This window comes from Pseudidiomarina halophila (assembly GCF_003987215.1).
GTDB lineage: Bacteria > Pseudomonadota > Gammaproteobacteria > Enterobacterales > Alteromonadaceae > Pseudidiomarina > Pseudidiomarina halophila.
Genome location: NZ_PIPW01000001.1, coordinates 173,014 through 229,533 on the forward strand (window position 1 = coordinate 173,014; position 56,520 = coordinate 229,533).

The following is a 56,520-nucleotide window of genomic DNA, read 5'->3' on the forward strand; positions in this document are numbered from 1 at the left end:
TGTGTCCGACTCGCTGGAGATGGCGCGGTTTGGCGCGAATCATGATGCTGACACGCTCATTGTGGCGGGCGTTAAGTTTATGGGCGAAACAGCAAAGATTCTTACACCGAACAAGACGGTGCTAATGCCGACCCTGGATGCCACCTGCTCGCTTGATATTGGTTGTCCCATTGAGGAGTTCTCAGCGTTCTGTGATGCCCATCCTGAGCGCACGGTAGTCGTTTATGCCAATACTTCTGCTGCAGTAAAAGCACGCGCTGACTGGGTGGTTACCTCGAGCATTGCACTGGATATCGTTGATCACCTGGACGCCGAAGGCGAGACCATTCTCTGGGCACCGGACAAGCATCTGGGCAACTATATTCAACAGCAGACCGGCGCTGATATGATCATGTGGCAGGGCGCTTGCGTGGTCCATGATGAATTTAAAACCAAGGCGTTAGAAGATCTGAAAAAGGTGTATCCAGAGGCCGCAGTACTGGTGCATCCTGAATCACCTTCACAAGTGGTTGAACTGGCCGATGCCGTAGGTTCTACCTCACAGCTGATCAAGGCCAGTCAGGAATTACCAAATGAAACCTTCATCGTCGCTACTGACCGCGGTATTTTTTACAAGATGCAGCAGTTGTCGCCACATAAGCATTTCATCGAAGCACCCACTGCCGGCAGCGGTGCTACCTGTCGTAGCTGTGCACATTGTCCGTGGATGGCGATGAATGGTCTTGTAGCTATCGCTGAGGCGTTAGAGCAGGGTGGGGCAAAACATGAGATTCACGTTGATCCAGAATTAGCTGAGCGCGCCATGAAGCCGTTACAGCGAATGCTGAATTTCAAGCAAGCGCAAAGCTGACACGCGCTACTTCGGATCGTAAACCGGGTGCAGTAATTGGTAACCGCTCGCATGGAGCGCGCGGTTGCGGATCCGCTTGCTACCCCGGCGACCGACTTTATCACTACGCGATATCGTTTTTATATCTACACCCAGGCGTCGTGCAAGCCGGGCATAAGCGTCTTCCTGTAACAATGGCTCATCGTCACTGACCAGAAATAATGGCTGTTGTAGCTCCGGGTGCTGGATCAGGTAGGCAATAAACCCCGCAACATCATCGGCATGAATGCGATTGGTCCACGCCGGTGTGATCACTGCCTCGCCAGAAATAAGAAGTTCTGCGAGGCGGGTTCGGTTTGGCCCGTAAATCCCCGAACAACGCAAAATACTTACCTCATCGCTGGCACTTTGAATCACCTGCTCAGCTTGCAGTAGCATCTCGCCGTTATGATCCCCAGGGTTTGCCGGGGTGCTCTCATCGACCCACTCTCCCTGATGCAGGTCATAAACGCCGCTACTGGAAATATAAATAATTCTGGGGGTTAAACCATTACTCTGCAGATGATGTTGCAGCAGACGTGCAGGAAGCACATAACCGTTAAAGTAACTGTCATCGCTTGAGCGATCCGGTGTCAGGGTCACGACAATGACATCGGTATCTGCGGTGATAAATCTGGCTATGTCCTGTGCGTTGCCAGCATCACCCGAAATGAGCTCCACTTTTGCTTGATTTTCCTTGTACTCAGGGGTTCGGCAAAGCCCCCGCAACTGGGTGTAGCCGGCAAAATTTAACGCTAAACTGGTACGTTCAGCGATATCACCAAAACCTATAAATGCGACTGTCTTCATGCTGCTAACCACACGTCAAGGAATAACATAACTACCAGCCCAACCATCAGACCTGCTGTCGCACGTTGATGGTGTCCGCGGCGATGGGTTTCAGGGATGATCTCGTGACTGATTACAAACAGCATAGCACCTGCCGCAAAAACTAGCCCCCATGGCAATAAAACTTGCGATAAATTAACAAAAGCGCCGCCAACAATACCACCGATAGGCTCGATCAAGCCGGTCAGCGCAGCGACAACAAAGCTTTTCCAATGACTGTAACCGACAGCCACCAGACCGACCGCAACGGCTAGTCCTTCGGGCAGGTTTTGTAAGCCAATACCTAATGCGAGAGAGAACGCCGCATCAGTCTGTCCGCTCCCATACGCCACGCCCACAGCAAGCCCTTCGGGGAAGTTATGGATAGCGATGGCAAACACAAATAACCAGACCCCGGCAATTTTATCTGACGCCATACCTTCCGGGCCCGAGACAAAATGTTCGTGCGGAAGTAAGCGATCCATGACCGCGATTGTTACTGCACCAAGCAAAATACCAAATACCGCAATCAGAGCAGGCGCTGGGCCTTCACCATAAAGCTCAGTGGATATTTCAATTGATGGCACAATAAGCGAAAAGAATGAGGCGGCCAGCATGACGCCTGCAGCGAAGCCCAATAAAGTGTCGTTGAAGCGTTCCGATGGATGTCGACCGAACAGTACCGGCAACGCACCAACAGCGGTTAATGAACCGGTAATGAAGCTTGCAACTAATGCGGTCAACACTAAATCCATAACGCCCTCGTGTAAAAATGTGAAACTTAGTTGCACTTAGCTTAACCTAGCCTCAGGTGGAATGGCAGCTGGATTTATCAATTAGCTTCATCGACAAAAAAGATCGCTTCGATCGGTAATTCGAACAGGCGTGCGAATTTAAAAGCTAACGGTAGGCTTGGATCAAACTTATCTTTTTCGATGGCGTTGATGGTTTGCCGTGATACATCCACTGCTTCTGCCAGGTCGGCCTGGGTCCAATCACGTTCAGCGCGCAACACCTTTAGTCGATTCTTCATCGATAACTCCGCATGCCGACGAACATACTAATCAGGTAGGTAATACCAAGAACCATGATCAACACTGAAATTTCGGCATCGCCACTTATCACGTCAGTAATATCGGCAAGTGAGTAAGTAATACCGCCGATAACTGCCACTCCTAAGGTGATCCCCATGGCCTGTAAGAATACTTTTTGCTGTAACTCGTCGAGCGCAAGTACATAGCGTCGGTTGACGTTAATCATGACCGCGCCAACCGTAATATTAATAAGCAACAAAGCGACTTTAACCGCATAATGTTCGGGCCATACAAGTAGTGAGCCGAAGGTAGCTACTGCGGTTGAGATAATCCAAAGAGCCGTCCATATAGCGAGCTGAGTGGTAAGTTTTTTCAATTCCTGTTTTCTTGACATAAGTCACCTATAAGTAAAGTGTGTTTTACATATAGTTGTACATAGGAATCTAAAAGTCAAGCAAGCTTTACTTTCTATTTTGGTTTGTAGGGCATCGAAATACGGGTCTCGCCTATTTTCAATTGTGAGAATGTCTGCTCACTAAGGTTATGGCGTGCTAAAGCCGTCGCGTAATCCGCGTGGGTTTCGGCTAAGCTTTCGGCAGCCAGTTGGAAGGTTCCCCAGTGCATGGCGTAGGACTGTGTCGCACCAAGATCGAAGTGCATTTGTACCGCTTCCTCCGGGTTCACATGTTGTGGCTTCATAAACCAGCGGGGTTGATAGGCACCGATTGGAATTAAGGCAACGTCGATCTGCGGAAACTGCTGACCAATTTCTTTGAATTGCACTGAGTTATAGCCCGTATCACCAGCAAACCAGACCTGCCAGTCAGCGATTTCTATATGCCAGGTCGCCCAGAGGGTATCGTTTCTATCCCAGAGGCTGCGTGCTGACCAGTGTTGGCTGGGTGTTGCAGTAATGCGCAAGGCGCCAAAGTCGGCCTGCTGCCACCAGTCAAATTCACGTACCTGCTGTGCGTTAATGCCAAGCTCAACGAACCATTCGGTAAGGCCTAAGGGCACCAGGTAAATAATATCCTCCCCCAGTGCGGCGACCGTTTCTTCATCTAAATGGTCGTAGTGGTTATGACTGATCACCACGTAATCGATTGGGGGCAGCTCAGCGGTTGTCAGCGGGGCCGGCGTCAGTCGTTTTGGCCCGGTAAAGCTCACCGGAGAAGCGCGCTCGCTGAGAATTGGGTCGGTAAGGACATTGAGCCCCCGATATTGCAATAAAAAAGTCGCATGGCCGAGCCAGGTGAGTTGAGGTTTAGTGCCAGGCTGCAGGATGCGAGCGAATGAGACATCGGTCATCGGCACCAGAGCAGGATTTTCTTCGACTTCAGCGTGTTGATCAGCCCACTCTTCGTCACCAAACCAGCGCATCATGAAAAAATCGATGGCGTCGGTATCTTTGTTTTCTACATAAGGGTTCCGATCGGCATAGGCTCCCGGCGCGGTGCAGGAACTCAAGGTAATCGACGTAGCAATAACCACAAGCAACAGAATAATCCAACGCAAGATCGGCTCCTTTTTTATGGTGGTACGCTGAGGTGTAAGACTCAGATCAGTAACTGAGGTCGTCAGAACCAACAAAACCGCCCGGAGGCGGCTTTGCGGTATGGCTTACAGCTGGTTAGAAACCAGCGGCATGACCGTCTTTACGACTCTCAGAAGCACCATAGTACACATCTTCTTCATGGTTTTTCCAGATGGCCTGATAACCGCCAAATGGCCCTACAGCTTCTTGCAGGGTGTGGCCCATTTTGATGAGTTCACGGCGGGTTTGCGCCGAAAAGCCGTTCTCAAGGCTAATAACACCGCCATCGGTCATCTGCTCACCAGTTGGCTGGCTCGAACCAGTATGCAAAATACGCGGTGCGTCGCCAGCTTCTTGTAAGTTCATATCGAAATCGATGATGTTGATCAAAATTTGCGCGTGCATCTGTGGCTGTGTTGCACCGCCCATCACGCCATAGCTCATCAATGGCTTGCCGTCTTTGGTGACAAAGGCCGGAATAATAGTATGGAATGGACGCTTGCCCGGAGCGAAGACATTGGCATGGCCTTCTTCCAGCGCAAATAATTCTCCACGGTTTTGCAATACAAAGCCAAGGCCTGTGGGAGTGACGCCTGAGCCCATACCGCGGTAGTTACTCTGAATTAACGATACCATGTTACCTTGCTGGTCAGCGGTGGTGAGATAAATGGTGTCACCCTCGGTAGGTGGATTACCAGGTTCCACTGCCATAGCCGGCTCGTTAGGATCGATTAATTTTGCCCGCTGTTTGGCGTAGCCTTTATCGAGTAAGCCTTCGACCGGAGCTTCGCTAAATGCTGGATCGGCGTAGTACTTGGCACGATCCTCAAATGCGAGTTTTTTGGCTTCAACAAAGTGGTGAATGTACTCAGCACTGTCGAACCCCATTTCCGCGAGATCAAAGTTTTCCAGAATGTTCAGAATTTGCTGTGCCGCGATACCCTGAGTATTGGGCGGCAATTCCCACAAGTCATAGCCACGGTAGTTGCTCGACACCGGCTCAACCCAGGTCGATTCATGTTGTGCTAGGTCGTCATACGAAAGGAAACCACCGTGCTCGGCGACAAAGTCACTGATGGTGTGGGCGATTTCGCCTTCATAAAACACATCGCGCCCTTGCTCAGCGATTTTCGCTAAGGTATTGGCGAGATCAGGATTTTTAAAACGTTCACCTTTTTGTGGTGGTTCACCATTCTCCAGGAAGACTGCTGCGAAGCCAGGCTGGTCGCCAATCACTGCCGCATTACGTTCGAAGTAGTAAGCGATGACTTCGGTTACCGGAAAGCCTTCGCGGGCATAGCGAATTGCTGGTGCGAGGACTTGCTCCATAGGTAACTTGCCGAACTTTTCGTGGAGTTCGAACCAACCATCCACGGTGCCGGGCACGGATAAAGGTAAAACGCCCCGCGCAGGTATTTTGTCGTAACCATTTTCAATGAAATACTCTAACGACAAACTTTGCGGTGAACGGCCCGATGCATTCAGGCCATAAAGCTGTTCGGTCTCTGCGTCCCAGATAATGGCAAATAAATCGCCGCCAATACCATTGCCGGTCGGCTCGACTAGGCCGAGCACGGCGTTCGCTGCGATGGCTGCATCAATAGCATTGCCGCCTTGTTGCATGATGTCGAGCGCAACCTGAGTAGCCAATGGTTGACTGGTTGCCGCCATGGCGTTAGGTGCCATAGCTTCAGAACGCGTCGCGAAATGATGACCGGTGATACGGTCAGCAGCCGCGGCGGCACTGGTGATTAAGGTAAGACTCGTTGCTAGTGCAAACGAAAGTAATGAGGATTTCATGGTCGCCTCCTGGTGAGCTAAGTAGCTTCACTATAACGAGGCGACGCTAAAGGTGATAGTTTATTCGACGGATGCCGTTATCCATTCGACGACTTGCCGCTTATTTCCGATCCTTTACTTTAAACTCAGGATCCATTCAGCCAACAGGGTGAGTTGCTCATCGCTCAACTGTGGTTGCGCTGGCATTGGCGTCTGGCCCCATTTACCTTTGCCGCCGTTTTTAATGCTGTCTTTTAAGGTTGCTACGGCATTATCCTGACCGGCATACTTTTCCGCAACATCTTTATAAGCCGGACCAACGATCTTGTTTTCGATTCCATGGCACGCCGTACAGGCATTTTGCTGCGCAAGTTTCTCGGCTTCTTCGTTCGCCTGAAGATTAGCGCTGAATAGTAATGTCGCGAATACAATAGAGCTACCAATTAGTTTCTGTAACATGCTTACTACTCCTTGATGAAAAATTCGTCACTGCCATCATAACGATAAACAGCAGCATTGCCAAAGAATACGTAGATGTCAGGCAGGTAGATTTATGCAGACACAAAAAAACCGCCACAAGGGCGGTTCTTTTGTATCTGGCGGAGAGAGAGGGATTCGAACCCTCGATACGTTGCCGTATACACACTTTCCAGGCGTGCTCCTTCAGCCACTCGGACACCTCTCCGTAAAACGCGCGCCATCATAGGGAATTACGGCCATTCCGTCAACCGCTTTTGCGGCGGGTTCAATGGGTTAGCCAACACTTTTTGTTGACGATTTAGGGCGTCACTGTACCACCTTTCTGTATCAATTTGGAATAAGCTTGGTGTATGAGTAGACGTTCGATTATAGTCATAAGCTAATGGAGCTTAAGCAGCTAATTAGGAGGCTCTTATGATCGACACGGCATATCTACAAGAGTTGCTGACTATAGCAAAACAAAAAGGCTATGAGGGTCTCCCAGCAAAGGATATCTGGGATAACTGTTGCAGCTCTGAAGACAGTAATTCACAAGAGGTTATGAAGTTTATCTACCATATGGACGCAATCTGGGATAGCGGCTTGATAAACTGGAAAGATAATCTTCAAATTGAACGCTGGGGATTTACTGACCATGGGCATGGTGAGCTAACGTTAACGGCTTCTAATTTGGTTTTAACATCCACCGGCCATGCTTTAGCAGAGAAACTGAGCACAGATAGCAAGCTTAAACGTTTTACTCAGCTAGTTAAGTCGGCGGGAGTTACAGCGGGGACAATCGCATTCGGTGAACTGATAAGCGCCTATATTTCTGGCCGCCTTAGTTAGAAGCTGAATTAGAGAGCCAGTTAACAGTCAGAATAAGTCGCTAATATACATATTCAGCGCGCTTTTGATACCACGAGTTCTGGTAAATAGAATAGAGTATTAAGGGCTGGGCTGATTTTCTTTTTACTTGGAGAGAACAGCTACGACAGCGTCGACCAAAGTTCTTAAGGCCTCCTCTTTCATTTCGTCAGAAGTTGTCCACCAAAAAAATCCGCCGACAACGAGAACCAATATTAAACTTGCTGCAAGTTCGGAGAAGCCGTTTAGTAACCAAGAACCGAATCGCGAAGCGGCACTCGGTTTCTTATACTCTTTCGCCGCCGCTTTTAGTTGGTTAGTTGCTTGAGTTAAGGCTCTTGATTTTTCCTTTTCTAATGCGGCTGTTTTTCTTTCCCACTCTCGCTTCGATTGTTCATGCTCGCGCTTAAATTCGTTTCTTACTTCTTCTGCAATACGATCGGTAACTTCAGAGAGAAAAACGGTGGCTGATTTTTTATAGCTATCGAGAGTTTCTTGGCTTCGGACTGCGTTTTCGTGGTGCATCTTTACGCGGTCTTGGATTACAGCTTCAGTTTCACCATCCTCCCGAAGCCTCACCGCTAGCTCATGCTTTGATTTCTTATAGAAAGAGTAAGCGATAAAGCCAACAGGGTCATTATCGCCTTCTACTAAACACTCAAAGACCCATCGCTTTTTATTATTTTTATTGCTAGCCATCGATTATTATTTAAAGTCCGTTTGTTGTTATTGTCCTAGGCGCAATACTTTCCTTTAGCGTAGGCCGCTAAAAAAGCCCCTGACAGGCGATTTTTCAGCTGTTTAGAGGTTGAGTTGGCTCGAGTTACGGTAGTAGCTGAGGCCCGAGAAATGTAAACACCGTCGAGAGCCTTTGATATAAGCTTGCGCTTTTCGGCTTCTGTAAGCTGCGAATACCGCTCTTTGGTATGTTTCACAGCAACCTCCTTTACGTCGGAATGTAACGATATCTTAGGTTAGAGGCGCATCGCTTGCAATACTTGCCGGTTAATTTTTAGTCAGAACCTGTATGGAAAGGCGGAGGGGTCGCAAGGGCGTTGCGCGATAAAAAGATTAACCAAGTACGAGATATACAACGCTCAAGCAGTAAGCAGAGTGATAACTGCAACTACTCCAAGAGCTGGAACTGCATATAGGTCATACAAATCAAGAATCATTTGACGAGGCATGTTAACGCTAACGAAGCGCTCATAGTCTTCCATTACAATTTGTACCTCTCGGAATCGACGATAAGAGCTGTTCTGGGAGGAGCCGACTAAGCCGCTCTCAAAGTCTTCAGTCTCCGTATCGTTTGCAGCGCAGAATTCATTGTAAAGATTCTTCAGAGCTTCGCGTAATCTAATTGCTTCGTCCAATAAATCGCGTAGTTGATAGACATTAAAGTCTCGAATCTGCTTATCCCTAAGTAATGCTGAAAGGTACAGGGCTCCACTTACCAAAATCGCTAAGATTATTACAAGTTTCAATCGCCATAAGTCCTCTACGGGCTTGGTAAGTTGCCAGAAGCCGTGTTCTGCCCATCGGTTCAGGCCATATAAAAAAATTTGCGATAAGGTTAATAAAGATGTCGTAAAGAAAGCCCTTTTCATCGAAACCGTGGCGTGCCCTTGCCAATCTGAATAGAGGTCGGATATTTGGGGGAGGTTGGGGTGGGCGCGCACTGATTCCGCTACCTTGTGGAATTCAGTTAAGGTTTCATAGCTACCCTCTTTTTTTAGAAATTCCACAAACTGATTATGGTGTACGTTAGCTTGTGTGGGGTCCATTGACATGTCTCCGTTACGATATCCCAACACTATTCACTATTCCGTTTAGTTGTTCAACCCGGCGAACGTTATTAGCTTCGCAGACTCTTGTTTGGAGTATAACTCTAAAAAGATGTCGAGCGGTCGCGTCTAGCCTGTTACTTGTCAGAGTTTCAAACACCTAACTAAATCAGCGATTAATACTCACACGAGACTATTAAGTTGCTGAAATTATTGAAAGTTGCTATTTTTATGCCTTCTTCAAGTACTCAGGAGGTGCTCGATGGAATCAACTGGCGATAAAAGAAAGCTTCGTAAGAGCATGGAATTAGAACGTGAGCTGTGGAGTAAGCTAGCCCAGGCTAAGATTCGCACGTTTTACAGTGTCTCGGAACTCATAGCCATCGCTGTGGACTCCTTTGACTTCAACAGTATTCGTGAGCCTAAAGTAGTGACGAGGCCTCGTAAGAATAAGCCACAGCATCCACCACAGTAAATTGCCGAGCGGGCGCTCAGTCTACTTTCGGTTATCCGGTGCTGATGCGCTCTCATTCAACTTCAGGGCAAGTTGAGCCTCAAGAGCGGTAATCTCTGAGTCGAACTGTTGAATCATAGCTGTGGCTCGTTCAAGCGAGTAAAGCCACGTCGTTTTGGCAAGTTGCTTTTGGTGAATGAGCTGTTTGATTGCGGGCGCGTCCATGGCAGTCTCCATTGATGAATGACGGTCACTATCATATCAGCGGCAAGAGAGGTGCGTAAGACGTACGGCTGTAGGAGATTGCGTCATTTGACCGGAGAAAAAGCCGTATGCAAGTTCCAATACCCTTAAGCGTGGATGCTTACGCAGCAACTATTTCGCCACTGTTTTCACACTAACTTACTGTCGGAGCTGCTCCTTCGCTCTGACTGTCAGTCATAAATGCTTCAGTTATCGAATGAACGAGTGCCAAGAAGCCCCTAATTTAGTTGCGCATGTGACTTATAGTCCGTAGATTGATAGTCAACAAATGCCACATCATGTGCCAAATAGGGAGCGCATGGTATGGAAATAGAACAAATCTTTGGGGAAAATGTAAGATTCTTCAGGAAGCAAAAGAATATCAGCCAAGAGGAATTAGCTGAACTGGCTGAATTGGATAGAACTTACGTCAGCTCAATCGAGCGCGGTGCTCGTAACGTTAGCTTAAAAAACATAAAGAAACTTGCTGATGCCTTAGGTGTACGCCCAGAAGATCTTTTGGGAGACAACAGTTCTTTTGCAAAACTCTTTGCTGGCGAAACAGGAGTCGATGCAGCCTTAGCGCTCTATAATGAGCTGATAGTAGACGATGACCGATTAAAGCTGTTGAAAATGTATAAGATGAAAGTGGCAGGTTCCGTACCTTCTGTTCTGTGGGAATTATTCGGTGCCATTCTAACGGGCAAAAAAGGTGCTGGCGGGGTAGGCGCTGATTTAGATGGATGGGAAGTAAAGTCCGCGAAAGACGGAGGCGCTTATGAGTACCAGTACCACCTCAAGACTGGCTTACAAAAGCTAAAAGAGGATTGCGAGGTTAACCATCTATTCTGCAATTATAATAAGGATTATTCGCGGCTAGAGGTTCGGGCAATTCATGGTTCGGATTTGGCTGATGAATATTTTAAGGCCTGGACTCCAAAGTACGAAGCGAATTATGACCCGACCGTTGATAGCGCTGCAAGAAGACAGCGATTCAGAAGAAATATCCCTAAGGGGAAAGTAAACGAGCTTGGTGTGCTTATCTTGAGGATAGAAAATGGTATTGTTACCCATCGCGACCAAGAGGCGCTAGATAATTTTTAGAAGCGAGTGTGTATGAACTTTGCTGAGTTTTTTGCAGGGGTAGGCTTAGTTAGAGAGGGGCTGTCCCATTGCGGTTGGGAGTGCGTCTGGGCAAATGATTACTCGGCTGATAAAGAAGCTGTCTACGTCGCTAATTATGGTGGTGAGCATTTTGCACTGGGCGACGTATGGCAAGCAGTGTCTACTCCCGATATAGTCCCTGATGATGTATTTCTATATACAGCATCCTTTCCGTGTACCGATCTTTCAGTGGCTGGTGCAAGACAAGGACTTGCAGGGAAAGAGTCTGGTTCACTGGGGGCTGTTATCCAACTTCTTGCGAGTAAAGACAGCGCTGGGAATGCTCCGCCTGTAGTTATGCTTGAAAACGTTAGGGGCTTTCTTACATCGCATGAAGGACTGGATGTTATAAACACAGTAGCCAACTTTAACAAGCTTGGTTACGTCGTGGATATCCTTGAAATTGATGCGATACATTTCGTTCCGCAAAGTCGGCCTAGAGTATTTCTCTTCGCAGTGAAAGAGTGGCTAGCGGAAGAGGTCATGAAGATAAAACCCCAGCAGGACTTACTTGAGAAATGGTGGCTGGACTTCCAAGCGAGGCCATTAATGAGGCCTAGAAATCTTGAGAAGGTTATAAAGAAATCCCATGAACTTCAGTGGGGCTTACTTCCAGTGCCGGACTTGCCCCAACGGACGAGCTCGCTTAAGGATATCGTTGAGACAGAGGTTGAAGAATCATTTTGGTGGAGTAAAGAACGCTCCTCTAAGTTAATTGGCCAAATGGCTCCAAGCCACCTCGGTCAATTACAGGCCATGATGAATTCATCGGTACCCAAATACGGGGCAGTTTATCGTAGGGTGCGGAAAGGGATAAGTCGGGCAGAGATTAGAACTGACGGTGTTGCTGGCTGTTTGCGAACTCCGAAAGGCGGCTCAAGTAAGCAGATCTTAATAGAGGCGCACAATGGTGAGTACCGAGTGCGTTATATGACTCCTCGCGAATACGCACGCTTACAGGGCGTTCGAGATGACTTCGTCTTGCCGGATAACCACAATAAAGCTTATTTCGCCATGGGGGATGCAGTCTGTGTTGATGTCTTAGAATTCATTGGCAATGAGATATTAACACCACTTTATAATGCCTACGTTGAAAAAGCAGACGCCCGGCTTGCAGGATAATAGGGCTATTTTACCCCAAAAATTTGTGTCCCTAATCGACCAACGATGAAAGCGTCTATTCCCCCATGGGTATCGGCGCTCGGACGAAAAGCCTTCTTGAAATTCTTCCCTCTCTCGACGTATAGACAAAACTGACGATCTGACATCATAGTCTACTTGGATGTCACATGCAGTCATGTCATATTTTTTGCCCCTGAACGCCTTGACGGAGAGTTGAAACATCGATCTAATGGAAGGGTCTAGATGCTGTTGTCACATTCAGGAGGGAAGTAACATGCAACGAATCGCCTACATCCGAGTATCAAGTACTGACCAGAATACAGAGCGCCAGCTTGACGGTGTTAGTTATGACAAGGAGTTCGTCGATAAGTGTTCAGGTGGCTTAAAGCAGCGGCCAGCACTCGACCGACTATTGGAACATGTGAGAGAGGGTGATGTTGTCCTCGTCCACAGCATTGACCGTATGGCTCGCAACCTGCGACACCTGCTTGAGTTGATTGATACCTTCAAAGAGAAAGGCGTGACCGTTGAGTTCGTGAAGGAGAGCATGAGGTTCACACCTGCTACCAATAACCACATGCAAGACCTCATGCTCAGAGTCATGGGTGCTGTGTCTGAGTTCGAGAAGGCAATGATTAACGAGCGGCAGCGAGAGGGGATTGCTCAGGCCAAGGCTAAAGGTATTTACACCGGAGGCAAGCGCAGAGTGAATCACCAGCGTGCCTTAGCGTTGCACTCGAAGGGCATGACTAAAGCAGCGATTGCTCGTGAGCTTGATGTCCATTGGCGTACTGTCCATCGAATCATTGAAGAACATGCAAAGAGTGAAGCCACAGCGCCAGCGTAAAGGCTTCTAAATGACTCCCTAAGATCGTTTCAGCGCTGACCTGAGGCAGTGTAGCGTTTGACGCTGAGACGATCTTAGAGGCCTTCTCAGGGCTTCTGCCTACCACCAGATTAGTCGTTATATTGTTGTTTCCTGTCTCTCTTACCCTGCTTAAAACACCTTGATTCCTTTGAGTGTGAGCAACCCCGCAATTATCGCGGCAATGAACATGAGAACTGGGATTACAGTTGTATGGGTGACATCTTCTTTGAGGAGTACCCGAATGATATTCTTAAGATAGTTTGTAGGTAGCATTCGAAAGGTCAAGTTAACTGGCACAACGTTTCCCGTCTCTTGGGGAGTTGACTCTGCACCTTTAACAAAAGTGCACTTCAGTCGTGTTCTTGCCTGCTTGCTGTCCCCATCACCCCATGCTATCGACATCTTGACCCCATCATAAGGTTCTTTTAACTCGGATATCCACGACTGGTTAGAGTTCGCGTGCCTTACAGCTAGATGCCAAAGCTGATTGTCTAGGCGCTTAGATTTTTGTTTATCCCGTCCTAAATTACTCCTAACGGACTCCCTGACCTTCTGCCAGAAGCTGTCTTCCTTAGTTACCCAATAACGCCAAGCACTGTAGAACAGTAATGCCCAAGAGATGACCATGAGAGCTTTAGGGTTGTCTATCGAAAACTGGATGAACATGAGAGCCATATTCCCATCACCTGATGATGGGTCAGTCTTCAGCTCGAGACCGAGAAGCCAGTAAGCGATGAAAGCGCCTGACACGACTTTCAGGTTGCGCTGATAAGGGTTTAACTCGTCGATAGCCATTAGCTTTCCTTGTAGTTAGTAGCTGTGATTAAGCAGGCGAAGTTGTAGAGCGACACTACACCTTATCAGAGTAATCTCGCTTTAATCTCTATCAGCATTAACCAAGATTATTAAAAAGTCCTTGCACTTCCCCCTAGACCTTACCGTTGCTGGCCTCCGTCAGGTCACGCACCTTGGGGAAGAAAGTCGTCTCAGGTCACGTGCCTGCGATAGAAAAAGACTGACGCTTATCGTTAACCACACGCCGTAAAGACTACCGATTGTGAGCGTTTAATCGAGTTGCGTACAGGCTAGTTCATATCCTCACTCAATAATCACCATTCAATTATCAATCAACGACAGACGCTGTGCCTAGCATTTCGCTGCCTATAGGGGGCGCTATGTCATATACCAGTAGTTTAGAGCTACTCGTTGATATCACAGCATTTTTATTCACTTTAAACAGGAGACACATGAACACATCTATTATTAACCGATCCGAGATTAACTACGAGTGGAGCCAGACGTTAACCAAACGCTCAGGCCAAGAGACCAAAGTGCGTACTGCTCCGCTCATCAGCAACTGTGGATTAACCGCTGATTGGGTCACGGATATGACTGATGATTTATTTCCTTCACTGAGTAATAGGGCAAGTAAGCCAACAAGACAGGCTATGCAAGCGGCATTACTCAATATCGCCAATGGGGTCAGTGAGAGGGCAGTGCACGGACAGCCTTCAGGGTTCCTATGTGAACTATCCAATACCTCCAAGAAGGTTCCCAAGCGTTACCGTGACCATGACTACTCATCCAATACCATGGGTGCAGTGCTTAGCGCGCTTGAGGCTGAAGGCTTCCTAGAGTGCCACAAGGGGTATCGGACAAAAGGTTACAGCAGCGGCTTATCGACTCTGTGGCTTCCTACTCACAGCGCAAAGCAGTTCTTGTCAGCGCTGAACGAGATGCTCGTCATCGAGTTCTTTCGTCAAGACACTGAGACGCTCTGGCTTAAGTCTCGTAACGGCGGTTTGCTTGATTATAAGGACGACATGCTGACCAATGACATGAGGCTTCTGCTACGTAACACGAATGACTTACGTGCCTGTGTGAACTGGTATTATCGGCCACAGGGAGCAGCTTCTGATGTTCCTGGCCTTCATATAGGCGAAGCGTTAATACCGATCGGAAAGCGTGACCTGACGTTTAAGCGGCAGTTTAATGAAACCTTTAATAAGGGAGGTCGTTTCTACGGGAACGTACAGCAACTCAGTAAACAGGAACGCGCTACTATCACCATGAATGGCGAGCCTACGACTGAGCTTGATATAAAAAGCCTGCATCCGCGAATGCTTTACAACATGAAGGGAATCGCTGCGCCTTTCGACTGTTACGACATCGACGGTTATGACCGAGAAACTATGAAGACGGTCGGCCTGATTGCCTTGAACGCAAAGTCTGAGCTGTCAGCAGTCAGAGCGCTTGCCAATAGCCTCAGCACAACGCACGAGTACGCAAGGCGAGCTATCGAGGCCTTTCGGTTAAAGCATCAGCCTATTGCCGAGTTCTTGTTCTCCTCGAGCTGGAGCATGTTGCAGTACCAAGACAGTGAACTTGCTAAGGACATCCTGAGTGAGGCCGCTGACGAGGGAATACCAGTCATACCTGTTCACGATAGCTTCATCAGCAGCACATCACATGCTCAGAAGCTATCAGGCATCATCCACAAGCAGTATGAAAAACGGTTTGGCTTCCTGCCTGTCGTAGAGCCTACACTGCGCCCTGTCTGTCAGAGTAGTGCAGCATAAACGTCACGATCTTAGCGGCTACTATACGAATCGGCAGAACACCCAACCAGATTGACTCTAGGTAGCTTCTCAATCGCTTCTGAAAGGGTGACTAACTGATACTCTCCGTAGGTGTCAGCCACATCGCCTGAGCTGTGCCCTGTCAGGGTATCGCTCACATCCTTAGCAATGCCATTAGCCCGTGCCAGCGTCTTAAATGTATGTCTGAATCCATGCATGGGCTTGATTGCTGGGTTGATACCTAAAGACTGACGGAAGTAGTCGCTCAGCCACTTAGAGACTCGATTTGCGTACTTCTTGCCACTGCCTTGGCTCAACTGCGGGAAAACTCTTTGGCTATCCTGAAGGCTGTTCAGGTAATCAATGAAACCAAGTTCAATAAGGTGCGAGTGAAGCGGTACGCGCCGGACACTGCCTTTGTTCTTAACGCTCTTATCGTCGGCATCCGCATTGATATGAATGTAATAAAGATTATCAGTGGAGCGAACGTCAGCTACGTGTAATTGAGCCAGCTCCTCGACTCGTGCTCCAGTGTAATAGGCTAGTAGGGGAAGCCAGTAGACAGCCTCACCGTAAGCGCCGGAGCTGGGTCGGTAACCATCGGTAAATAGCGGGCTTGAGAATATCCTCTCAATGTCAGCCACTGAGTACTGCTTCTCGCTCCCTGAACGGTTCTCAATGGACTTGGACAGTCGCTTCGTTGTCCCATGGACAGGGTTGAACTGACACAGCTCGCGCTCGGCTGCATACTCAAAGACGGAGCTTAAGCCCATGAGCTGCTTCTTGACCGTGCTAGCTGAAAGCAGCGTCATCCCGTGAGACTTCGCTAGTGCTGCTTGTTCTGCTAAGGGCAAGGCTCGAATATCACTCTTGGCGCGACTAGGAAGGGTTAACAGTAAGTCTGAAAACTCGAATACATCAGCCTTAGTGACTGCTGCCACAGGCTTCTCACCGATAAACTCGGCAAACCGTTTAACCGTGACTTTATAATCCTTGAGGGTATTCTCCGTGGCCTTGTCGCGTCCCTTATTGTAGCGTCTGGTTGCCTCACAGAAGTCCTCAAAGACCTGTACAATGGTAACGCCTTGCGGCTTCTCAATACCTTCGTGAAGGCTTGCTGTGCGCTCTATGGGCTGAGTTAGCTGCATGTTGTCTGTGTTGAGGAAGTCAGGCTCATCACCTGTGAAGTAGACCAAATCAATTACAGCCTGACGCAACCGAGGAACCAGACGACCAAGTGATACAAGAAGCCTCTTGAACGACTCGCTGTCACGGCTAATTAGGTAGCCTGCTTCACTAATCAATCCACTGGCGACATCGCCGAACTCAGCCTCTAACGCTGCATCCAAGTCAGGCTCAGCGTCACAGCGATGGTCACTATCATCTGCTGACTCCAGCACAGCCGCAGCCGCTTCTTTGGTATCTCGCCACTCACCAAGGCGAACAGCCATGAGGTCATACTTGAGCATGTCAGTAGCGCCGAGCGTTTTGCTCTGCTGCATGCGCAGTAGCTCTGAGTTGTAGTAGCGTGCTGTGAGGATGTTAATGTCACGGAGGCTTAGAGTGTCCTGCTCGACTTCCAGTGTCGCCTCGAGTTTAAGCTGGCGCTCAATCTTGCGGCGGCAGGCCTCGAACTCTTGGCTTATCCGATCGTATTCAATGGGGAACGATGCACGGGCTTCGGACAGATCTTTGGTTCGCAGGGAGCGCTTAACTTCTGTCTTGCCGTAGGCTGTTTTAATGTCTTGAGGAACTGCGCGGCGAATCCAGTAGACGCCGGTTTTGGAATGCTTGTAAGGCTGAGCCATTATACCCATCTGTACCACCTTTCTGTACCACTACGGTACTTACTCAGTGCTGGTAAGCCATTGAACCGCAAAGAATTCTAGATGAATCAGTGCGTTAAACCGCTGGGAGGTGACGATGAATCCGGTACCCTCGATACGTTGCCGTATACACACTTTCCAGGCGTGCTCCTTCAGCCACTCGGACACCTCTCCAAAAGCGGCCGCAATAATAGGCCATCGGCTCTTTAAAAACAAGAGCGTTATTAGATATCTGATACGAGTTAATGGTTGTTTCAAAAAACTAATAACTAGTAACTAGTAACCAATAGCCAATAACGCTCTTGCAGTTACATACGACCGAAGTCGAATAGGAAATAAGCGGGCCTCGGCTAAACTTAGTCGCATCGCAGCATGCTAAGGAATGCCATCATGAACACTTACCCCCATGAATACGAGTCATCGTTACAGCAGCCGGAATCCTTCTGGCTAAAACAAGCGCAACAATTGCACTGGTTTTCTGAGCCAAAGCAGGGCTTGCAGCGCAACGAAAATGGTACCGCCGACTGGTTTGTTGATGGTGAACTCAATATGGCGTTCTGCGCCCTGGATTACCACGTGGATAACGGACGAGGTGAGCAAACCGCGCTCATTTATGATTCGCCCGTCACGCAAACCAAGCAAACCTATAGCTATCGGGAGTTGCGTGAGCAGGTTGCACATTTTGCCGGACTGTTGAAAAAGCATCATGTGAAGAAGGGTGACCGGGTGGTGATTTATATGCCGATGATTCCGCAGGCAGCCATCGCAATGCTGGCCTGTGCCCGCTTGGGAGCGGTGCATTCGGTGGTGTTTGGTGGTTTTGCGCCGCATGAGTTAGCGGTACGAATTGATGATGCCAGACCGAAAGTTGTGATTACTGCTTCTTGCGGTGTCGAAGTGGATAAAGTGATTCCCTACAAACCCTATGTAGACGAAGCCATCCGTTTGGCATCAGCACCGCCACAACGGGTGATCGTCTGGCAACGGGAAATTTGTGAAGCTGAGCTGCAAACCCCGCGTGACGTCGACTGGCAAAAAGCTTTAGCTGAGGTTACCCCGGCTGAATGTGCAGTAGTGAAAGCTACCGATCCACTTTATATTCTATACACCTCAGGGACCACGGGTAAGCCTAAGGGCGTGGTGCGTGATACTGGCGGCTACGCGGTGGCGTTACGCTATTCCATGGCGACGGTCTACGGCGTTGAACCCGGTCAGGTCATGTTTACTGCTTCTGATGTCGGCTGGGTGGTCGGTCATTCCTATATTGTGTATGGCCCGTTGCTGACCGGTGCTACGACCATTTTGTATGAGGGAAAACCGGTACGAACGCCGGATGGCGGCGCGTTCTGGCGCGTCTGTGAGGAGTATGGTGTCAATGTACTGTTTTCAGCGCCCACGGCGTTTCGCGCAATCAAGAAAGAAGATCCAGAGGCAAGGTTTTTACAGCTGTATTCGCTGACTAAACTGGAGCGGATTTACATGGCGGGCGAGCGCCTGGATCCCCCAACGCTGGAATGGACCCGCGAAATGACCGGTAAGCCGGTCTACGACCACTGGTGGCAAACGGAGTCCGGTTGGCCGATTTGTGCTAATCCAGTAGGTATTACCGAGTATCCGATCAAGCCAGGCTCATCGACGTTGCCGGTACCAGGCTATGACATCCGGATACTGGCCTATGATGGCACCGAACTTGAGGCGAATCAGCAGGGCGCGGTAGCAATTAAGTTGCCATTGCCGCCGGGCTGCCTGACCACCATCTGGGGCGACGATGCGCGCTTTAATGCAGGTTATTTACGCGAGTTTCCCGGCTATTACAGCAGTGGCGATGGCGGCTACAAGGATGACGATGGCTACGTGTTTATCATGGGGCGTACGGATGATGTCATAAATGTCGCCGGACATCGGTTATCGACGGGCGAAATGGAGGAAATCCTGGCCATGGACCCAGCCGTGGCAGAGTGTGCAGTCATTGGAGTAGCTGATGAACTGAAAGGGCAGGTTCCGGTTGGTCTGGTGATTGTCAAAGATGGGGTGACGATTACGTCGCAGGTGCTAAGCCAGCGCCTGGTGCAACGGGTACGGGATGAAATTGGCGCAGTGGCGTGCTTGCGCCAGGTGCATGTGGTACCGCGGCTGCCAAAAACGCGCTCGGGGAAAATTCTGCGGCGGTTATTACGGCAATTGGCCGATGGTGATTCGCAGGTTACGATACCATCGACCATTGACGATCCGGGGTGTGTTGACGAGCTGCGTGAGCAGTTGAGCCGTTAAAGCTCCTCTGCAGCGTCGTTTTTTGACGGCGGTTCCGGCGCCGGCTCTGGCTCGCTGACCGGTTTCGCCGGGGTCTCATCACGAATAACGTGCACCTGCGCTTTCTCACCATTCCAGGATTTGATGTGGAGATCGCGTTGCGGGAATGGAATTTCGATATTGTGTTCCAATAACGAGGTATGTATTTCCCACAGGAACGCGGCTTGCACCGCACCGGGACGATTCACCGCCTCAGGTCGCAGCCACACGACCAGTTCAAAATTTAGCGCGCTGTCGGCAAACTCCACCAGCCAAACCTGCGGTGGCCGGTGATGGGTATCAGTAAGTGTATGAGGAACACGCTCTGCCGCTTCGAGCACCGCCTTTTTTACTAACTCTTTATCGGTGCCATAGGCTACGCCAAACTGCACTTTTATGCGCCGGTAGGTATCGCGCATGGTCCAGTTGGTTACACGGCCACTGACAAACTCTGAGTTGGGTACAATGATGTCGATATTATCGTTGGTGGTGATGATGGTGCTACGAATGTTGATTTCCTGCACTTCACCTGTGACCCCCGACTCGAGTTCGACGAAGTCACCGACCTTGAGTGTTTTGTCGAACAACAAGATGATGCCTGAGACAAAATTACTGATGAGGTTCTGTAAGCCAAAACCAACACCGATACCCAATGCACTGGCAAAGATGGCAAACTTGGTCAGATCAATGCCGACGGACGCCACTGCCAGCAAAAAGCCGACGAGTAATACCACGTAATGCGTGATGCGTTTTAAGGCATAAACCGAGGAGGGGGCGAGGCTATTGCGAAAATTTGCGTAACGCTGCAAGGCCTTCTGTAGGATCACAGATACGATCCATGCAGCCACCAGAATGACGACAAAACGCAAAACGGAGCCGTAAGTGACGGCGGTTTCGCCGACACTAAACAGCTCACTATTAAGCCAGTGAAAAGCTTCTCTGATGGTCGTTAGTATATTGGATACAACGTCCGATGTTGCCGTTGTGGTCACATTTGCGCCTGTAAATAAAGTTCCAGTCCTAACCGGTCGATCAACTCAAGTTGCTGGCGCAACCAGTAGGCATGATCTTCTTCGGTGTCTTTTAAAATACCGACCAGCATGTCGCGAGTCACAAAATCACCTGCTTCTTCAACAAAATCAATCACCTCGCGCAGCGTTTTCGCATTGTCGCGCTCTAACTGCAAGTCGTTTTTCAGCATGGTTGGTACGTCATCGGCAATGCTGTGTGTTTCGCGATTGTCCATATCGGGACGACCACCCAAAAACAGCATCCGGCGAATCAATAAATCTGCATGACCGCGCTCGTCGTCGATCTCTTGATTAATGCGCTCGTAGAGTTTATTCAACCCCATATCTTCATAGCGCCGCGAGTGTGCGGTGTATTGATCGATAGAAGTGAGTTCAAACGCGAGTAACCGGTTAAGTTGCGTCACAACTGCAGCGGAATCCAAAGCCATATTACGACTCCTTGTGAAGTTTGGTTTGTAAGTAAGTGCTCAAGCCTAAGTGAGTAATGAGTTCGAGTTGCGTTTCTAACCAGTCAAGATGCTCTTCCTGCTGGTCAAGGATCGCACTCAGCTCATCACGCGTGACGTAATCCTGATGTTTTTCACACACAGTGATAGCTTCACGCAACGCTTCGACATCGGCGGCCTGGACTTTGTGATCTAATTCCAGCATCTCGCGTGGTTCTTCACCAATATAGAGTTTCCCCAAGTCTTGCAGGTTCGGCAGGCCACCAAGAAACAGCAATCGCTCGATGATGTCGTCAGCGTGCTTCATTTCTTCAATGGAAGCTTTGTAGATGATGCTATTTAAGGCACCAAAGCCCCAGTTCTTGTACATGCGCGCATGCAGGAAGTACTGGTTTATTGCGGTAAGTTTGCGGGTAAGAATACGATTAAGCTCTTGCAGAACTTTAGGTTCGCCTTGCATTGCACACTCCTGACTAGATGATTAATAAATCTAGCTTAAGTGTAGCACACCGCTGTTGGCAACAAAGTTTCTTCAAGAAAACGAGTATTGCGTTCTTTCACGGCGTCAGTAAGGACTTGTTTGGCACAGCTTTTACAGCAACCACATTGCGACGCAACACCATACTGCTGGCGCAGTTCACGCATGCTGCTAACACCTTCATCGTTGACCGCACGACGAATGGTTTTATCTGTGACACCTTTACATAGACAAACGTACATAAGGACCTCGCTTAAAGCTCAGTCCAAATAGTAATACAAATGCGAACGATTCGCAACCGTGTTAATTGTTTAATTATCTGCTTGAAAGTCCGGTCATAACGAAATGATGATCAAGATCACGTGTAAGGCAACGACCGTGAAGGTCAAGCGTGAGCGCAGCTCGATGTACCAGAGGTGATGACCGAGGTGGCGTTTTTCGAAGTTAAGCCAAAACAGGTGGGTCAGGCCCAGTACGACCAGCATGGTCAGTGGGGTAATCCATACACCTGCGAAAAGCAGCAGTAAACCGATGATGGTCGGCACCATGCTCCAATGCAACATGCGTGTCGGACTGTCTTCGCGCGTCATTGCCAATCCCCACTGAACACCACCGAGAAAACTCAGAATCAGCGCACTGTAGAGCACAAAAAGGCGTAGCGAATGTTCAGCGTAAACATCCAGCAGGCCGCCGAAGGTAAACGCGAGAAAAGGGATTAATCCCGCGTAGCCAAGTCGTTGAGCTGTGCTTACCGCTTGCGGTTGTATCATTTAAAAACCCGTTTTCAGTAAGTAAATGGTATAGGAAGTATAACAAAGTAATAGTATGACACCCTGAATTCGGTTCAACCGGGTTGGGCGATTGATACGGAAACTGAAAATCGCAAGTAAGAAAGTGAGGAAGGTCATCGCCAACCAGTCACGGCTTAACACCAATGCTTCCAGCTGGATCGGGTGAATAGCACCGGCAATACCGACCACCGCGAGGGTGTTGAACATATTTGAACCGATGACATTACCGAAAGCGAGGTCGTGCTCATTTTTGCGTACTGCTGCAATTGCCGACGCAAGTTCGGGTAATGACGTGCCGACGGCGACGACCGTGAGACCGATAACTAAATCACTCACCCCCAGAGCCGTGGCGATATCGACGGCGCCCCAAACCAGGATGCGTGAACTGATGACCAGAAGGATTAAACCGATAATGAGCCAGACGATAGCGTTACGCAGGGGCATTTGATGCTCCTGGATTTCTTGTTCAAACTCGTTGGCGAGAATATCATTCTTGCCTCGCATGCCCTGATAAACACTCCAGCTCATGTACGCGGCAAAAAGCGCCAACAGCATCCATGCCTCAATTGCGGTAATGACCAGGTCATACAACGGCCAGGCGGCAAGTAATGTGACGGAAATAAGAATCGGCATTTCGCGTTTCAGCACCTGACTGCTCACTGCAATCGGGGCTAAAACTGCGGTAATACCTAATACCAGAGCAATGTTGGTAATATTTGAGCCGTAGGCATTACCCAAAGCCAGGCCAGGATTACCTTGCATCGAAGCGAGCGCCGACACCACCATTTCTGGCGCTGAGGTACCGAAACCGATGATAACCATGCCGATCAGTAGTGGCGGCATACCCAGGTGATTGGCAGTAGCGGCGGCACCATCAATAAATCGATCGGCACTCCAGACCAGGAGAACAAGGCCAAAAAGTACTGCGGCAACAGCAAGTAACATGAAGTATCCTTCCAATTAAAATTAGTGTCGAAACGATTTCTGGCTGCTATTGTAACGTTAAATATGATTGGTTGGGAATGTGATTTCAAGGAGATGGCATGGCACAACAGCGTCCCGAATTTATGATCGACAGCTGGGATTTTAGTACTCACCCGGCGCGCCATATTGAGAACAATTTTCATGAGCGACAAAACAGCTGGTTCCATTTCCAGCGTGACCGGCCCGGCATCAGCGAATGGCTGCGGGCTTCAGGTATTCCCGAGCCGCTGATAGACGCAGTGTTGGAGGAAGACACGCGGCCACGGTTTGAGCGAACTACGGAAGGCTTTTTGCTGATCCTGAAAGGCGTAAACCTTAACGAAGGTGAGCGCCCTGAAGATATGCTGAGTTTGCGGATTCTTTACTACAAGGGGAATATCTACAGCTTCCGCAAACGGCCATTGCGCTCTGTGGCAATTCTCCGCGAACGCCTGCAGCGTCAGGAAGGCGCCGAATCCCTGCATGATTTCTTGATCATGTTGATCGAAGAAGTTAATAGCCGGCTGGAAGAGTTACTTGACGTCATTGAGGCCGAAATGGAAGTGCTGGAAGACAATAATAAAGGCTGGACCACCTCCATGCGGCAACAAAAATTGTCAGAACTGCATCGCCGCATGCTGCGCCTGGTGCGCTTTGTGCGGCCCCAACTTGCCGCAGTGGAGCGTTTAGGTATTGATGCACAGAAATGGCTGGAAAGTGAGAATTTACAGTGGCTGACCAATGAACGGGATAGTACTCAACGGGAACTGGAATCGCTGGAGATGTTGTTACAGCAAGTGGGTATGCTCCGTGAACAGCTACAACAGGAAGTGGCAGAGAAAATGAATCGGAACACCTACTGGCTGTCCGTAATTGCCGGAGTATTTTTGCCGCTGAGTTTTCTTACCGGGGTCTTTGGCATCAATATTGGCGGCATGCCCGGGGTAGAGAACGAGCTCGCATTCTGGATTTTCTGTGGCGCACTCGCGGTTATTGCGGTGGTCGAATTTCTTTTGTTACGCCGTTTGCGCTTTTGGTAGTACCGGGCGGAACGCAGGTGCCTGGCTTTGAAAGCCAGGTAGCTCACAATGATCCGCTGCGAACACTACTAAATGGTCGAAATCGGGTCGCAAACCGATGTCAGTGCCCACTTCCAACTGTTCGTGTGATGGACTCAGGGTTAATACTTCTATACCGCTAACTAATTCCACCGTGTACAGGTTGTGCGCCCCGCGAAATCCGCGGGCTTTGATTTTGCCACGTAAGCGCGATTCGGGATCAGGCACGAGATCATCCGGACGAACCAGAAAGTTGACCGGTGTACCACCTTCAACGTTTGCCAGACTGGGATGTTCCAGCATTCCCAGTGGTGACGCCATTGCGCCAGAGGCGTTGACAGTACCCTGCAGTAATACACCATGACCAATAAAATCAGCGACCATTTGGTGGCGCGGCTGATGATACAGCTGGTAAGGCGTTTCCCATTGTAATAATTCACCCTGGTACATGACGCCAGCTTTGTCAGCCATCGCGAAAGCTTCCTGCTGATCATGGGTAACCAGTAAAGCCGTGATCATTTCATTTTTAAGCAGGGCACGGACTTCAATGGCGAGCCGCTCCCGCAATTCGGCATCGAGACTGGAGAAGGGTTCGTCGAGTAACAGCAAACGTGGACGAGGAGCGAGCGCCCGCGCGAGTGCAATACGCTGCTGTTGCCCCCCGGAAAGCTCATGCGGGTAACGTTTCTGATAGCCCGGCAAGCCAATCCGTTCAAGCAACTCATCTACGCGTTGCTGTTTTTCGCTGGTACTCGACTGGCGCATGCCAAAACTTATATTTTCGGCCACCGTGAGATGCGGAAATAAGGCGAAGTCCTGAAACACCATACCGATGCCACGGCGTTCAGGTGCCTGAGTAAATGCTGGTGCTGATACGGTTTTATCGGCCAGACTGATACTGCCCTTTGCCACCGACTGAAAACCCGCTATGGCCCGCAGTAAGGTGGTTTTACCGCAGCCACTGGGGCCGAGTAAACAGCCGATTTCTCCTGCTTCGAGACTCACGGTCACATCCCGAACAATGGCTTGCTGACCAATGTTAACTTGCAGGTGATCAAGCTGTAACAGGGACAAAGTTTTGCTCCTTCAATGCATGTTGTTGCGACTTTAACATAGCTCGCGAAAGCAGAATAACAGGAATTAAGCCCACCAGAACCATCATTAATGCTGGCGGGCCGGCGTCGGCCAGACGTTCGTCACCCGCCATCTCATAGGCACGTACGGCCAGAGTATTAAAGTCGAAGGGCCGCAGGACCAGAGTTGCCGGAAGCTCCTTAAGTACATCGACACCCACCAGAATGATGGCTGTAAGCACACTCGGGCGCAATAATGGTAAATGGATACTGCGTAATACCTGGAACGGTCGGTAGCCATGGATGCGTGCAGCTTCATCCATACTGGGTCTGATTTCGGCCAGACCTGCCTGCACGGTTTGTAAGGCGACACTCAAGAACCGCACAGTATACGCAAACAGCAGGGCAAATAAGGTGCCGGAAAGCAAGAGTCCGGGATCCCAGCCAAACCAGCTTTGGCTGGCGGCGATGATGACCTGATCCACGGAACTGAGCAGGACCAGCAGCCCCACAGCAATGACCAAACCCGGTATTGCATAGCCGAGACCTGCGAAAGCAACACTGGTGCGCACCCATTTGGTAGGTAACTGACGGCGGCCGTAGGCGAGCCACAAGGCTATCGCGACGACTAATAATGAAGCCGTAAAGGCTAAGCCAAAGCTATTCCAGGCGAGTTGCCAGAAGTCCGGCTGGGTCCAGACTTGCCAGCGTTCTATGGACCATCCGGCAAGTTGCAGGGCCGGTAAAATAAAACCAAGCAGCAGCGGCAGCCAGCACGCCAGACTTGCGAGCCAGGCTTTGGCACCAGTAAGCTGAAAGGGTGTCGCCGGTCGCGGGTTGCGTTGATCATAACGCGCCTGCTTGCGTGACCAGCGTTCGATTAAAATGAGCGCTATCACAGCGGCTAACAACAGACCTGCCAGTTGTAAGGCGCCGTTGAGGTCGCCCAACCCGTACCAGGTACGGAAGATTCCAGTGGTGAAGGTAGTGACGCCAAAATATTGCACGGTGCCGTAGTCGGCAAGGGTTTCCATTAACGCCAGAGTCGCGCCGGTTACTATCGCGGGTCGTGCCAACGGCAATGCAATCCGCCAAAAACACTGCCAGGGCGATAATCCCAGGCTACGGCCGGCTTCGATGGTGGTTGCGGATTGCTGCAAAAAGGTAGCGCGGGTAATTAAGTAAACGTAAGGAAAGAGCACCAGGCTAAGGACAGCAATAGCACCACCGAGACTTCTGATTTGTGGAAACCAGTAGTCGCCGTAATTCCAGCCAAACAGATCGCGCAATGAGGTTTGCACCAGGCCACTGTAATCGAGCATACCGGTATAGGTGTATGCGGTGATGTAGGCAGGCATCGCCAGCGGTAGCAACAATGCCCAGCTTAACAGGCGTTGGCCAGGGAAACGGCAGCAGGTGGTTAGCCAGGCAGTAGCAACTCCGAGCGTAACGACGCCTATAGCAACACCTATCATCAGCAATACTGAATGACGAATGTACTCTGGTATCACCGTCGCCCAGAGGTGGCTTATGGTGGCAAAGTCACCACCAAATACCAGGCTTAATAAAGCAGCGACAATCACAAACAAAGGAAGCCCCAGCACGAGTGCTGAGGCTACCAGTGAAAGTTGTCGCCACTTTTGCAGCATTAACGCCAGCCTGCGCGGTTCATCAATTTGACAGCGGCCGCGTTGTTTTCTCCAAGAACACTCATTTCAAGGTCATCCATTTTGAATGGCCCCCAGTTTTTCAGGCGCTCACTCCACTCAACGCCCTTGACGGCAGGGTACTCGTTATTCGTGGTTGCATACCATTGCTGTGCTTCTGGTGAGAGCAGATATGCTAACAGTTGCTGAGCAGCGTCTTTATTTTCTGAGTGCTTAGTAATACCAATGCCTGACACGTTTACGTGGGTACCAAAGCTTTCCTGATTTGGCCAGAAAATCGCAACTTTACTTGCTGCTTCGCGCTCGTCCGCGTCTTCAGAGGCTTCCATTAACCCAAGGTAATAGGTGTTTGCAACGGCGAGATCACAAACGCCGGCGGCAACAGCCTTAATCTGGTCGCGGTCACCGCCAACCGGTGGCTTAGCAAGATTGTCGACCAGGCCGTGCGCCCATTCTTCGGTTTTCTCAACACCCCAGTGGTGAATCAAAGCAGCGGTTAGCGATTGGTTGTAGATATTATCTGACGAACGAATGCAGACATTATTGTCCCATTCGCTATCAGCCAGATCCTGATAGCCACTTAATTTACTCGGGTCAACGCGATCTTTAGCGTAAAAGATCGGGCGTGCGCGCAAGCTTAAACCAATCCAAAGGTTATCTTTGCCATGTAGGTTCGATGGTACCTTGAGCAGCACATCTTCGCTGGTAATCGGCTGGAAAACGCCAGCCTCAGCGGCCCGGTGTAAGTTACCCGCATCGACGGTTAAAAATAGATCCGCTGGCGTATTTTCACCTTCATTTTCCAGCCGTGCGAGCAGCGCATTGCCATTACCGGTCAATAAACGCACTTCAATGCCCGTTTTTTCGCTAAACTGTTCTAACACGGGTTTGATCAAAGCCTCTTTTCGCGCAGAATAGACATTTACTGTTGCTGCGTTGGCGATTGACGCTGAAAACGCTAAAGCTAAAGCGCTCATAGATAAGAGTTTTTGCATCTTAGGCAATCTCATAATTGGTTAACCTCGTATTGGTGCAAAGAGAAACTTTGATTATTGTACTTAAATGCGAATGATTATCAACTAGCAATTTGAGGTAATCACTACGAGGTAAAGATAGCGAGTAAACCGAACTTTACAGAAATCTCATCAGCGCCTGACAGTAGGGCATTGAAGTCGATTTGAACAGACAAGGAGTACTTAAATTATGTCGGATATGTCAGCTCTCGCGCTCATAGGTGTGCTGTCGATTTTATGTCAGTGGTCGGCCTGGCGATTGAAAATTCCCGCCATCCTGCCGTTATTACTGGTTGGCATGGCAGTAGGTCCTGCTTTGGGCTGGCTACAACCTGACCCACTGTTTGGCGACCTTCTCTTCCCGGTAGTCTCTCTCTCTGTTGCAATCATTCTGTTTGAAGGCAGTTTAACGTTAAAACTGGAGGGCATCCGTGGCCACGGCCGCATGGTGACTCACCTGGTAACCATCGGTGTGCTGATTACCTGGGTAAGTGCCGCGATTGTTGCTTACCTGCTGATTGATTTTGGCTGGGCACTCGCGGCGCTGTTTGGTGCGCTCGTAGTAGTAACGGGGCCGACGGTAATTATGCCGATGCTGCGTTCCGTACGACCACAGGCCAATGTTGCGAATATTTTGCGCTGGGAAGGCATTATTATCGATCCGATAGGCGCCTTGCTGGCGGTCTTGGTGTATGAGTTTATTATTGCCAGTCAGGGCGCGGGTATGCTGCAAGCAACGCAAGCGTTCGCGATCACTGTCGCGGTTGGTTTTGTGCTCGGTTACGCGGCCGGTAAAGTGCTTGGCACGGCCTTGCGTAGGGGCTGGTTTCCACATTATCTGAAAAACGTCGCCACCTTAGCGATGGTGCTGGGTGTGTTCGCGCTATCCAATGCTGTGCAACATGAATCGGGCCTCCTGACCGTCACAGTGATGGGCATGGTAATGGCCAACACCCGGAATCTGAATCTCGACGACATCCTTGAGTTTAAAGAAACCCTAAGCGTATTGTTGATTTCCGGCTTGTTCATTATTCTTGCAGCCCGTCTGAATATGGAAGCCTTCAGTGAGCTCGGGCTGCCAGCGGTGATCTTGCTGGCGACGATAATTTTTGTGGTGCGCCCGCTAAGTGTCTGGATTTCCGCAATAGGTACCCAACTTAACTTCAGAGAAAAGTTACTGCTGTCCTGGATCGCACCCCGCGGCATCGTTGCGGCGGCAGTATCTGCGTTGTTTGCGTTAAAGCTGCAACAAGCAGGCTGGGAAGATGCTGAGCTTCTGGTTCCCCTGGTGTTTTTGGTGATTCTGAGTACCGTAGTGTTACAAAGCCTCACGGCGAAGCCGTTAGCCCATGCGCTCAAGTTACGTGAACCCCCGGCTCATGGATTCCTTATTTTTGGTGCCAACATCACCGCCAGACGCATCGCAAAAGCACTGCAAGATCAAGAGTTACCCGTACTGTTAGCTGATACGAACTGGGAAAATGTTAAGCAGGCGAGGATGGAAAATCTGCCAGTTTATTTCGGCAACCCGACCTCGGAACATGCCGCAAACAACATGGACCTGACCGGTATTGGCCGGGTATTAATTTTGTCGCCATATAAACAATTGAATCCAGTGGTGGCACTGCATTTTATGGATTGGTTCAGTACTGGAAAAATCTTTGGGTTACCAACCAACGAACATGAGGCACCCGCACGGAACCAGCTGTCCGAGAGTTATCGTGACCGGCTCAAATTATTTGGTAAAGGTGTGACGTTCTCGAAATTAGCCAGTCTCACCTTCCAGGGCGCGCAGATGAAGACGACCAATCTTACCGAGAACTTTGGGTTTGAGGACTATCAGGAACGTTATGGTAATCGCGCGATTCCGATGTTTGCTATGGACGAACGCAAGATGTTGCATGTGTTCACGACCGATCACACCTTTGAACCAAAACCAGGCTGGCAAATTATTGCGCTGGTGACAGTCGAAGAAACAGCGTCAGAACAGTCAGTTAAGCAACACCGCGAAAAAGATGATTGAGAGGTTTACAAATTGTTGAATTATTTTATTGAAATTTGTAAGCGTCTTGTATAAAGTCGGTTAAAGGATTTGGAAATGGAGTTAAGGACCAACACCATTTCGTCTGAACAAGGATGTTCTCCTCGCTTTTTATCTGCGTTATGATGGCTCTCCGACACGTCCGCTTGAGAAGCATTGCGCATGGCAAAACACTACGTTCTACGATTCATAGCATTAACCTCACTGCTTTTACTGGTCGCTTGCGCACCGGCAGCAACGCCTGATCCGAATGCGCTCGAGCGCGTGCAACGTATTGACTTGTTGCAGTTGCCTAATGCTGACTGGCAATTGAGTAAAGGCTCCCTGCAACTGAGTTTTTGCCGCAATCGGATTAATGATGCATTGCTGGCAACCGCAGAAGAATTAAATCGCTGGCGTCTGGTTCAGCAGTCTTCGGCGTTCCCCGAGAGCCGGGAGCGTGGTCTGGCGGAACTGGCGGCCTTGTATGACGAGCATAATGTGTTGCTATGGCAGGAGTGGGGCACGGTCAGTTCACAGTCCTACCGGATCGTCGTGCAACAGGGAGCAACACCTTCTTTGCTTGATGCTCTGGCGCGACTGGGTCGTGATGAGCGTATATGCTTTAGTGAAATAACCAACTTGCGCGAGGATTAACCCATGCTCGATCAACCTACCGCAGATTATATTGAACAGCAGCTAAAGGCGGCGTTACCCATTGTGCATTTGGACGTGATCAACGAGAGCCATCTGCATGGCACTCCGACTGATGATTCGCATTTTAAACTTGTGATCGTCAGCGAAGCTTTTGCCGGGCAACGTCTACTGCAACGCCACCGCACCATTAATAAGCTGTTGAGCGAGGCTCTGGCAGGTCCTGTGCATGCGTTAGCGTTGCATACCTACTCCCCGGAAGAATGGCAGAATTTGCACGATGTACCGGAGTCACCGGCCTGCCGGGGGGGCAGTCAGGGGACAAGTGGCGAGCGTTAACGAACTAATCAGATGTGTTTTCCTCACTCGGTCGGTTAAACTGACAGTTAAAGCAAGACAAGGACTAGGACAAAACTATGGTTATCAAACCGAAAATTCGTGGTTTTATTTGTACTAATGCGCATCCAGTTGGTTGTGCCGCGCACGTTCAAGAGCAAATCGATTACATCAAGCAACAAGATAAAATTGAAGATGGTCCGCAGCGGGTGCTGGTGATCGGGTGTTCCACCGGCTATGGTTTAGCTTCGCGGATTACCGCTGCATTTGGTGCTGGCGCTAAGACTTTAGGCGTATGTTTCGAAAAGGAGCCGACCGAGCGGAAAACCGCGACCGCAGGCTGGTACAACACTGCCGCCTTCCATGATGCTGCCCATGCTGAAGGTTTATATGCGGATACCATTAACGGTGATGCTTTTTCGGATGAAATTAAAGCCGAGACTATTGCCAAAATTAAATCTCATCTGGGCAAAGTCGATTTAGTGATTTACAGCCTGGCATCGCCCAAACGCAAAGACCCGGATACCGGCGAGGTGTACAGTTCCACGCTGAAGCCTGTGGGCAAAGCTTACACCACGAAAACTTACGATACCGATAAAGATCAGGTGAAGGAAATCACCCTGGAACCAGCAACCGAAGAAGAAATTGCCGATACGATCAAGGTAATGGGCGGTGAAGACTGGGAACGCTGGTTGCAGGCATTAGCTGACGCTGATGTACTGGCTGAAAATGCCAAGACCACGGCCTACACTTATATCGGTAAAGAGTTGACCTGGCCGATTTATGGTCATGCAACCATTGGTAAGGCGAAAGAAGATCTGGATCGCGCTGCCACCGCAATTCGTGGTGAGCATCGTGAACTCAACGTGGAGGCTTATGTTTCTTCGTTGAAGGCGTTGGTGACTCAGGCGAGTTCAGCGATTCCGGTTATGCCGTTATACATCTCTCTGATTTACCGGGTAATGAAAGAAGAGGGCACCCACGAAGGGTGTATTGAGCAAATTTACGGTTTGTTCAGCAAAGGATTATACGGTGATGAACCGATCCTGGACGGTGCCGGACGCATGCGTATGGACGGCAAAGAAACAAACGAAGAAACCCAGGCCAAAATTAAAGCCTTGTGGGATAAAGTTAACCAGGAAAATTTCCATCAGTTGGCGGACTACGAAGAGTATCATGCTGACTTTCTGAAACTATTTGGCTTCGGCATGGCGGGCGTCGACTACGAAGCGGATGTTGATCCGCAAGTCGATTGGTCTTAATTCAAGCCGAGCCACGTAACTCTTCTTCTACAGTTTAAGTGCGACAAATTTTGTGCCGTGTAAGGTGGTAACACACGGCACAAAAGTGCTAAAATGCCCGCCCTAGGTGACTATGTACAAAATTCGGTCAGCGCAGTGAGTCTTTGGCTTGCCTCAGCTTGTTGCGCTAACTATATGATTTATCAGGTTTCAGGGGCTGTTTAAACAGCGTTACTGAAGAAAGATTCATCTTCCCTAACGAGTAGTGCAAACGCGTATGATTACGATCAAGAAAGGGCTGGATATCCCCATCACCGGGGCACCCCAGCAAACTATCGAAGATGGTGAGTCCATCACCACCGTTGCCGTTCTGGGTGAAGAGTATGTGGGTATGCGCCCAACCATGCATGTCAAGGTTGAGGACCGCGTAAAAAAAGGCCAGATACTTTTCGAGGACAAGAAAAACCCAGGGGTGAAATTCACTGCACCAGCTGCTGGCGTCGTTAAAGACGTTTTGCGTGGCGCGAAGCGTGTCCTGCAGGCCGTGGTCATCGAAATTGATGGTGACGAGCAAGAAACCTTTGCCAAGTACGAAAGCAAAGAGCTGGGCAACCTTGACCGGGAAAAAGTTGTCGAACAATTAAACAACTCAGGTCAATGGGTTGCTTTACGCACTCGCCCGTTCAGCCGTTCGCCAGAACTCGACTCCAAACCTGTTGCGATTTTCGTGAACGCAATGGATACCAATCCTCTCGCTGCAGATCCTACGGTGATTATTGCCGAAGAGCAGCAAGCTTTTGTTGACGGTTTGAAAGTGTTGAAAAACCTGACCGAGGGCAAAGTCTATGTGACTAAAGCTGCGGATGCGAAAGTTGACACTGGTGATGCTGAAGTACAGGTTGAGAGCTTTAAAGGGCCACATCCAGCTGGTCTGGTAGGTACTCACATCCACTTTCTTGAACCTGTAAGCGTAAAAAAGCAGGTTTGGCACATTACTTATCAAGACGTTATCGCCTACGGCAAACTCTTCACAACCGGTGAAATCTTTACCAACCGTGTCGTCGCTATTGGTGGTCCAGGCGCGAAAAATCCACGCTTATTGCGTACCAAGCTGGGCGCTAACCTGACAGAGCTGACCAAGGGCGAGATTGCTGAAGGTAATCAACGTATCGTTTCAGGTTCAATCCTGAACGGTCATAAAGTTGATGATGCCCATCAGTGGTTAGGTCGCTTCCACATGCAAGTGAGTGTGCTACCGGAAGGCGATCAGAAAGAATTCCTTGGCTGGCTGAAGCCAGGTGTGAAGCAACACTCGGTTACTCGCACCTTTGCTGGGCATTTAGTGCCAAACAATACCTTTGTAATGAACACCTCAACCAATGGTTCGGACCGCGCGATGATGCCGATTGGCAACTACGAGCGGATAATGCCGCTAGATATTTTACCAACCATTTTGCTACGCGACTTGTTGTCAGGTGATACCGATGAAGCTCAACAACTGGGCTGCCTCGAGCTTGACGAAGAAGATTTAGCGTTGTGTACCTACGTTTGCCCGGGTAAATATGAGTACGGCCCAGTGCTGCGTAACGTGTTGACCACGATTCAGAAAGAAGAGGTCTAATCATGGGCTTAAAAAATTATCTTGAGCGGATTGAGCCGGACTTTGAGAAGGGTGGCAAATATGAAAAGTGGTATGCCCTGTATGAAGCCGTGGCGACCATTCTCTACACCCCTGGCAAAGTAACTAAGAAAACCACACACGTTAAAGACCACGTGGATCTGAAACGCATCATGATTTTGGTGTGGATGATGACGTTCCCGGCTATGTTCTGGGGAATGTACAACATCGGTAACCAGGCATCCATGGCTCTGGCCGGTGGTGCTGAGCTGGCGGATGTCTGGCAGGTTGGCCTGTTCCACCTGTTGGGCGGCGATTTTGCTAATGCAGGTTGGGGTACCAAGATGTGGTACGGCGCCTGTTGGTTCCTGCCCGTTTATGCGGTTACCTTTATCGTAGGTGGTTTCTGGGAGGTGGTCTTTGCGACCATCCGTAAGCACGAAGTCAACGAAGGCTTCTTCGTTACCTCAATACTGTTTGCGTTAACCTTGCCGCCGACGATTCCGCTGTGGCAAGTTGCTCTGGGTATCACCTTTGGTGTGGTTATTGGTAAAGAAATCTTTGGCGGTACTGGGCGGAACTTCCTGAACCCAGCCTTGACCGGTCGTGCATTTCTTTACTTCGCTTTCCCGGCGCAAATTTCTGGCGATACCGTCTGGACTGCTGCCGACGGCTTTTCAGGCGCAACCTTATTAGGTCAGGCTGCGGTCGGTGAGAACTACTTCGATAACATGGACATGTGGTGGGACGCCTTCCTGGGTAATATCCAGGGTTCAATGGGTGAAGTTTCAACATTGATGATACTGATTGGTGGTCTTGCACTGATTTACTTCCGCATAGCTTCCTGGCGTATTGTCTCCGGTGTGTTCGTGGGCATGGTCGCACTGGCATTACTGTTTAATGCTATTGGAAGTGAGACCAATGTGATGTTCCAAATGCCGTGGTACTGGCACTTGGTAGTAGGTGGTTTTGCCTTCGGTATGATGTTTATGGCAACGGACCCGGTGTCCGCGTCTTTCACTAACCGGGCAAAATTCGTTTACGGATTTTTGATTGGTGCAATGACGGTACTTATCCGTGTGGTGAACCCGGCTTATCCAGAGGGCATCATGTTAGCGATTCTGTTCGCCAACGTGTTTGCACCATTGTTTGACCATTTTGTAGTACAGGCGAACATAAAACGGAGGTTAGCTCGTGGCTAGTAAGAAGAATGAATCGTTAAGCAAAACGTTAATTGTCGTAGTCATCCTCTGTTTAGTTTGCGCGATTATCGTTTCCGGTGCAGCCGTTGGTTTGAAGCCTATTCAACAGCGCAATGCAGCGTTAGATATGCAACGCAACGTGCTTGACGCAGCTGGCTTATTACAGCCGAGCACTGACGTTGTGACGGTGTTCAATGAACGGGTTGATACCAAGTTGATTAACCTGAACACCCTGGAAGTTGTTGAAAGTGCAAACGATCTCGGGCCGGTGAATTATGATCCAATTGCGGCCGCAAATAAGCCGGCGTGGAGTAGTAAAGTCCCTGAAGGTAAAGACATCGCAGGGATCGGTTCACGCGAAGACGTCACCAAAGTTTACTTTATTAATGACGAACAGGGCGATTTGCAGACCTTGGTACTCTACATCCGTGGTAATGGCCTGTGGGGTACGATGTATGGTTTAATCGCATTAGAGCCAGATCTGTCTACGGTACGCAGTGTGAATTTTTATGAGCATAGCGAAACGCCAGGCCTGGGTGGTGAAATTCAGAATCCTAAATGGGTCGCCCAGTGGGAAGGTAAGGAAATCTACGGCGAGAACAACGAAGAAGTTAAGTTCGACGTCGTTAAGAATCCTTCTGATGAAAACCACGATATTGATGCTTTATCAGGTGCGACTCTAACCAGTAATGGGGTTGATTACCTGATTACGTATTGGTTTAGCGATCAGGCCTACGGTCCACTTTTAGACAAAATTCGCAAGGGGGAGCTGAACAATGGCTAGTAGTGCAAAAGAAATGAAAGAAGTCCTGTTTGGACCGATTTTTGCTAACAACCCTATTGCCCTACAGATCCTTGGTATTTGTTCGGCATTGGCAGTAACGTCGAAAATGGAAAATACCGTGGTTATGTGTATCGCATTAACCCTGGTTACGGCATTTTCTAACCTGTTTATCTCGATGATCCGGAATCATATCCCGTCAAGTGTACGGATTATCGTGCAAATGACGATTATTGCGAGTCTTGTTATCGTTGTTGACCAGGTGCTTCGTGCATACGCCTACAGCGTCGCGAAAGAGCTATCGGTTTTCGTTGGCTTGATTATCACCAACTGTATCGTCATGGGCCGTGCTGAAGCCTTTGCGATGAAAAGCACCCCAGGCCTTTCGTTCCTGGATGGTATCGGTAACGGTTTAGGTTACTCGGTGGTGTTGCTGTTTGTTGGCTTTATCCGTGAGTTGTTTGGTTCAGGCAGCCTGTTTGGTACACAAATCTTCGCCCTGGCTTCAGAAGGCGGTTGGTATCAACCTGTAGGCTTCCTGTTGTTCCCGCCAAGTGCTTTCTTCGTCATTGGCGCATTTATCTGGATACTGCGTACGTTCCGTCCAGAACAAGTAGAACCGAAGGATTAAGGAGCCGATCATGGAAGCTTATGTAAGTTTATTTATTAAATCGGTATTCATTGAAAACCTTGCCCTGATGTTTTTCCTGGGCATGTGTACATTCCTTGCGGTATCGAAAAAAGTTAGCACTGCGTTTGGTCTGGGTGTTGCAGTTATTGTTGTATTGGGTATCTCAGTACCTGTGAACAATATCATTTACCATAACATCCTGGCACCGGGCGCCTTGGGCTGGGCTGGATTTCCAGACGCCGATCTTAGTTTTCTGCGGTTCTTAGCCTTCATCGGCGTTATCGCGGCGATTGTTCAGATTCTGGAAATGGCGCTGGATAAGTATGTACCTGCTCTTTACAACGCCCTCGGTATTTTCTTGCCGTTAATCACCGTGAACTGTGCCATTTTTGGTGGCGTTTCTTTCATGGTTGAGCGGGACTATAACTTCGGTGAAAGTGTCGTCTACGGTATCGGTAGTGGTGTAGGTTGGGCACTGGCCATTGTTGCTTTGGCGGCTGTGCGCGAGAAGCTGAAATACGCGGATGTTCCTGACGGCCTGCGCGGTCTGGGAATCACCTTTATCTCAGTAGGTCTCATTGGCTTGGGCTTTATGTCATTCTCTGGCGTATCCCTGTAACAGCACCAAGTAACACTAGCAACGAATAAATAAGAGGTACGAGTCGATGCAAGGCCAAGAATTGACATTAATAGCGCTCGGCGTAGGCATGTTTACTCTAATTGTGCTGATTTTGGTGGCGATCATTATGTTCGCTAAATCAAAATTGGTACCTCAGGGTAATGTTGAGATTTTGATTAACGACGACGAAGATAAGAAAATTACCACGCAGCCAGGTACTAAGTTATTAGGCGCCTTGGCGAATGCAGGTATTTTCGTATCCTCGGCTTGTGGTGGCGGTGGCTCATGTGGCCAGTGTACCGTTAAAGTTAAAGAAGGCGGTGGTGATATTCTGCCGACCGAACGCGATCACATTAACAAGAAAGAAGCGCGTGAAGGCGTACGTCTGTCTTGTCAGGTGAACGTGAAACAAGACATGAAAATCGAGCTTCCGGAAGAAGTCTTTGGTATCCGGAAGTGGGATTGTACTGTGAAGTCCAACGACAATGTTGCGACCTTTATTAAAGAATTCGTAGTACAGTTGCCAGAAGGTGAAGAAGTACCTTTCCGTGCCGGTGGTTATATTCAGATCGAAGCTCCACCACACCATGTCCGTTACAAAGATTTCGATATCGAAGAGAAATTCCGTGGCGACTGGGAGCGGTTTGGTTTCCTCGACATCGAGTCCAAAGTTGATGAAGAAGTTGTACGTGCTTACTCGATGGCGAATTATCCGGATGAGAAAGGCATCATCATGTTGAATGTGCGTTGTGCAACACCACCGCCAAACAATCTAAGCTTGCCTGCCGGTAAAATGTCATCTTATATCTTTAGCCTGAGGCCAGGTGACAAGGTGACAATCTCTGGTCCATTTGGTGAGTTCTTTGCCAAGGAAACCGAAGCAGAAATGGTCTTCATTGGTGGTGGTGCAGGTATGGCACCGATGCGCTCGCACATTTTCGATCAGCTGCGCCGCCTGAACACCGATCGTAAGATCTCATTCTGGTACGGTGCGCGGTCGAAGAAAGAAATGTTTTATGTTGAAGATTTCGACATGCTGCAAGATGAGAACGATAACTTCGAATGGCATGTGGCGTTATCTGATCCGCAACCTGAAGACGATTGGGATGGCGATACCGGCTTTATCCATAACGTGCTTTATGAGCGTTACCTGAAAGACCACGAAGCTCCGGAAGATTGTGAGTTCTATATGTGTGGTCCACCAGTGATGAACGCAGCAGTCATCAACATGCTCAAAGATCTGGGTGTGGAAGATGAGAATATCATGTTGGATGATTTCGGCGGATAATGACGGTGAACTATTCATCATTGCGTCTCATCTGGCTAGCCCTCATCGGGCTAGCCTTTTTCGTTTCATGTAGCCATGCGCCGCAGCAGGTTGCTGTGTCAGGCGAGACCATGGGTACGACCTATCATATTCGCTACGTCTCAGCCAATCCGCGGCATGATGCAGAAAAAGTGAAGGAGCGCGTGGACGGGCTTTTGGCGCAAATTAACAGCCAGATGTCGACATACGATCCAGACTCAGAGCTATCAACCTTTAACGCAAAACAAACCACGGAGCCGGTGGTGATTTCACGCTCTCTTGAACACGTTGTTCGTCGGGCGCTGGAGATCGCGGAAGAGACCGATGGTTTGCTTGACGTTACCGTTGGTCCGTTGGTGAACCTCTGGAGTTTTGGTCCTGAGCAACGGCCTGAAGTTATCCCCAGCGCGGCACAGCTTGCAGCCGCGCGAGACGTGACCGGTTACCAGCATTTATCCGTGGAAAACCATCAGCTACAAAAAGACATTGCCGGGTTGTACGTTGATCTTTCTACCATTGCCAAAGGCTATGCTGTGGATCGTGTCGGGCGCTTGCTTGAGCAAATGGAAATTCAAAACTATTTGGTCGAAATCGGCGGCGAAATGCTGATGAAGGGTAGCAAACCGGGGAATCAGCCCTGGCGGATTGCAATTGAACGCCCGGATAGCACGCAACGCGCAGCGCAACGGATTATTGAACCTGGTAACAATGCCGTCGCCACATCAGGCGATTACCGAAATTTCTTTGAACAAGATGGCGTTCGTTATTCACACATAATTGACCCGCGGACAGGGAAGCCTATCCAGCATAATCTAGTTTCAGTTACTGTGGTTACAGAGAGCTGTATGGATGCTGACGCCTACGCCACAGCGTTGACCGTGATGGGGCCAGAGGATGCACTCGCCTTTGCCGAGGCGAAGCAGCTGGCAGTCATGTTGATCACACGTGAAAATGGCGAATTTAAAGAGTACACTAGTACTGCGTTCAAACCTTTTTTGCAGTAACTCAGGAGGTCCGCATGGAGTTATTTTTATTAGTGTTCGCCATCTTTTTAATGGTGGTGTTGGCCATGTCGGTTGGGTTTATCGTGCAACGCAAATCGATTTCAGGCAGTTGTGGTGGTATCTCCGCCCTAGGTATGGATAAAGCTTGCGACTGCGATGAGCCATGTGACAAAAGAAAAGCACGCATGGCCAAAGAAGAAGAATGGCAGAAAAACCGAATTAACTAATTGCTGAATGAACATCCCAAACTAAAGTGGTAAGCATGGTCACACCTGTTCACATACGTCCAAAAGATGACGAAATTTATCTCGACTGTAATGCGACGACGCCAGTATTGCCGCAAATCGCACACGCGGTTTCGCATACTATGGAACAGGTATTTGGCAATCCAAGCAGCAGTCATATTACTGGCCTGCAAGCGCGTTACATCCTCGATAACGCCCGACGTCTCGGGCGCGATGTTATCGGTGCTGACCGTGGTCATTTGGTGTTTACCAGTGGCGCAACCGAAGGAATTCAGACGGCGGTTTTATCGGCACTGATGGCGGCGCGTAAAAGCGGCGCTAACACCCGGGGTAAGTATCTGCTTTACGGAGCTACGGAACACAAAGCGGTACCGCAGGCACTGGCGCACTGGAATGAGATACTCGATACCGGTGCTGAATTAAAAGCGATTCCCGTTGATCGTAATGGCCTTCTTGATCTTGATTTTATCGCTGCGCACCTATCTGAAGCCTTAATCATTTCAACTATGGCGGTCAATAATGAGACCGGGGTTCGACAAGATTTAGCCACTTTAGAAAAAATTATCCGCCAACACGGACCCAAGGTACCGTGGATGGTGGATTGCGTGCAGGTACTCGGCAAAGGCCAGCTGAATTTGGCGCAAACCAGTATCGACTACGCACCGTTTAGCGGGCATAAGTTGTATGGCCCCAAAGGTATTGGATTTCTGTACGTGCGCGAGCACGCGCCTTTTACGCCATTAATCATTGGTGGCGGGCAAGAACAGGGCTTCCGTTCCGGAACTGAAAACCTGCCAGGTATTGCGGCAATGCACACGCTATTTGAACTCTTGCTCGATCAGGAACAGCAGGTGTTCAAGCCGGTGACGACGCTAGTGGATTACCGTGAGCAGTTGCTTGACGCGCTGCGTACTGCTTTTCCTTCCCTCGAGCTGAATCACGCGTTCGAATACTCGGTACCTACAACACTAAACTTTTCAGTGCGAGGCGTTCCATCACGCGACATCATGGATGTATTTGATGCGGCGAACATCCGGGTCAGCTCAGGATCTGCCTGCAGTTCGAAAGTAACCCGCAGTTTTGTACTGGATGCAATGGGACTGGATGACTGGCGCTCACAGTCGGCCATTCGACTGTCGTTCGGGCCGGCAACGGAACAAGCTACAATTGATGCTGCCTGTCAGCGCATCGAAGAGGCAGCGCAAGCGCTGCGTCACTCCTGTTTACTATTAAGTGACACCAATGAAGATTTCGACAGTGAGCTGGACGGTGTTGTGCAACTGCGCTTCGATGCGCAATGTTGCTACCTGGTAATTGATCGTGCCGCCCGGGAAATGGCGGTGATTGACCCGATTCCACAGCTCGCAGAACGCATTGAAAAGTTGGTCGACTGTCAGCATTATCGGGTCAAAGCTGTGGTGACCACTGAACCGCATACGAGCGCTAGCACTGCTGCAATGCTGGCCCAACTGCTTTGTGCCAGTGGCTGTGATGCTGAACGCGATGCGGTAGGGTGGCCTTTGCACGCGCAAGCGGATTGCAGCGCGCCAAAAGATTGTGATGTAGCTACCGATGGCTGTTTGTTGGTCGGCAACCGCCGGTTATATCGGGTCGGTAGTCGTCAGCCCATGTACCTGTTGAGTTCACCGATTACGCCCACCGCCGAGGCCAGTGTGGATTTCGCTTTTGTTGGCGAGCAAGCCGCATTGGACACTTTAGCCGCGGTACTTGGTAAGGAAACACTCGTGTGTCGCAAATGGGATGATGAATTCTCGATCGCTACACAATTGCAGGAACTCAAAGGACAGGCGCAGCCCTGTGAACTGGTAAATATAGCTCCGGAGCAACAGCACGAATGGTTACGGCGGCCTGAGACGCTGGTGATAGACGTGCGTGAGCAGCAAGAACATCAGGTGACTCCGCTGCAATTACCGGCGCAGGTTATGAATGTTCCGCTAACCCGTTTAGTGCAATTTATCTACGATCACCGCAGCGATTTTTCCAACCGTCCGATTATTTGTCTGTGCCGCTCTGGCAATCGTAGCGCAGTTGCGGCACAGGTTCTCACGCGATTCGGTTTTTGTAACGTCAGTCACGTGTCTGGGGGGATGGCGTTACTGGCAAGCTAAGCTTCGCCGTGTAGCCATCTTTGCCGACAAAGTAACAAACACTGCCATGACAGGCAGAATTCCAGATATTCGCATCGCTCAGGGGTACCCAGTCCGTACTGCTTATGGTCGGTAATAGTGCCGCACCTGACGGGTTAGTCACGATAAGTGCCTGACCTGGAGTGACGGTTAAACTGTATAGTGCGCCAGTTAGTGGTGGCTCGCTTAGCGGTGTGAAGGCATCATCTTTATATTCCACCAACCGCGGCCGACGTTCAGGATGGTTCAAGTCACCACCCGCTAGCAGTACATGATCCTCAGCAAATGGCCAGACGCTGGAAATTCCAGCACTTGGTCCAGCGACAATCGGAGTATCTATGGCTTTGAAACGAATGCCAAAGCTCCGCTTTACCAGGAGCCGTGCAGAGCTGGCATTGGCGGTGCCCATGGCCCAGATGCCATCATTAAAACGCACACAGCCGCCACTGGCTGCCAGGCCACCCTCGCCGCTTTGCGGCGGGCTACCAACGGCATTACTGGACGAAAGCCAGTTGCGCCCGTCAGTTGAACGTAAAAGGTCCCATTGCCCGTTCACACTGTCGCCGTAGCCCCAGACTTCGTTCGACTTCGGCGCGACGGCAAAGCAATTCAGAAACTTCTCACCGCTGGCTCGGTAGCGCAATTGCCAACTATTGCCGCCATTACTGGTGTAATAAATACGGGAGTTACCGTTTTTGCCGATACTTAAAGCGAAGGCATGCTGTTCATCAAGCGCTTCAATGTCGCGAAATTGCAGATCTGTGGTAGTCGGCTGACTGTAGTTCCAGCTTTGCCCACCGTCGGTGCTGCGTGCAATCGTCGCCTTGTTGCCACCGATCCAGACCACATCGGGACTTGGTACACTGACTCCGACCCAGTTTACATCCGGGCGCGTTGGTAGTGCCTGTAGCTCGACAGCAGCTGTAGATGCCATCGTACTCGCGATAATACTTGCGATCATGCTTGTGATCATAGCTTACTCTAGGTTGCGGACTTACCTACTAAGATAAACCAAGCGTCACGCGGCCACAATGATTGTCGGACTTACTCAATCATTTCGAAAGCTTGGCACGCTGCAGACGTAGCGCATTTAACACCACTGATACCGAGCTAAGCGCCATCGCGCCGCCTGCTAACCAAGGTGCAAGCAGGCCTGATGCTGCAACCGGAATGCCTAAAGTATTGTAAGCAAAGGCCCAGAACAGGTTTTGTCGTATGTTGCGCAGAGTAAGCTCGCTCATTTCGATGGCATGTACTAAGGTTTCCAAATCCGGCCGAAGTAGAGCTATATCTGCCGCTTCGATGGCGACATCTGTGCCGCTGCCCATTGCCACACCAACATCAGCTACTGCAAGCGCTGGCGCATCATTGACTCCGTCACCAACCATAGCGACAGCTTTACCTTCAGCTTGCAAGGCTTTGATATGCTTTGCTTTATCTTCAGGAAGCACTTCTGCAATGACCTGATCTAATCCCAGCTGTTCCGCAATGGCCTTTGCGGTACGTTGATTATCGCCGGTTAACATGATCAGGTTTAAGCCACGCTTGCGGAGTTTATCCAGCGCTGACTTAGTGCTTTCCCGCACAGTATCGGCGACTGCGACATAGGCCACGAGTTCGTCATCGATGGCAACGGCCATAACGGTTTTACCTTGCTGTTGTAATTCCTCAAAACGCTGTTCGGCGGCTTTGTTAACGATGACCTTGTGTTCGGTTAACAGCCGCAAGCTGCCAATAAGTAAGCTGACAACTTGTGTTGCGCCGGTGGCGGTATCTGTGTCGGTCACCTTCGCGGTGACGCCTTTGCCCTGGACCCCCTTAAACTCATCCACTGTTAACTCGTGTGAGCTGGTGAGCAGGTCGCGGGTACCTGTCACTATGGCTTGGGCGAGGGGATGCTCAGATTGTTTTTCAACCGCGAACAGGTAGCCTGCAACCTGATCTTTTGGGACCGCCTGACTGAGTAATTCAAAGTCTGTCAGCTTGGGCTTGCCTTCTGTTAGTGTGCCGGTTTTATCAAACACTATAGTGTCAACAGCGCTGGTCGTTTCTAAGACCTCGCTTTGTTTAAACAAGACGCCCGCCTGTGCTGCACGGCCGGAACCCGCCATAATTGACGTAGGTGTGGCAAGACCCAGCGCACAGGGGCAGGCAATAACCAGCACTGCGACTGTTGCTTCAAATGCCTGGCGCCAATCTCCGGGCGCTAAATACAATAGCCAGACGAGCAAAGTTAGCAGCGCAATAACCATCACTACCGGAACAAAAATGCCAGCGACGCGATCTGCCAGACGTTGAATCGGAGCTTTCGAGTTCTGCGCCTGCTCGACCACGGCGACAATCTTCGCTAACGCTGTATCTGCACCGGTTTGTTGAACCTCAACACGAAGAAACCCTGTGGTGTTGAGGGTACCACCGAAGACGCGATCATCGGCTGATTTGGTAACAGGCATGCTCTCACCGGTCAGCATGGATTCATCGACAGCACTGGTACCACTGAGGACCTTACCATCGACGGGTATATTCTGACCGGGCCTTACCTGCACAACGTCGCCGACTTTCAGGCTGGCGACAGCAACCTCTTTGGTTGCGTCCTTGCTCTCTTCAAGAATGGCTTTGGCCGGCTGCAGTTCAAGCAACTGACGAATGGCGTTTGACGAACGGCCTTTGGCACGCGCTTCAAACCATTTGCCGAGCACAATCAGGGTGATTAAAATCGCGCTGGTTTCGAAATAGAGACCGTCGTGGGGATCATAATCTGCGGCGAACCAGGCAAGGTAAATACTATAGAAATAAGCCGCAGAGGTGCCTAGCGCGACCAACACATCCATGTTGGCACTCCCGGCACGTAAGGCATGGTAACTCCCGCGGTAAAACTGCCAGCCGATAATAAATTGTACCGGCGTCGCCAAAATCAACTGCAACCACGGTGCCATTAAAACGTCCGGAACCGGAACACCCTGAGTCCAGCTGAAGTGACCGAACATGGTGTACAGCAGCGGCAGTGAGAGCAGGGCAGCAACCACAAATTTAATAAACTGACGCTGCTGGGCGTGTGCGCGGGGGTCACTATCACGCGCCTGGCTATGGTCGATAAGCTCTGCATCATAGCCCGCATCCTTTACGGCTGCGGTCAGTGCTTTGGTATCCAGATCTGAGCCGGCCACAGCTGCCACTTCAGTCGCAAAATTGACCTGCACCTCATCTACACCATTAACAGTTTTAAGGGCGCGTTCAATACTTTTGGCACAGCCAGCACAGCTCATACCGCTAAGCTGAAGTTGTACGTTTTGTTTCATCGACTGCTCCTAATATTGGCGGGACTAACGTTTTAACAGGCGTTCAATTGTGGTATCGAGTTCCTCAAGAACTGCATCATCACCGGCTGCAAGGCGTGTCTTCACGCAGGTTTGCATGTGCTGGCTCAGCAGTTTTTTCGCCACACCATTGAGCGCGGATTGCACGGATGCAACCTGCATAAGCACATCATCGCAGTAGGTATCATTTTCAATGAGCTTCTGTAGCCCACGAACCTGACCTTCGATGCGGCGTAGACGCTGGGTGAGGTTATCTTTCAGTGTCTGGGAGTGAGGGGTTACGGTTTTTTTCATCTTACGCACGCCTGTAGTTGTAACTCTATGCTGAATAAGCTATACCCCCGTACCCTATATGTCAAACAAAAAAACCTCGACCGAAGTCGAGGTTGTGGCATTTACTGGGCGTCGAGGGACTTGCCGTTGACGCCGATGCTTTCATCACTCATCAGATACAGATAGGTGGGCATCAAATCAGCCGGGGTTTTTAGTTTGGTCGCGTCTTCGCCGGGATAGGCTCGTGAGCGCATCGTGGTGCGGGTGGCACCCGGATTGATAACGTTGATACGTACATGGCTACCCTCATACTCATCAGCCATGACTTGTGCCAGGCCCTCAGTGGCGAACTTACTCACTGCGTAGGGACCCCAGAACGCGCGCCCCTTGCGTCCAACCCCTGATGAGGTGAAGACAATGCTAGCCTGTGAGGCTTTCTTCAGTGCCGGCATAAGCGCCTGTGTCATCATGAACTGTGCGGTAACGTTGACCTGTAAAACATCGTTCCAGCTGTCGTGGTCGATATGCTCAAAGGGCGAGAGCACACCCAGCAGGCTGGCGTTTTGCAAAAGCCCGTCAAGATGGCCGAACTGTTCAATGATCGTTGCGCACAGGCCCTGGTAGTGTGTTTTGGTTGCGCCTTTCATGTCGAGTGGCACAATCGCCGGTTCAGGACTACCGGCAGCAACGATGTCATCAAACACCTGTTCTAATTTGCTGACGGTGCGGCCAAGCAAAATTACGGTAGCTCCAGCTTTAGCAAAGGTCATAGCCGCCTCTTTGCCGATGCCATCGCCAGCGCCAGTGACTAAGATTACTTTCCCTTCCAGGTCGTAATTTGCTACTTTATCTTTATGCATATCTGTCATTTTCGGCTTACACTTGCTGTGAATGTTGTGCGCCAGTTTACTGTTTTTTGCCCGGATTCTCAGCTATCAGTGAGAAATTCTTGAAAAATACTTTCAACTTTGGCGTCAGCGGTGTATAAAATTTTGTTAAGTGTGCGTCTTGTCCTACCAGTTAGAAAGAGCGATGATAGGCAAGATAAACAAAAGCATCTGCAGGTGCTCAATACATAACAACACGAACAAGGATTGGGGAAGCCTCATGAAAAAACTCTTGCTTGTAACGGCCATTGCTAGTGCCTTTACCTTAGCTGGTTGCGGAAGCGGCGAAGACGCGCCACCATCAGCAACTACAGATTTCCAAGTTAACGCGACTCGCGCGGTATTTGATCCGAGTAACGGTGAAATACCAGTACCTTCTAATATCCTGTTAAGCGGTAGTGTTGACGGCACCTTAAATATTCCTGTGGCCGATCCGTCGGACAACAGTGATCCGCAAGTCGCTCTGAATGGGCTTGACGGCTGGGGTACGCATTCAACGCTGACCTTCAGTTTTTCATTACCGAAAGATGAAAACGGCAATACCATTGAAGTCGATGCAGCATCCTTAGAGGCTCCGGGTAGTATTCGCCTGTTCGAAACCATCATGGGCGGTAGCGCAGTAAGCGCCGGTTGTGCTGCGGCAAGTCCGGCGGCAACCTGTGCCGTTGCTGGTGAGTTGACTCATGGCGTTGACTTTGTTGTTCGTGCGACTGGACCAGCAGGTGTTGCGGTTATTCCGTTGCGGCCATTAAAAGCCAAAACCGGTTATGTTGCGGTGTTGACGAGCAATATCCAGGACACCATGGGGCGCGATGTTAAACCTTCACAAACCTATGGCTTAATGAAGCGTGACGCGGATGCTAATCCAGTGTCTGGTGATGCCTCAGGGGTTGGCTTACAGCGCTTAATCAACAGCCATGAAGCTGCGTTGGCGGCAGCCGGTGTTGATCCTGAGGAGATTATTCTGACCTCAAGCTTTACTACTCAGTCAATCACCGACGTCTTTAACGCAATCAAAGGTCTGATGACGCAACAATTTTCTCAGGGTGGCGGACCGGCGCTTATGGCGCAACCTACGGGAATGACGGTAGGTGATGTACTGGTCAATGCGGGACGTTTAGAAGCGAATCCGCAAGACCCTGCGTATCTATCGGCAGCTTCTGCGCAGTTGTATCAGGGCCAGGTAACCTTACCCTATTACTCAGCTGTACCCACTGCAGAAAATCCGCAAGCGCCGTTAAATGGTCGCTGGCGCGCAATGTGTGACAGCCCAGCTTCTATTCTTGGTGCTGTGCAGGCAGGTGCTTTACCAGCAGGGGCGATTGACCCAGCTGCTCTGGAAGACCCGTCGCGATTACTGCCGCCGTATAACTGTTACGATTTCCCCGGTATTGACGAAGAGCGTCACCTGACCAAGTACAATCCTGTGCCAGCAACTACGGCTGCCGTTGATGTACCTGCAATTGTAACCGTACCTGACGTTAATACTGCAAATATGGTGCGCGCAGCTCAAGGTCTGGCTCCACTTACCGAGCCTGCTAACGGCTGGCCTGTAGTGATTTTCCAGCACGGCATCACTGGTGAGAAGTCCAATGCATTCGGTATCGCCGGTACCTTAGCTGTGTTTGGTTTTGCTACGGTGGCAATCGACCATCCGTTACATGGTGATCGTGGTTACGGTCCAATTAACGCAACGACCGGCAGTGCAACCGCCTACATGAATTTAGGTAGCCTGCTGACTGCACGTGACAACTTACGTCAATCTATCTCTGACTTGCTGGGTTTGCGCTTGAGCTTAAATGGAGCCATGGGTGCGCCGTTGAATGGCCAGGACGTATTCTTTCTCGGTCACTCATTAGGGGCAATCGCAGGTACTGGTTTCACTGCGTTAGCGAATGAACCTATGTCAGGCGCCTTAGCTCAGGCTTCAGGTCTGTTTAAAGTAAATGCCAGTTCGTTAATGGCTCCAGGCGGTAGTATCGCAAACTTCTTATTGGCGTCGCCATCATTTGGTCCGGTCGTTAAGAGCCAGTTGCTGTACGCAGCTAATGCTGATTTTGCCGCTGCGGCCAACAATGCCGCTGAGCAAGCTGGTGTTACACCAGGCACGCCGCAGTTCCAGGGCGTGTTAATTCAGGTGTATCAGCAGTTCTGGGCGAGTTTATCACCGGCTGAGCAAGCGGAAGTCAATGGTGTATTTGAGCAGTTTGCATTCGCTGCGCAAACCGTGGTCGATTCGGCTGATCCGGTTAACTATGCTGCGCAGGCGGTTGCCAACGACAGTCCGTTCCACGTGATTGAAGTAGTAGGCAACGGCGCAGATGTATTACCTGACCAGGTGATTCCAAACTCTGTACAAGGCAAACCATTGGCCGGAACAGAACCGCTGATCAGGTTATTAGAGTTGCCAGCGATTTCGCAGACAACTGCCAGCACCGACGGTTCGACCATCTCTGGTGCCGTGCGTTTTGTTGCCGGCGACCACGGCTCCATTGTTGACCCAAGTGCTTCGGCTGCAGCGACTATGGAAATGCAATTGCAGGCGGCTGGCTGGTTCAGCACTGATGCAACTGCGATTCCAATCACGAATCCTGCAGTGGTCAAGCAATAAGCTATATACTCAGACTACTTGCGTTGCAAAAGGGCCGCTTGTCGGCCCTTTTTTATGTGACGAGTTTAACCAGCTTTCAGGTGAGGAAATTATGGAGTTCATTTTAGAAATAGCTGATTTTGTCGTAAAAGCAGCAATCATTGTTATGGTGATTATGCTTATTGTCGCCGTGATCAGTAATGCTGCGCAGCGACAACGCCGGCAGGAAGGCGAGCTACAAGTTAGAAATCTGTCGCGCGATTTGCGCTATAGCGCACAAACCATTGAATTAGAAACCCTTAGCAAAAAACAGCGCAAGCATGCGCAAAAGCAGCATAAAAAAGCCGATAAAAACGAGCAGCCAGCGGAGCAGCGGGTCTTTGTTATCGACTTTAAAGGCAGTATGGATGCTCACGAAGTTGAAAACCTGCAGCGTGAAGTCAATGCAGTCATTGGTGCAGCGAAAGCCGGTGAAACGGTATTTGTGCGGCTGGAAAGCCCTGGCGGCGTGGTCCATGGTTATGGTTTAGCAGCAGCACAGTTACAACGCTTGCGTGATGCTGAACTGAAGCTGATTATTGGTGTCGATAAAGTAGCGGCTAGCGGCGGCTACATGATGGCGGCTGTGGCTGAAAAAATTATTGCTGCACCCTTTGCGATTATTGGATCAATTGGTGTTGTTGCCCAACTGCCTAATTTCCATCGTTGGTTAAAAAAGCACGATGTCGATTTTGAACAAGTTACAGCGGGAGATTTTAAGCGCACCTTATCGCTGTTCGGCGAGAATACCGATGCGGGTCGGCGCAAGTTCAAAGAAGACCTTGAGCAGATCCATAAGCAATTTAAACAGCATATTGCTGACTATCGGCCACAGGTCGATTTAGCCAAGGTTGCCACCGGCGAATACTGGACCGCGCAGCATGCTATCGGCCTGGAATTAGTGGATGAGATTTGCACCACCGACGGTTGGTTGCTGGAGCACTGCAAGGATCATGGCATTTACCATATTCGTTACCATGTGAAGCGGCCATTAGGTGAGCGGGTTGGCAAGAATGTCACTGCTGTGTTGACAAGCATTCGGGAGTTTTTGACAAAGTCGTAGACAGGAGTAGTTATGGGTGACGATTTTGATGATTTTTTACGCGAAATGGCCGGGGTAAAGCCTTTAGCCAACGACGTTATTGAGCCGACCAGGGCGAAGCCGAGCGCAGGGCAACTGGCGCGTCGTGAGGCGGCGGAAAAGAATCTTGAAGATGATATCAATTATTTGTCGATGGAGTTCGTCGACTTCGTTGACCCTGACGCGATAGTAGAGTTTCGGCGTGACGGTGTGCAGCACGGCGTATTCAAGCGTCTGAAACAGGGGCAGTATCCGCTCGAAGCGACGCTGGACTTGCATCATCATTCGCTACGACGCGCCCGCGAAGCGTTGTTTGATTTTATTCAGCTGTGTCACCGGCGTGGCGTGCGTTCTGCCATTGTCGTGCACGGCATGGGGCGGCATTCGAAGCCCCATCCGGCATTGCTGAAAAGCTATGTGGCTAAATGGTTAAAACAACTTGATCCGGTAATGGCTTATCACAGTGCGCAGCGGCATCATGGTGGTGCCGGCTCGGTGTATGTGATGTTACGTAAGAACGCCGAACAGAAGCATGAAAACCGCGAACGCCATCAAAAGCGTTAGCACTAAGGAGTAACGCATGAAACTATCGCTACTAACTGCAGGTATTCTGGCACTCGCCGTTTCGGGTTGCGCCGAAGCCGTGCCGGAACAAACTCTTTCAGAAAGGGTTGCGCAGGAGCTTACCGAGCGGGCGGATAAACGTTACAACGCCGGCTTTAGCTACCAGGACTTTGAACTAAATACCCTTACTGCCGAGCTGGTGGCGACCGAGGTGGGGGTGAAAACTCGAGTCGAGCAGCTTGACGCCGGTTTGAACCAGTTATTGTGGGCTGAGCGTGTACGGTTAACCGGAGATTGGCTCACACAACAACAAGATCAGATAAGGCTGGACAGTGCGCAAATCGTCAATGCGCAACTTACAATTGCTTATTACGGTGAAGGTCAGTCGAATCTACATGAGTTGATCGAAGCTATCCAGTCGCAGCTGCCAGTGCAGCGCGCGAGTGAGGAGGTTCTCTGGCACGTCGATAACGTCACCCTTGAGGATGTAGTGGTGAATTTATTCGATCAGGGCATGCCGCTGCTGAGTGTTAAGCTGGAACGCCTGGAATTACCGCCTATCCATAGCCAGCAGACCAGTCAGGAGTGGGTTGATAGTGTGATGGGTCCGTTGCTTACGCAACTTATGCAACAAGCCATGCGTGGTAATACAGAAACCATGACCGTGGATATGCAAGAACTGATGCGCTTTGCCTGGCGGGAAATGGGGGCGTTTTAATCAACACCCCCGATTCACGTTTTGTCAGAGTTGCTCGGAAACGTCGCGTTCTTTTAGATCAGCTTCGGCATCGTTGAAGACTTTCTCATCCAGCTCACCTTCGCTTTTGGCGACAATTAAGCTCACCATGGCGTCACCGGTCACGTTGACAGAGGTCCGGGTCATATCCAGCAAGCGGTCGACACCAATAATCAGGCCGATACCCTCTACCGGAAGGCCTACCTGGCCAAGTACCATAGCGAGCATGATAAGTCCCACGCCAGGTACACCAGCTGTACCTACACTCGCCAGGGTCGCGGTCAGGACCACCATGACATAGTCGGCAAGGGTCAAATCAACCAGATAAACCTGAGCGATGAACACTGTTGCCACACCCTGCATGATAGCCGTACCATCCATATTGATGGTCGCTCCCAGAGGCACGGTAAAGGAACCGATGCTATTGCTGACACCGAGGCGCTTGGTTACGGTTTCAAGAGTCACAGGAATGGTTGCGTTGCTACTGGAAGTACTGAAACCAAAGATTTGAACTTCACGCATTTTCTTCAGGAAGGTCCATGGGCTCAAGCCAGTTAAACCTTTCAGGATGAGTGAGTAGGTGATAACGCCATGCAATATGAGGACGAAGAACACCAGTAAGAAGTACTTACCAAGGCTGAAAATGGTCTCGAATTCAGTTTCACTGAAGAGTTTGGCCATCAGGGCGAATACACCATAAGGGGCAAGGTTCATCAGGATGATGACCAGTTTCATGATGATTTCGTTAAAGTCGTCAAAAAAGGTTTTCAGTCGATCGCCAGACTTACCACCGACCAGTGCCATTGAGATACCGAACAGCAGCGCAAATACGATAATTTGCAGCATGTTGCCGTTGGCCATAGCGGAGAACGGGTTGGTCGGAAACAGGTCGATGATGACTTGCGCTAATGATGGTGCCTGACTTGGTTCGAAGGTCGCGTCGGATTGCAACTCAACGCCTGCGCCAGGTTGAATAAGCACTGCGGCAAAAATAGCGAAGGTAATCGCGATGGCAGTCGTGACCATGTATAAGCCGACGGCTTTACCACCAAGGCGGCCCAACTTACTCGGATCGCTAATGGAGCAGGTACCCACTACCAGGGATACGAACACCAGTGGCACCACCAGCATTTGTAGTGAGCTAATGAAGATTTGTCCGACGACATGGAATAAGCCTTTGGTGAGGTAGCCCTCCACTAAAATGCTGTCGGGAAACAAGAGTTTAAGCAGGAAGCCAACAGCAATACCCGCGAACATACCAATTACGATACGTGTTGTTAGATTTAGTTTTTTCTTATTATCACGCATACATTTACCTGTCGTTGAATAGTTTAATCTGGCACAGACTATCAGAAATTTAGAAATGATTTTACTATTCTACCCATAAGCCGTCCTAAAACCCTATAAACTTGCGATAAAGCGGGACAAGAATATGACGGATAAATAGTTTCAGAACGAGTTAAGCGCACAAAAAAAGCTGGCCTGAGCCAGCTTTTCTTTTAGCTAAATCTATTACATGTATTGGGGCCCGAAGCCGTTGGTCCAGACCATTGCGGAGGTGACCATAAGCACTACCAGCATAATCAAGCCAGCGGTAACCACAGAACTGGCATAGATAAAGCCACGCTCTTCCGGAATATGCATCAAGATTGGCACTCCGGAGTAAAGCAGGTAGACCGAATAGGCGACGCCCGCAAGAAAAGCCATGGTTACAAACCATAATTCCGGATACAGCGCAGCCACGCCAGACATAATTGCTGGTGTTGCGGTGTAGGCGGCAAGCTCCATTGATTGGGTAAATGTTGGTGCGGCACCAAAGGTTTTTGCCATCCAGTGGATCAGATACGCCAGCGCAAAAGCGGCAATAATGATACCGAGATACATGGCAACAGATAGTGTCAGCGCGCTGCTTGGGGTTAAATAGGTAGCCTCACGTGCACCGATGCTCCAGCCTAGTTCAGCCGACGCATAATAAGCTGCGGCACACGGGATTAACGCGATAATGAGAATGTGGCTTAATGCAAATGTCATGCTCTCATGGCGTTGATCAATGCTTTTCCACTCTTCTCGTGGGTGTGCGTACAGTCCCCAAATGTGATTCAAAATCATGGTGAACCTCTACTTCTCGTTGTTTTGTAAAATTTATTATTATTTTTGTACGTCGATTTTATCGTCGACTTATCATCTATATTGGTCGGATTTTCAGCAGAGTCAAGGCTTTTTCAGTGACAACTTTGGCAAATTATTAGTACACTAGCGACTCGATCCGTCAGTCCATCCTCTGCAAATATCGGTTGTTTTCATGAATCTAGCAGCTATCGAACAACTTCTGGTGCCGATTCGGCAATTTCTTCAGTGCGAAACACCTGACGCCTGGCTGGATGAGGCGAAAAAGCCAGAAAACCTGCCGGTATTGCTGCGTGACCACCTGGTATGCGAGCTGAAAGCCGCACAAAGCGCAATGCTATTATTGCGTCGTTATGCCGTTGATAGTGCCAGTGGCGATGCCCTGCTGCAGTGGTTAGCGCCTTATGAAGCCTTTACCTACCGCCGGGAAGGTGACTGGCAGGTGCTGGGTCGGCAAAAAGGTTTAAAACGATCGCTCACGCCGCGCCATGACACGCCTTATAGCCAGGCGCTGGTCGACAAGATGGTGCAACTCATAAAGGAAGAGTTACATCATTTTTATCAGGTTCTTGAGGTTGCTGAAAAGCATGGTATCGAGTACCAGCAAATCCATTCAAGTCGTTATGCTAAAGAGCTGTTGCGACAGGTTCGAACTCATGAGCCCGCGACGCTGGTCGATAAGCTGATCTGTGGTGCTTATATTGAAGCGCGCTCCTGTGAACGGTTTGCCAGGCTGGCGCCCCATCTGCCCAGCGACATAGGAGAGTTTTATATCTCCCTGCTGCGCTCAGAAGCACGCCATTACCAGGACTATCTGGTGTTAGCGGAAAGTATTGCCGAGGAGGATATCAGCGATCGTATTGCAGTTTTTGGCGCGCTGGAAGCTGAGTTAATCAGCTCTGCCGATAGTGATTTTAAGTTTCATAGTGGGCGCCCTCAGGTAACGGTTGCTGGGTAAGTTCAAAGCTTTGCGCGGTCACTTTTAACATACTGCCCTGGGTATACCAGTCGCCGAGTACGATACGTGTTGCTGTCTGGCCGGACGGCAGCTGATGGTGATGCGTTGCAGGGCGATGGGTATGGCCATGAATCATTTGCTGCACATCGTAGCGGGAAAAATAGTCAACCACGGTAGCTGCGTTAGCATCCATAATTGCCAGTTCAGCTTCGCTGAGTGGTTGTTGGGTTTTGCTGGACTGGCGCAACTTCGTCGCAATTTTCATCCGCAGTGACAAGGGTAAACCCAGCAGTAGTCGGGTTAGCCAGGGCTTACGAATCCAATGGCGAAAGCGCTGATAGCTGTGATCGTCACTGCACAATAGATCACCATGCAATAACAAGGTCGGCGTACCATATAAATCGATGACGGTGGGGTCATCAAGTAATTGCATGCCGGTGGCTCGCGCAAAACGCTCACCGATCAGAAAGTCGCGATTGCCGGCAATGAAATACGTTGGAATACCGTGATCGGTAAAACGGCGCAACTCCTGTTGGACTTGCGCCGCAAAAACACTGGTATCATCATCACCAATCCAGGCATCGAACAGATCACCAAGAATAAACAGGCGATCTGCGCCGCGGGCAGAATCGCGCAAAAAATCAAAAAACAAATGCGCGATATCGGGCCGGGCGGGGCTCAAATGTAAATCAGCGATGAACCAGGTTGCCATGGCTCGACTTATTCGCCGTCGACCGTGGCTTTCTCGATGATAACGTCGTCTTTTGGTACGTCCTGATGGAAACCTGCCTGGGTGGTATACACCTGACCAATCTCTTCAACCACGTCCATACCTTCTACAACTTCACCGAACACACAGTAGCCCCAGCCACCCATACTCTCGTTTTTGAAGTTCAGAAATTCATTATCTGCGAGGTTGATAAAAAACTGACTTGTCGCTGAGTGTGGATCCTGAGTACGCGCCATAGCAACGGTACCTTTTTTGTTCTTTAGGCCGTTGTCGGCTTCATTTTCGATCGCTTCATGCGGGGTTTTTTGCACCATCTCATCATTGAAACCTCCGCCTTGAATCATGAATCCTTTGATCACACGGTGAAATAAGGTTCCGCTGTAAAAGCCTTCGCGCACATAACGCAAAAAGTTTTCGACGGTTTTCGGGGCTTGTTCCGGATACAATTCCAGGGTAATCGCACCATGATTCGTGTGCAAAGTAACTTGCATGGGCTCACTCCATTTTCAGGCTGTTAGATTAGATATGAATTAAAACTGCCAATAGTTTAGCACTGTTTGTGAGAAGGCTACACCATGCGTTATCATAACCAGCTTAAGAATCTCAGTTTGGAGTCGTGAATTGCATGTTGACCATTTTTGATACGTTACGCCGTAGTAAAGACGTTTTTAAACCGATCACCCCAGGCGAGGTGAAACTCTATGTATGTGGCGTGACGATTTACGACTACTGTCATATTGGTCATGCACGAACCTATGTTGCCTTTGATGTGGTGGTACGTTACCTGCGGGCCAAAGGTTACAAGGTCACGTATGTGCGTAATATCACTGATGTTGATGACAAGATTATTCGCCGCGCCAATGAAAACAATGAAGCCATTGCCGCAGTGACTGAACGCTATACGCAGGCGATGCATGACGATTTCGATGCGTTAAATTTACTGCGCCCAGATGTAGAGCCCACGGTCACCGGCCATATGGGTGACATCATTACCATGATCGAAACCCTGATTGGTAGCGGTCATGCTTACGTGGCGGACGATGGTGATGTGTTATTCGATGTCAGTAGTTTCGATAACTATGGCCGTTTAAGTAAGCAGAATCTGGAACAACTGCAAGCGGGCTCGCGCGTCGACGTAGCAGAAAACAAAAGCGATCCTCTCGATTTTGTGTTGTGGAAACGGGCCAAAGCAGGTG

57 protein-coding genes and 1 tRNA gene (2 of these 58 cut by a window edge) are annotated in these 56,520 nt (G+C 49.8%); 28 read left to right on the top strand and 30 right to left on the bottom strand.

All coding sequences use genetic code 11. From position 1 onward, the window contains the following. Positions 1 to 850: the 3' portion of a quinolinate synthase NadA gene (gene nadA, locus CWI69_RS00740; protein ID WP_126761000.1), read on the top strand. 206 nt of this gene lie to the left of the window's left edge; the window shows 850 of its 1,056 coding nt (coding positions 207-1,056); its start codon lies off the left edge, out of view; its stop codon occupies positions 848 to 850. A gap of 6 nt (positions 851 to 856) precedes the next feature. On the opposite strand, the gene CWI69_RS00745 is transcribed toward nadA, so the two are convergent. The 8 genes from CWI69_RS00745 to CWI69_RS00780 form a co-directional block, all read right to left on the bottom strand. Continuing rightward, positions 857 to 1,678: an NAD(P)H-binding protein gene (locus CWI69_RS00745; RefSeq protein ID WP_126761002.1), complete on the bottom strand. Its 822-nt coding sequence runs from the start codon at positions 1,676 to 1,678 to the stop codon at positions 857 to 859. Further along, positions 1,675 to 2,451, bottom strand: a complete 777-nt coding sequence (locus tag CWI69_RS00750; RefSeq protein WP_126761003.1) for a ZIP family metal transporter — start codon at positions 2,449 to 2,451, stop codon at positions 1,675 to 1,677. Before CWI69_RS00750 ends, CWI69_RS00745 begins: the two co-directional genes overlap by 4 nt. A gap of 77 nt (positions 2,452 to 2,528) precedes the next feature. Further along, positions 2,529 to 2,729 carry a helix-turn-helix transcriptional regulator gene (locus CWI69_RS00755; RefSeq protein WP_126761005.1) on the bottom strand — a complete coding sequence of 67 codons (201 nt, stop codon included), beginning with the start codon at positions 2,727 to 2,729 and terminating at the stop codon, positions 2,529 to 2,531. Continuing rightward, complete coding sequence (locus tag CWI69_RS00760; RefSeq protein WP_126761006.1) at positions 2,726 to 3,124, bottom strand: hypothetical protein; 399 nt, start codon at positions 3,122 to 3,124, stop codon at positions 2,726 to 2,728. The genes CWI69_RS00755 and CWI69_RS00760 overlap by 4 nt, the downstream gene beginning before the upstream one ends. Before the next feature lie 74 nt (positions 3,125 to 3,198). Further along, the gene (locus tag CWI69_RS00765) at positions 3,199 to 4,245 is read right to left on the bottom strand and encodes an MBL fold metallo-hydrolase (RefSeq protein ID WP_126761007.1); all 1,047 of its coding nucleotides are present in this window, start codon (positions 4,243 to 4,245) and stop codon (positions 3,199 to 3,201) included. 115 nt (positions 4,246 to 4,360) lie between these two features. Then, positions 4,361 to 6,064, bottom strand: a complete 1,704-nt coding sequence (gene ggt / locus CWI69_RS00770) for a gamma-glutamyltransferase (protein WP_126761008.1) — start codon at positions 6,062 to 6,064, stop codon at positions 4,361 to 4,363. Between the two features lie 114 nt (positions 6,065 to 6,178). Next, on the bottom strand, positions 6,179 to 6,502 hold the full coding sequence (locus CWI69_RS00775; RefSeq protein ID WP_126761009.1) for a c-type cytochrome: 324 nt from the start codon (positions 6,500 to 6,502) through the stop codon (positions 6,179 to 6,181). Positions 6,503 to 6,640: 138 nt separating this feature from the next. After that, a tRNA-Ser gene (locus CWI69_RS00780) sits at positions 6,641 to 6,728 on the bottom strand. 209 nt (positions 6,729 to 6,937) lie between these two features. Here CWI69_RS00780 and CWI69_RS00785 point away from each other — a divergent pair. After that, positions 6,938 to 7,351 carry a hypothetical protein gene (locus CWI69_RS00785; protein WP_126761010.1) on the top strand — a complete coding sequence of 138 codons (414 nt, stop codon included), beginning with the start codon at positions 6,938 to 6,940 and terminating at the stop codon, positions 7,349 to 7,351. Positions 7,352 to 7,474: 123 nt separating this feature from the next. On the opposite strand, the gene CWI69_RS00790 is transcribed toward CWI69_RS00785, so the two are convergent. Together CWI69_RS00790 and CWI69_RS00795 are read right to left on the bottom strand one after the other, a co-directional pair. Continuing rightward, entirely contained in the window at positions 7,475 to 8,068 is a 594-nt protein-coding gene (locus CWI69_RS00790; protein WP_126761012.1) for a hypothetical protein, read from the bottom strand. A gap of 398 nt (positions 8,069 to 8,466) precedes the next feature. After that, positions 8,467 to 9,153: a hypothetical protein gene (locus tag CWI69_RS00795; protein ID WP_126761014.1), complete on the bottom strand. Its 687-nt coding sequence runs from the start codon at positions 9,151 to 9,153 to the stop codon at positions 8,467 to 8,469. A 262-nt stretch (positions 9,154 to 9,415) separates the two neighbouring features. Between CWI69_RS00795 and CWI69_RS00800 the strand changes: the two genes are divergently transcribed. Then, entirely contained in the window at positions 9,416 to 9,628 is a 213-nt protein-coding gene (locus CWI69_RS00800) for a hypothetical protein (RefSeq protein WP_126761016.1), read from the top strand. 21 nt (positions 9,629 to 9,649) lie between these two features. On the opposite strand, the gene CWI69_RS00805 is transcribed toward CWI69_RS00800, so the two are convergent. After that, complete coding sequence (locus tag CWI69_RS00805; protein ID WP_126761018.1) at positions 9,650 to 9,832, bottom strand: hypothetical protein; 183 nt, start codon at positions 9,830 to 9,832, stop codon at positions 9,650 to 9,652. Positions 9,833 to 10,174: 342 nt separating this feature from the next. Here CWI69_RS00805 and CWI69_RS00815 point away from each other — a divergent pair, with 342 nt between their 5' ends. From CWI69_RS00815 to CWI69_RS00825, 3 genes are all read left to right on the top strand, one after another. Then, complete coding sequence (locus tag CWI69_RS00815) at positions 10,175 to 10,954, top strand: helix-turn-helix domain-containing protein (protein WP_198678862.1); 780 nt, start codon at positions 10,175 to 10,177, stop codon at positions 10,952 to 10,954. A gap of 12 nt (positions 10,955 to 10,966) precedes the next feature. Further along, complete coding sequence (locus CWI69_RS00820; protein ID WP_126761020.1) at positions 10,967 to 12,136, top strand: DNA cytosine methyltransferase; 1,170 nt, start codon at positions 10,967 to 10,969, stop codon at positions 12,134 to 12,136. A gap of 274 nt (positions 12,137 to 12,410) precedes the next feature. Continuing rightward, on the top strand, positions 12,411 to 12,983 hold the full coding sequence (locus CWI69_RS00825; protein ID WP_126761022.1) for a recombinase family protein: 573 nt from the start codon (positions 12,411 to 12,413) through the stop codon (positions 12,981 to 12,983). Positions 12,984 to 13,133: 150 nt separating this feature from the next. Here the strand turns inward: CWI69_RS00825 and CWI69_RS00830 are convergent, their stop codons facing one another. Further along, positions 13,134 to 13,799 (bottom strand): hypothetical protein, encoded by a 666-nt coding sequence (locus tag CWI69_RS00830; RefSeq protein WP_126761024.1) that lies wholly within the window; start codon positions 13,797 to 13,799, stop codon positions 13,134 to 13,136. A gap of 452 nt (positions 13,800 to 14,251) precedes the next feature. Here CWI69_RS00830 and CWI69_RS00835 point away from each other — a divergent pair, with 452 nt between their 5' ends. Then, entirely contained in the window at positions 14,252 to 15,583 is a 1,332-nt protein-coding gene (locus tag CWI69_RS00835) for a hypothetical protein (protein WP_126761026.1), read from the top strand. An 11-nt stretch (positions 15,584 to 15,594) separates the two neighbouring features. Here CWI69_RS00835 and CWI69_RS00840 read toward each other — a convergent pair whose 3' ends face one another. Continuing rightward, positions 15,595 to 17,400, bottom strand: a complete 1,806-nt coding sequence (locus tag CWI69_RS00840) for a site-specific integrase (RefSeq protein ID WP_126761028.1) — start codon at positions 17,398 to 17,400, stop codon at positions 15,595 to 15,597. A 399-nt stretch (positions 17,401 to 17,799) separates the two neighbouring features. Between CWI69_RS00840 and CWI69_RS00845 the strand changes: the two genes are divergently transcribed. After that, positions 17,800 to 19,680: an acetate--CoA ligase gene (locus CWI69_RS00845; RefSeq protein ID WP_126761030.1), complete on the top strand. Its 1,881-nt coding sequence runs from the start codon at positions 17,800 to 17,802 to the stop codon at positions 19,678 to 19,680. On the opposite strand, the gene CWI69_RS00850 is transcribed toward CWI69_RS00845, so the two are convergent. The 6 genes from CWI69_RS00850 to CWI69_RS00875 form a co-directional block, all read right to left on the bottom strand. Next, positions 19,677 to 20,690 (bottom strand): mechanosensitive ion channel family protein, encoded by a 1,014-nt coding sequence (locus CWI69_RS00850; RefSeq protein ID WP_241971008.1) that lies wholly within the window; start codon positions 20,688 to 20,690, stop codon positions 19,677 to 19,679. The genes CWI69_RS00845 and CWI69_RS00850 overlap by 4 nt on opposite strands. Beyond that, positions 20,687 to 21,157: a bacterioferritin gene (gene bfr, locus CWI69_RS00855; protein ID WP_126761032.1), complete on the bottom strand. Its 471-nt coding sequence runs from the start codon at positions 21,155 to 21,157 to the stop codon at positions 20,687 to 20,689. The genes CWI69_RS00850 and bfr (CWI69_RS00855) overlap by 4 nt, the downstream gene beginning before the upstream one ends. 1 nt (position 21,158) lies before the next feature. Then, a complete protein-coding gene (bfr, locus tag CWI69_RS00860) occupies positions 21,159 to 21,635 on the bottom strand; it encodes a bacterioferritin (RefSeq protein ID WP_126761033.1) in 477 nt (158 codons plus the stop codon). 35 nt (positions 21,636 to 21,670) lie between these two features. After that, positions 21,671 to 21,895, bottom strand: coding sequence for a bacterioferritin-associated ferredoxin (locus tag CWI69_RS00865; protein WP_126761035.1), 225 nt, complete (start codon positions 21,893 to 21,895; stop codon positions 21,671 to 21,673). Between the two features lie 93 nt (positions 21,896 to 21,988). Beyond that, positions 21,989 to 22,423 carry a DUF3429 domain-containing protein gene (locus tag CWI69_RS00870; protein WP_126761037.1) on the bottom strand — a complete coding sequence of 145 codons (435 nt, stop codon included), beginning with the start codon at positions 22,421 to 22,423 and terminating at the stop codon, positions 21,989 to 21,991. Further along, complete coding sequence (locus tag CWI69_RS00875) at positions 22,424 to 23,389, bottom strand: calcium/sodium antiporter (RefSeq protein ID WP_126761039.1); 966 nt, start codon at positions 23,387 to 23,389, stop codon at positions 22,424 to 22,426. Positions 23,390 to 23,487: 98 nt separating this feature from the next. Between CWI69_RS00875 and CWI69_RS00880 the strand changes: the two genes are divergently transcribed. Further along, complete coding sequence (locus tag CWI69_RS00880) at positions 23,488 to 24,447, top strand: zinc transporter ZntB (RefSeq protein ID WP_126761041.1); 960 nt, start codon at positions 23,488 to 23,490, stop codon at positions 24,445 to 24,447. Here the strand turns inward: CWI69_RS00880 and CWI69_RS00885 are convergent. The 3 genes from CWI69_RS00885 to CWI69_RS00895 are packed head-to-tail and all read right to left on the bottom strand — an operon-like array spanning position 24,424 to position 28,215. Next, entirely contained in the window at positions 24,424 to 25,533 is a 1,110-nt protein-coding gene (locus CWI69_RS00885; RefSeq protein WP_198678897.1) for an ABC transporter ATP-binding protein, read from the bottom strand. The genes CWI69_RS00880 and CWI69_RS00885 overlap by 24 nt on opposite strands. Further along, entirely contained in the window at positions 25,520 to 27,187 is a 1,668-nt protein-coding gene (locus tag CWI69_RS00890; RefSeq protein WP_126761045.1) for an ABC transporter permease, read from the bottom strand. Before CWI69_RS00890 ends, CWI69_RS00885 begins: the two co-directional genes overlap by 14 nt. Beyond that, a complete protein-coding gene (locus CWI69_RS00895; RefSeq protein ID WP_241971009.1) occupies positions 27,187 to 28,215 on the bottom strand; it encodes a Fe(3+) ABC transporter substrate-binding protein in 1,029 nt (342 codons plus the stop codon). Before CWI69_RS00895 ends, CWI69_RS00890 begins: the two co-directional genes overlap by 1 nt. 193 nt (positions 28,216 to 28,408) lie before the next feature. On the opposite strand from CWI69_RS00895, the gene CWI69_RS00900 reads away from it, so the two are divergent. From CWI69_RS00900 to CWI69_RS00960, 13 genes are all read left to right on the top strand, one after another. Beyond that, entirely contained in the window at positions 28,409 to 30,241 is a 1,833-nt protein-coding gene (locus tag CWI69_RS00900) for a cation:proton antiporter (RefSeq protein WP_126761046.1), read from the top strand. 180 nt (positions 30,242 to 30,421) lie between these two features. Beyond that, a complete protein-coding gene (locus tag CWI69_RS00905) occupies positions 30,422 to 30,895 on the top strand; it encodes a hypothetical protein (protein WP_126761048.1) in 474 nt (157 codons plus the stop codon). 3 nt (positions 30,896 to 30,898) lie between these two features. After that, positions 30,899 to 31,231 carry a BolA/IbaG family iron-sulfur metabolism protein gene (locus CWI69_RS00910; protein WP_126761050.1) on the top strand — a complete coding sequence of 111 codons (333 nt, stop codon included), beginning with the start codon at positions 30,899 to 30,901 and terminating at the stop codon, positions 31,229 to 31,231. Between the two features lie 77 nt (positions 31,232 to 31,308). Beyond that, positions 31,309 to 32,490, top strand: coding sequence for an enoyl-ACP reductase FabV (gene fabV / locus CWI69_RS00915; RefSeq protein WP_126761051.1), 1,182 nt, complete (start codon positions 31,309 to 31,311; stop codon positions 32,488 to 32,490). 256 nt (positions 32,491 to 32,746) lie between these two features. After that, positions 32,747 to 34,090, top strand: coding sequence for a Na(+)-translocating NADH-quinone reductase subunit A (locus CWI69_RS00920; protein WP_126761053.1), 1,344 nt, complete (start codon positions 32,747 to 32,749; stop codon positions 34,088 to 34,090). A gap of 2 nt (positions 34,091 to 34,092) precedes the next feature. Continuing rightward, complete coding sequence (locus CWI69_RS00925) at positions 34,093 to 35,289, top strand: NADH:ubiquinone reductase (Na(+)-transporting) subunit B (RefSeq protein ID WP_126761055.1); 1,197 nt, start codon at positions 34,093 to 34,095, stop codon at positions 35,287 to 35,289. Continuing rightward, positions 35,282 to 36,073: a Na(+)-translocating NADH-quinone reductase subunit C gene (locus CWI69_RS00930; RefSeq protein ID WP_126761057.1), complete on the top strand. Its 792-nt coding sequence runs from the start codon at positions 35,282 to 35,284 to the stop codon at positions 36,071 to 36,073. The genes CWI69_RS00925 and CWI69_RS00930 overlap by 8 nt, the downstream gene beginning before the upstream one ends. Further along, entirely contained in the window at positions 36,066 to 36,701 is a 636-nt protein-coding gene (locus tag CWI69_RS00935) for an NADH:ubiquinone reductase (Na(+)-transporting) subunit D (RefSeq protein ID WP_126761058.1), read from the top strand. Before CWI69_RS00930 ends, CWI69_RS00935 begins: the two co-directional genes overlap by 8 nt. Positions 36,702 to 36,711: 10 nt before the next feature. After that, positions 36,712 to 37,320, top strand: coding sequence for an NADH:ubiquinone reductase (Na(+)-transporting) subunit E (nqrE, locus tag CWI69_RS00940; protein WP_126761060.1), 609 nt, complete (start codon positions 36,712 to 36,714; stop codon positions 37,318 to 37,320). Positions 37,321 to 37,381: 61 nt separating this feature from the next. Beyond that, positions 37,382 to 38,608: an NADH:ubiquinone reductase (Na(+)-transporting) subunit F gene (nqrF, locus tag CWI69_RS00945; RefSeq protein WP_126762778.1), complete on the top strand. Its 1,227-nt coding sequence runs from the start codon at positions 37,382 to 37,384 to the stop codon at positions 38,606 to 38,608. Next, positions 38,608 to 39,630 carry an FAD:protein FMN transferase gene (locus tag CWI69_RS00950; RefSeq protein WP_126761062.1) on the top strand — a complete coding sequence of 341 codons (1,023 nt, stop codon included), beginning with the start codon at positions 38,608 to 38,610 and terminating at the stop codon, positions 39,628 to 39,630. Before nqrF ends, CWI69_RS00950 begins: the two co-directional genes overlap by 1 nt. Before the next feature lie 14 nt (positions 39,631 to 39,644). Beyond that, complete coding sequence (nqrM, locus tag CWI69_RS00955) at positions 39,645 to 39,857, top strand: (Na+)-NQR maturation NqrM (RefSeq protein ID WP_126761064.1); 213 nt, start codon at positions 39,645 to 39,647, stop codon at positions 39,855 to 39,857. 35 nt (positions 39,858 to 39,892) lie between these two features. Then, the gene (locus CWI69_RS00960) at positions 39,893 to 42,004 is read left to right on the top strand and encodes an aminotransferase class V-fold PLP-dependent enzyme (protein WP_126761065.1); all 2,112 of its coding nucleotides are present in this window, start codon (positions 39,893 to 39,895) and stop codon (positions 42,002 to 42,004) included. Here CWI69_RS00960 and CWI69_RS00965 read toward each other — a convergent pair. The 4 genes from CWI69_RS00965 to CWI69_RS00980 form a co-directional block, all read right to left on the bottom strand. Beyond that, positions 41,964 to 42,995 (bottom strand): WD40/YVTN/BNR-like repeat-containing protein, encoded by a 1,032-nt coding sequence (locus CWI69_RS00965; protein ID WP_126761067.1) that lies wholly within the window; start codon positions 42,993 to 42,995, stop codon positions 41,964 to 41,966. The genes CWI69_RS00960 and CWI69_RS00965 overlap by 41 nt on opposite strands. 79 nt (positions 42,996 to 43,074) lie before the next feature. After that, a complete protein-coding gene (locus tag CWI69_RS00970) occupies positions 43,075 to 45,321 on the bottom strand; it encodes a heavy metal translocating P-type ATPase (protein ID WP_126761068.1) in 2,247 nt (748 codons plus the stop codon). Between the two features lie 24 nt (positions 45,322 to 45,345). Beyond that, positions 45,346 to 45,633: a metal-sensitive transcriptional regulator gene (locus CWI69_RS00975; RefSeq protein WP_126761070.1), complete on the bottom strand. Its 288-nt coding sequence runs from the start codon at positions 45,631 to 45,633 to the stop codon at positions 45,346 to 45,348. A 101-nt stretch (positions 45,634 to 45,734) separates the two neighbouring features. Next, positions 45,735 to 46,472: a YciK family oxidoreductase gene (locus CWI69_RS00980; protein WP_198678898.1), complete on the bottom strand. Its 738-nt coding sequence runs from the start codon at positions 46,470 to 46,472 to the stop codon at positions 45,735 to 45,737. Between the two features lie 247 nt (positions 46,473 to 46,719). Here CWI69_RS00980 and CWI69_RS00985 point away from each other — a divergent pair, with 247 nt between their 5' ends. From CWI69_RS00985 to CWI69_RS01000, 4 genes are all read left to right on the top strand, one after another. After that, complete coding sequence (locus CWI69_RS00985) at positions 46,720 to 49,110, top strand: VolA/Pla-1 family phospholipase (protein WP_126761072.1); 2,391 nt, start codon at positions 46,720 to 46,722, stop codon at positions 49,108 to 49,110. Positions 49,111 to 49,201: 91 nt separating this feature from the next. After that, a complete protein-coding gene (gene sohB, locus CWI69_RS00990; protein ID WP_126761073.1) occupies positions 49,202 to 50,191 on the top strand; it encodes a protease SohB in 990 nt (329 codons plus the stop codon). 12 nt (positions 50,192 to 50,203) lie between these two features. Continuing rightward, positions 50,204 to 50,773 carry a DNA endonuclease SmrA gene (smrA, locus tag CWI69_RS00995; protein ID WP_126761075.1) on the top strand — a complete coding sequence of 190 codons (570 nt, stop codon included), beginning with the start codon at positions 50,204 to 50,206 and terminating at the stop codon, positions 50,771 to 50,773. A 16-nt stretch (positions 50,774 to 50,789) separates the two neighbouring features. After that, a complete protein-coding gene (locus CWI69_RS01000; RefSeq protein WP_126761077.1) occupies positions 50,790 to 51,491 on the top strand; it encodes a hypothetical protein in 702 nt (233 codons plus the stop codon). A gap of 24 nt (positions 51,492 to 51,515) precedes the next feature. Here CWI69_RS01000 and CWI69_RS01005 read toward each other — a convergent pair whose 3' ends face one another. Together CWI69_RS01005 and CWI69_RS01010 are read right to left on the bottom strand one after the other, a co-directional pair. Then, complete coding sequence (locus CWI69_RS01005) at positions 51,516 to 52,817, bottom strand: dicarboxylate/amino acid:cation symporter (protein ID WP_126761079.1); 1,302 nt, start codon at positions 52,815 to 52,817, stop codon at positions 51,516 to 51,518. A 204-nt stretch (positions 52,818 to 53,021) separates the two neighbouring features. Continuing rightward, the gene (locus CWI69_RS01010; RefSeq protein ID WP_126761081.1) at positions 53,022 to 53,618 is read right to left on the bottom strand and encodes a Yip1 family protein; all 597 of its coding nucleotides are present in this window, start codon (positions 53,616 to 53,618) and stop codon (positions 53,022 to 53,024) included. Between the two features lie 193 nt (positions 53,619 to 53,811). Between CWI69_RS01010 and miaE the strand changes: the two genes are divergently transcribed. Continuing rightward, complete coding sequence (gene miaE, locus CWI69_RS01015; protein ID WP_126761083.1) at positions 53,812 to 54,594, top strand: tRNA isopentenyl-2-thiomethyl-A-37 hydroxylase MiaE; 783 nt, start codon at positions 53,812 to 53,814, stop codon at positions 54,592 to 54,594. On the opposite strand, the gene lpxH is transcribed toward miaE, so the two are convergent. After that, a complete protein-coding gene (gene lpxH / locus CWI69_RS01020; RefSeq protein ID WP_126761085.1) occupies positions 54,551 to 55,306 on the bottom strand; it encodes a UDP-2,3-diacylglucosamine diphosphatase in 756 nt (251 codons plus the stop codon). The genes miaE and lpxH overlap by 44 nt on opposite strands. Positions 55,307 to 55,314: 8 nt before the next feature. Then, entirely contained in the window at positions 55,315 to 55,815 is a 501-nt protein-coding gene (locus CWI69_RS01025; protein ID WP_126761086.1) for a peptidylprolyl isomerase, read from the bottom strand. A gap of 134 nt (positions 55,816 to 55,949) precedes the next feature. On the opposite strand from CWI69_RS01025, the gene cysS reads away from it, so the two are divergent. Next, on the top strand, positions 55,950 to 56,520 hold the start of the coding sequence (gene cysS / locus CWI69_RS01030; protein WP_126761088.1) for a cysteine--tRNA ligase. It continues 812 nt past the right edge of the window; 571 of the gene's 1,383 nt are visible here — the first part of the coding sequence; the start codon lies at positions 55,950 to 55,952; the stop codon falls past the right edge of the window.

Excerpts from the sequence above, each read along its gene's own strand:
- CWI69_RS00895 (WP_241971009.1), bottom strand. The coding sequence starts at position 28,215 with ATGAGATTGCCTAAGATGCAAAAACTCTTATCTATGAGCGCTTTAGCT.
- CWI69_RS00870 (WP_126761037.1), bottom strand. The coding sequence starts at position 22,423 with ATGATACAACCGCAAGCGGTAAGCACAGCTCAACGACTTGGCTACGCG.
- bfr (WP_126761033.1), bottom strand. The coding sequence starts at position 21,635 with ATGCAAGGCGAACCTAAAGTTCTGCAAGAGCTTAATCGTATTCTTACC.
- CWI69_RS00815 (WP_198678862.1), top strand. The coding sequence starts at position 10,175 with ATGGAAATAGAACAAATCTTTGGGGAAAATGTAAGATTCTTCAGGAAG.
- nqrE (WP_126761060.1), top strand. The coding sequence starts at position 36,712 with ATGGAAGCTTATGTAAGTTTATTTATTAAATCGGTATTCATTGAAAAC.
- CWI69_RS00910 (WP_126761050.1), top strand. The coding sequence starts at position 30,899 with ATGCTCGATCAACCTACCGCAGATTATATTGAACAGCAGCTAAAGGCG.
- CWI69_RS00805 (WP_126761018.1), bottom strand. The coding sequence starts at position 9,832 with ATGGACGCGCCCGCAATCAAACAGCTCATTCACCAAAAGCAACTTGCC.
- CWI69_RS00975 (WP_126761070.1), bottom strand. The coding sequence starts at position 45,633 with ATGAAAAAAACCGTAACCCCTCACTCCCAGACACTGAAAGATAACCTC.
- CWI69_RS00965 (WP_126761067.1), bottom strand. The coding sequence starts at position 42,995 with ATGATCACAAGCATGATCGCAAGTATTATCGCGAGTACGATGGCATCT.
- CWI69_RS00785 (WP_126761010.1), top strand. The coding sequence starts at position 6,938 with ATGATCGACACGGCATATCTACAAGAGTTGCTGACTATAGCAAAACAA.
- CWI69_RS00920 (WP_126761053.1), top strand. The coding sequence starts at position 32,747 with ATGATTACGATCAAGAAAGGGCTGGATATCCCCATCACCGGGGCACCC.
- CWI69_RS00865 (WP_126761035.1), bottom strand. The coding sequence starts at position 21,895 with ATGTACGTTTGTCTATGTAAAGGTGTCACAGATAAAACCATTCGTCGT.
- CWI69_RS00825 (WP_126761022.1), top strand. The coding sequence starts at position 12,411 with ATGCAACGAATCGCCTACATCCGAGTATCAAGTACTGACCAGAATACA.
- CWI69_RS01005 (WP_126761079.1), bottom strand. The coding sequence starts at position 52,817 with ATGCGTGATAATAAGAAAAAACTAAATCTAACAACACGTATCGTAATT.
- CWI69_RS00890 (WP_126761045.1), bottom strand. The coding sequence starts at position 27,187 with ATGCTGCAAAAGTGGCGACAACTTTCACTGGTAGCCTCAGCACTCGTG.
- bfr (WP_126761032.1), bottom strand. The coding sequence starts at position 21,157 with ATGGCTTTGGATTCCGCTGCAGTTGTGACGCAACTTAACCGGTTACTC.
- CWI69_RS00905 (WP_126761048.1), top strand. The coding sequence starts at position 30,422 with ATGGCAAAACACTACGTTCTACGATTCATAGCATTAACCTCACTGCTT.
- CWI69_RS00950 (WP_126761062.1), top strand. The coding sequence starts at position 38,608 with ATGACGGTGAACTATTCATCATTGCGTCTCATCTGGCTAGCCCTCATC.
- CWI69_RS00835 (WP_126761026.1), top strand. The coding sequence starts at position 14,252 with ATGAACACATCTATTATTAACCGATCCGAGATTAACTACGAGTGGAGC.
- CWI69_RS00960 (WP_126761065.1), top strand. The coding sequence starts at position 39,893 with ATGGTCACACCTGTTCACATACGTCCAAAAGATGACGAAATTTATCTC.
- CWI69_RS00820 (WP_126761020.1), top strand. The coding sequence starts at position 10,967 with ATGAACTTTGCTGAGTTTTTTGCAGGGGTAGGCTTAGTTAGAGAGGGG.
- CWI69_RS00925 (WP_126761055.1), top strand. The coding sequence starts at position 34,093 with ATGGGCTTAAAAAATTATCTTGAGCGGATTGAGCCGGACTTTGAGAAG.
- CWI69_RS00830 (WP_126761024.1), bottom strand. The coding sequence starts at position 13,799 with ATGGCTATCGACGAGTTAAACCCTTATCAGCGCAACCTGAAAGTCGTG.
- miaE (WP_126761083.1), top strand. The coding sequence starts at position 53,812 with ATGAATCTAGCAGCTATCGAACAACTTCTGGTGCCGATTCGGCAATTT.
- CWI69_RS00935 (WP_126761058.1), top strand. The coding sequence starts at position 36,066 with ATGGCTAGTAGTGCAAAAGAAATGAAAGAAGTCCTGTTTGGACCGATT.
- CWI69_RS00800 (WP_126761016.1), top strand. The coding sequence starts at position 9,416 with ATGGAATCAACTGGCGATAAAAGAAAGCTTCGTAAGAGCATGGAATTA.
- CWI69_RS01025 (WP_126761086.1), bottom strand. The coding sequence starts at position 55,815 with ATGCAAGTTACTTTGCACACGAATCATGGTGCGATTACCCTGGAATTG.
- CWI69_RS00900 (WP_126761046.1), top strand. The coding sequence starts at position 28,409 with ATGTCGGATATGTCAGCTCTCGCGCTCATAGGTGTGCTGTCGATTTTA.
- CWI69_RS00760 (WP_126761006.1), bottom strand. The coding sequence starts at position 3,124 with ATGTCAAGAAAACAGGAATTGAAAAAACTTACCACTCAGCTCGCTATA.
- CWI69_RS00745 (WP_126761002.1), bottom strand. The coding sequence starts at position 1,678 with ATGAAGACAGTCGCATTTATAGGTTTTGGTGATATCGCTGAACGTACC.
- CWI69_RS00775 (WP_126761009.1), bottom strand. The coding sequence starts at position 6,502 with ATGTTACAGAAACTAATTGGTAGCTCTATTGTATTCGCGACATTACTA.
- CWI69_RS00790 (WP_126761012.1), bottom strand. The coding sequence starts at position 8,068 with ATGGCTAGCAATAAAAATAATAAAAAGCGATGGGTCTTTGAGTGTTTA.
- CWI69_RS00980 (WP_198678898.1), bottom strand. The coding sequence starts at position 46,472 with ATGCATAAAGATAAAGTAGCAAATTACGACCTGGAAGGGAAAGTAATC.
- lpxH (WP_126761085.1), bottom strand. The coding sequence starts at position 55,306 with ATGGCAACCTGGTTCATCGCTGATTTACATTTGAGCCCCGCCCGGCCC.
- smrA (WP_126761075.1), top strand. The coding sequence starts at position 50,204 with ATGGGTGACGATTTTGATGATTTTTTACGCGAAATGGCCGGGGTAAAG.
- CWI69_RS01010 (WP_126761081.1), bottom strand. The coding sequence starts at position 53,618 with ATGATTTTGAATCACATTTGGGGACTGTACGCACACCCACGAGAAGAG.
- fabV (WP_126761051.1), top strand. The coding sequence starts at position 31,309 with ATGGTTATCAAACCGAAAATTCGTGGTTTTATTTGTACTAATGCGCAT.
- nqrM (WP_126761064.1), top strand. The coding sequence starts at position 39,645 with ATGGAGTTATTTTTATTAGTGTTCGCCATCTTTTTAATGGTGGTGTTG.
- CWI69_RS00840 (WP_126761028.1), bottom strand. The coding sequence starts at position 17,400 with ATGGGTATAATGGCTCAGCCTTACAAGCATTCCAAAACCGGCGTCTAC.
- CWI69_RS00970 (WP_126761068.1), bottom strand. The coding sequence starts at position 45,321 with ATGAAACAAAACGTACAACTTCAGCTTAGCGGTATGAGCTGTGCTGGC.
- CWI69_RS00755 (WP_126761005.1), bottom strand. The coding sequence starts at position 2,729 with ATGAAGAATCGACTAAAGGTGTTGCGCGCTGAACGTGATTGGACCCAG.
- CWI69_RS00750 (WP_126761003.1), bottom strand. The coding sequence starts at position 2,451 with ATGGATTTAGTGTTGACCGCATTAGTTGCAAGCTTCATTACCGGTTCA.
- sohB (WP_126761073.1), top strand. The coding sequence starts at position 49,202 with ATGGAGTTCATTTTAGAAATAGCTGATTTTGTCGTAAAAGCAGCAATC.
- ggt (WP_126761008.1), bottom strand. The coding sequence starts at position 6,064 with ATGAAATCCTCATTACTTTCGTTTGCACTAGCAACGAGTCTTACCTTA.
- CWI69_RS00845 (WP_126761030.1), top strand. The coding sequence starts at position 17,800 with ATGAACACTTACCCCCATGAATACGAGTCATCGTTACAGCAGCCGGAA.
- CWI69_RS00985 (WP_126761072.1), top strand. The coding sequence starts at position 46,720 with ATGAAAAAACTCTTGCTTGTAACGGCCATTGCTAGTGCCTTTACCTTA.
- CWI69_RS00795 (WP_126761014.1), bottom strand. The coding sequence starts at position 9,153 with ATGGACCCCACACAAGCTAACGTACACCATAATCAGTTTGTGGAATTT.
- CWI69_RS01000 (WP_126761077.1), top strand. The coding sequence starts at position 50,790 with ATGAAACTATCGCTACTAACTGCAGGTATTCTGGCACTCGCCGTTTCG.
- CWI69_RS00875 (WP_126761039.1), bottom strand. The coding sequence starts at position 23,389 with ATGTTACTTGCTGTTGCCGCAGTACTTTTTGGCCTTGTTCTCCTGGTC.
- CWI69_RS00880 (WP_126761041.1), top strand. The coding sequence starts at position 23,488 with ATGGCACAACAGCGTCCCGAATTTATGATCGACAGCTGGGATTTTAGT.